Source organism: Desulfonatronum sp. SC1, assembly GCF_003046795.1.
Classification (GTDB): Bacteria; Desulfobacterota; Desulfovibrionia; order Desulfovibrionales; family Desulfonatronaceae; genus Desulfonatronum.
Genome location: NZ_PZKN01000027.1, coordinates 1 through 57,671, shown reverse-complemented (window position 1 = coordinate 57,671; position 57,671 = coordinate 1). Strand labels below are relative to the sequence as shown.

General features: G+C 55.0%; 42 protein-coding genes and 1 pseudogene (1 of these 43 running past the window's edge). 25 read left to right on the top strand and 18 right to left on the bottom strand.

What is annotated here, in order from left to right; translation table 11 throughout:
- The 3 genes from C6366_RS14075 to C6366_RS14065 all read left to right on the top strand — a co-directional run.
- On the top strand, positions 1-1,464 hold the 3' portion of the coding sequence (locus C6366_RS14075) for a hypothetical protein (protein ID WP_146164868.1). 591 nt of this gene lie to the left of the window's left edge; 1,464 of the gene's 2,055 nt are visible here — the last part of the coding sequence; the start codon falls outside the window, past its left edge; it ends in the stop codon at positions 1,462-1,464.
- A 148-nt stretch (positions 1,465-1,612) separates the two neighbouring features.
- The gene (locus tag C6366_RS14070; protein WP_107738972.1) at positions 1,613-2,548 is read left to right on the top strand and encodes a glycosyltransferase family 2 protein; all 936 of its coding nucleotides are present in this window, start codon (positions 1,613-1,615) and stop codon (positions 2,546-2,548) included.
- 21 nt (positions 2,549-2,569) lie between these two features.
- Positions 2,570-3,631: a DUF354 domain-containing protein gene (locus tag C6366_RS14065; RefSeq protein WP_107738970.1), complete on the top strand. Its 1,062-nt coding sequence runs from the start codon at positions 2,570-2,572 to the stop codon at positions 3,629-3,631.
- Between the two features lie 82 nt (positions 3,632-3,713).
- Here C6366_RS14065 and C6366_RS19360 read toward each other — a convergent pair whose 3' ends face one another.
- Positions 3,714-3,938: a hypothetical protein gene (locus tag C6366_RS19360; protein WP_146164867.1), complete on the bottom strand. Its 225-nt coding sequence runs from the start codon at positions 3,936-3,938 to the stop codon at positions 3,714-3,716.
- A 320-nt stretch (positions 3,939-4,258) separates the two neighbouring features.
- Between C6366_RS19360 and C6366_RS14060 the strand changes: the two genes are divergently transcribed.
- The 13 genes and pseudogenes from C6366_RS14060 to C6366_RS14010 all read left to right on the top strand — a co-directional run bounded on the left by C6366_RS14060 (position 4,259) and on the right by C6366_RS14010 (position 21,441).
- Entirely contained in the window at positions 4,259-4,756 is a 498-nt protein-coding gene (locus tag C6366_RS14060) for an acyltransferase (RefSeq protein WP_199221519.1), read from the top strand.
- Positions 4,749-5,720: a glycosyltransferase family 2 protein gene (locus tag C6366_RS14055; RefSeq protein ID WP_107738967.1), complete on the top strand. Its 972-nt coding sequence runs from the start codon at positions 4,749-4,751 to the stop codon at positions 5,718-5,720. Before C6366_RS14060 ends, C6366_RS14055 begins: the two co-directional genes overlap by 8 nt.
- A gap of 125 nt (positions 5,721-5,845) precedes the next feature.
- Positions 5,846-6,964 (top strand): polysaccharide biosynthesis protein, encoded by a 1,119-nt coding sequence (locus C6366_RS14050; RefSeq protein WP_107738965.1) that lies wholly within the window; start codon positions 5,846-5,848, stop codon positions 6,962-6,964.
- Positions 6,952-8,136 carry an NAD-dependent epimerase/dehydratase family protein gene (locus C6366_RS14045; RefSeq protein WP_107738963.1) on the top strand — a complete coding sequence of 395 codons (1,185 nt, stop codon included), beginning with the start codon at positions 6,952-6,954 and terminating at the stop codon, positions 8,134-8,136. The genes C6366_RS14050 and C6366_RS14045 overlap by 13 nt, the downstream gene beginning before the upstream one ends.
- 200 nt (positions 8,137-8,336) lie before the next feature.
- Complete coding sequence (locus C6366_RS14040; RefSeq protein WP_107738962.1) at positions 8,337-10,196, top strand: glycosyltransferase; 1,860 nt, start codon at positions 8,337-8,339, stop codon at positions 10,194-10,196.
- A 34-nt stretch (positions 10,197-10,230) separates the two neighbouring features.
- Positions 10,231-12,639, top strand: coding sequence for a glycosyltransferase (locus C6366_RS14035; protein WP_107738959.1), 2,409 nt, complete (start codon positions 10,231-10,233; stop codon positions 12,637-12,639).
- Positions 12,640-12,649: 10 nt separating this feature from the next.
- Positions 12,650-13,420 carry a hypothetical protein gene (locus tag C6366_RS19355; RefSeq protein WP_146164866.1) on the top strand — a complete coding sequence of 257 codons (771 nt, stop codon included), beginning with the start codon at positions 12,650-12,652 and terminating at the stop codon, positions 13,418-13,420.
- Positions 13,421-13,442: 22 nt separating this feature from the next.
- Positions 13,443-14,423, top strand: coding sequence for an NAD-dependent epimerase/dehydratase family protein (locus tag C6366_RS14030; RefSeq protein ID WP_107738957.1), 981 nt, complete (start codon positions 13,443-13,445; stop codon positions 14,421-14,423).
- A 228-nt stretch (positions 14,424-14,651) separates the two neighbouring features.
- A complete protein-coding gene (locus tag C6366_RS14025) occupies positions 14,652-15,860 on the top strand; it encodes a sulfotransferase family protein (protein ID WP_107738955.1) in 1,209 nt (402 codons plus the stop codon).
- Positions 15,861-15,885: 25 nt separating this feature from the next.
- On the top strand, positions 15,886-16,671 hold the full coding sequence (locus tag C6366_RS14020) for an ABC transporter permease (RefSeq protein ID WP_107738953.1): 786 nt from the start codon (positions 15,886-15,888) through the stop codon (positions 16,669-16,671).
- A 141-nt stretch (positions 16,672-16,812) separates the two neighbouring features.
- Positions 16,813-18,759: an ABC transporter ATP-binding protein gene (locus tag C6366_RS14015; RefSeq protein ID WP_107738951.1), complete on the top strand. Its 1,947-nt coding sequence runs from the start codon at positions 16,813-16,815 to the stop codon at positions 18,757-18,759.
- 231 nt (positions 18,760-18,990) lie between these two features.
- Positions 18,991-19,545: pseudogene (locus C6366_RS20740) on the top strand (glycosyltransferase family 2 protein); the annotation flags it as partial.
- Between the two features lie 33 nt (positions 19,546-19,578).
- Positions 19,579-21,441, top strand: a complete 1,863-nt coding sequence (locus C6366_RS14010; protein WP_233248502.1) for a CDP-glycerol glycerophosphotransferase family protein — start codon at positions 19,579-19,581, stop codon at positions 21,439-21,441.
- A gap of 140 nt (positions 21,442-21,581) precedes the next feature.
- Here C6366_RS14010 and C6366_RS19350 read toward each other — a convergent pair whose 3' ends face one another.
- Positions 21,582-21,908 carry a hypothetical protein gene (locus tag C6366_RS19350; protein ID WP_146164864.1) on the bottom strand — a complete coding sequence of 109 codons (327 nt, stop codon included), beginning with the start codon at positions 21,906-21,908 and terminating at the stop codon, positions 21,582-21,584.
- A gap of 110 nt (positions 21,909-22,018) precedes the next feature.
- Positions 22,019-22,894 carry a hypothetical protein gene (locus C6366_RS14005; protein WP_146164863.1) on the bottom strand — a complete coding sequence of 292 codons (876 nt, stop codon included), beginning with the start codon at positions 22,892-22,894 and terminating at the stop codon, positions 22,019-22,021.
- 1,238 nt (positions 22,895-24,132) lie between these two features.
- On the opposite strand from C6366_RS14005, the gene C6366_RS13995 reads away from it, so the two are divergent.
- The 5 genes from C6366_RS13995 to C6366_RS20735 all read left to right on the top strand — a co-directional run bounded on the left by C6366_RS13995 (position 24,133) and on the right by C6366_RS20735 (position 25,828).
- Positions 24,133-24,363, top strand: a complete 231-nt coding sequence (locus tag C6366_RS13995; RefSeq protein ID WP_107738945.1) for a hypothetical protein — start codon at positions 24,133-24,135, stop codon at positions 24,361-24,363.
- Entirely contained in the window at positions 24,356-24,640 is a 285-nt protein-coding gene (locus C6366_RS13990) for a type II toxin-antitoxin system mRNA interferase toxin, RelE/StbE family (protein ID WP_107738943.1), read from the top strand. The genes C6366_RS13995 and C6366_RS13990 overlap by 8 nt, the downstream gene beginning before the upstream one ends.
- 461 nt (positions 24,641-25,101) lie before the next feature.
- Complete coding sequence (locus C6366_RS13985; RefSeq protein WP_107738941.1) at positions 25,102-25,248, top strand: Rpn family recombination-promoting nuclease/putative transposase; 147 nt, start codon at positions 25,102-25,104, stop codon at positions 25,246-25,248.
- Positions 25,249-25,297: 49 nt separating this feature from the next.
- Positions 25,298-25,501: a hypothetical protein gene (locus C6366_RS13980; protein ID WP_107738939.1), complete on the top strand. Its 204-nt coding sequence runs from the start codon at positions 25,298-25,300 to the stop codon at positions 25,499-25,501.
- Positions 25,502-25,555: 54 nt separating this feature from the next.
- Positions 25,556-25,828, top strand: a complete 273-nt coding sequence (locus tag C6366_RS20735; protein WP_107738937.1) for a transcriptional regulator — start codon at positions 25,556-25,558, stop codon at positions 25,826-25,828.
- Between the two features lie 325 nt (positions 25,829-26,153).
- Here C6366_RS20735 and C6366_RS13970 read toward each other — a convergent pair whose 3' ends face one another.
- The 4 genes from C6366_RS13970 to C6366_RS13955 all read right to left on the bottom strand — a co-directional run bounded on the left by C6366_RS13970 (position 26,154) and on the right by C6366_RS13955 (position 32,570).
- Positions 26,154-27,692 (bottom strand): S8 family serine peptidase, encoded by a 1,539-nt coding sequence (locus C6366_RS13970; protein WP_107738935.1) that lies wholly within the window; start codon positions 27,690-27,692, stop codon positions 26,154-26,156.
- Positions 27,693-28,380: 688 nt separating this feature from the next.
- Complete coding sequence (locus tag C6366_RS13965) at positions 28,381-29,904, bottom strand: S8 family serine peptidase (protein WP_158269792.1); 1,524 nt, start codon at positions 29,902-29,904, stop codon at positions 28,381-28,383.
- 21 nt (positions 29,905-29,925) lie between these two features.
- The gene (locus tag C6366_RS13960) at positions 29,926-31,461 is read right to left on the bottom strand and encodes a S8 family serine peptidase (RefSeq protein ID WP_107738932.1); all 1,536 of its coding nucleotides are present in this window, start codon (positions 31,459-31,461) and stop codon (positions 29,926-29,928) included.
- Between the two features lie 419 nt (positions 31,462-31,880).
- Complete coding sequence (locus tag C6366_RS13955) at positions 31,881-32,570, bottom strand: hypothetical protein (protein ID WP_146164861.1); 690 nt, start codon at positions 32,568-32,570, stop codon at positions 31,881-31,883.
- 681 nt (positions 32,571-33,251) lie between these two features.
- Here C6366_RS13955 and C6366_RS13945 point away from each other — a divergent pair.
- The 3 genes from C6366_RS13945 (at position 33,252) to C6366_RS20105 (ending at position 35,962) form a co-directional block, all read left to right on the top strand.
- Positions 33,252-34,472, top strand: a complete 1,221-nt coding sequence (locus tag C6366_RS13945; RefSeq protein ID WP_107738926.1) for a right-handed parallel beta-helix repeat-containing protein — start codon at positions 33,252-33,254, stop codon at positions 34,470-34,472.
- A gap of 569 nt (positions 34,473-35,041) precedes the next feature.
- Entirely contained in the window at positions 35,042-35,413 is a 372-nt protein-coding gene (locus tag C6366_RS20110; protein WP_199221518.1) for a hypothetical protein, read from the top strand.
- A gap of 21 nt (positions 35,414-35,434) precedes the next feature.
- Entirely contained in the window at positions 35,435-35,962 is a 528-nt protein-coding gene (locus tag C6366_RS20105; protein WP_233248504.1) for a hypothetical protein, read from the top strand.
- 73 nt (positions 35,963-36,035) lie between these two features.
- Here C6366_RS20105 and C6366_RS20515 read toward each other — a convergent pair whose 3' ends face one another.
- The 7 genes from C6366_RS20515 to C6366_RS13910 all read right to left on the bottom strand — a co-directional run bounded on the left by C6366_RS20515 (position 36,036) and on the right by C6366_RS13910 (position 50,387).
- Positions 36,036-36,170: a hypothetical protein gene (locus tag C6366_RS20515; RefSeq protein WP_255412103.1), complete on the bottom strand. Its 135-nt coding sequence runs from the start codon at positions 36,168-36,170 to the stop codon at positions 36,036-36,038.
- 94 nt (positions 36,171-36,264) lie between these two features.
- Complete coding sequence (locus C6366_RS13935; RefSeq protein ID WP_107738924.1) at positions 36,265-36,987, bottom strand: right-handed parallel beta-helix repeat-containing protein; 723 nt, start codon at positions 36,985-36,987, stop codon at positions 36,265-36,267.
- Between the two features lie 470 nt (positions 36,988-37,457).
- Complete coding sequence (locus C6366_RS13930; RefSeq protein ID WP_107738922.1) at positions 37,458-40,472, bottom strand: delta-60 repeat domain-containing protein; 3,015 nt, start codon at positions 40,470-40,472, stop codon at positions 37,458-37,460.
- Positions 40,473-40,543: 71 nt separating this feature from the next.
- Complete coding sequence (locus tag C6366_RS13925) at positions 40,544-43,348, bottom strand: hypothetical protein (protein ID WP_107738919.1); 2,805 nt, start codon at positions 43,346-43,348, stop codon at positions 40,544-40,546.
- Between the two features lie 139 nt (positions 43,349-43,487).
- Positions 43,488-46,268: an SBBP repeat-containing protein gene (locus C6366_RS13920; protein ID WP_107738917.1), complete on the bottom strand. Its 2,781-nt coding sequence runs from the start codon at positions 46,266-46,268 to the stop codon at positions 43,488-43,490.
- A gap of 410 nt (positions 46,269-46,678) precedes the next feature.
- Entirely contained in the window at positions 46,679-48,049 is a 1,371-nt protein-coding gene (locus C6366_RS13915; protein WP_107738915.1) for a hypothetical protein, read from the bottom strand.
- A 157-nt stretch (positions 48,050-48,206) separates the two neighbouring features.
- Entirely contained in the window at positions 48,207-50,387 is a 2,181-nt protein-coding gene (locus tag C6366_RS13910; protein ID WP_158269791.1) for an SBBP repeat-containing protein, read from the bottom strand.
- Between the two features lie 39 nt (positions 50,388-50,426).
- Between C6366_RS13910 and C6366_RS13905 the strand changes: the two genes are divergently transcribed.
- Positions 50,427-50,618, top strand: coding sequence for a hypothetical protein (locus C6366_RS13905; RefSeq protein ID WP_107738911.1), 192 nt, complete (start codon positions 50,427-50,429; stop codon positions 50,616-50,618).
- A 97-nt stretch (positions 50,619-50,715) separates the two neighbouring features.
- Here the strand turns inward: C6366_RS13905 and C6366_RS13900 are convergent, their stop codons facing one another.
- The 4 genes from C6366_RS13900 to C6366_RS13885 form a co-directional block, all read right to left on the bottom strand.
- Entirely contained in the window at positions 50,716-52,917 is a 2,202-nt protein-coding gene (locus tag C6366_RS13900) for a hypothetical protein (protein WP_158269790.1), read from the bottom strand.
- Positions 52,902-53,258, bottom strand: coding sequence for a delta-60 repeat domain-containing protein (locus tag C6366_RS13895; RefSeq protein WP_158269789.1), 357 nt, complete (start codon positions 53,256-53,258; stop codon positions 52,902-52,904). Before C6366_RS13895 ends, C6366_RS13900 begins: the two co-directional genes overlap by 16 nt.
- Before the next feature lie 296 nt (positions 53,259-53,554).
- A complete protein-coding gene (locus tag C6366_RS13890; protein ID WP_146164860.1) occupies positions 53,555-54,940 on the bottom strand; it encodes a hypothetical protein in 1,386 nt (461 codons plus the stop codon).
- 954 nt (positions 54,941-55,894) lie between these two features.
- Complete coding sequence (locus tag C6366_RS13885) at positions 55,895-57,442, bottom strand: delta-60 repeat domain-containing protein (protein ID WP_107738903.1); 1,548 nt, start codon at positions 57,440-57,442, stop codon at positions 55,895-55,897.
- Positions 57,443-57,671 lie beyond the last annotated feature (229 nt).

Genomic DNA, 57,671 nt, shown 5'->3' with positions numbered 1-57,671 from the left:
GTGACCCCCTCAATTTTTGCCGCCGTTCAACGTGTCGGCGGCATGGAATCCCTCTACCGGGCGAACCTGATCATGGGGATGTTCGCCCTACTCTGCTTCTTGGCATTCGTCTGCAAAGCCTTCGGAGGCGCACCAGCCTTATTTTCAACCGTTCTCCTGGCGGCCCAGCCAATCCTGCTGTTTCACACGAATTTCCCCACAGCTGAAATCATCCACCTTTTTCTCCTTTTCGCCCTTCTTTTCGTGCTGGTCAGTCACCCCCCCACAGTGCGCGGCACCCTTCTCGCCGGTCTCCTTCTCGCGGTCGCGGTGTTGAACAGATTCAGCTTTCTGCCCTTTGCCGCGATACTTCTCTTCTGCCTCGCCGCGGCCGAGGTACTCGAGAGTCCACGAACCCCGCTCGTCACCCGGCGACTCGCCCTCATGGGTGCCTGCATGCTATCGGCGTTCATCAACTTCAAAGTCGCACCTGTATCCTTGAGCGGATGGTCGGCATCGGCCTTGCCGACCATGCTCTACACCACGGGCGCCGCTTTTATGGGATGTTTCGTGGTCGACGCCATCGGCTCCATCAAGCAGCTTCGCCAGTGGTTGCGAGACATGCCCTCCAGGGTCATTGACATTTCCGCGACACTGTTTCTTTTGACCCTCGCCGCTTCCTGGCTGCTGCGGGAATATTTCGTCAAGGCCCAAAACATGGACAACCTCGCCCGCCTCGTTCCTTATTGCGGCCTGCTCCCCATGCTCGCGGCGGGCGCGGGCCTGCTGGCAATCCTCTTCCTTCGGCCCCGTTTGGCGCCGCGGCTTTACGCGATGATCGTTTTCCTGGCCATCGTCAGCTGGTTGCTGCTTCTCGATAAACATATCGTCGACCTTTACCCCTGGGCCACCCGTCGCTACCTCCCCTATCTGGTGCCGCTGATCGCCATCTGCGCGGGATACCTTTTGGCCAAGCTCTGGCGACTTTCCTGGCCCGTTCACGCATCAAGAATTCTTTCGCTTTCGCTTTTTCTCCTCCTGCTCGCCGTACCGGCAAAAACGAGCTGGCATGCCTGGAACGCCAGACAATTCAACGGTGTGGAGGCAGCCATTTCCGAGGCCGCGAAACAGATTGAACCACGAGACTTGATCGTTGCGGACCACCCCTGGTGGGGCACCCCACTTGCCCTGCTCGCCGGGAAAAACGTTGTCGACGGCCGCGGCCTGTGGGCGGACAAGACCGGAGAACGGATGGCACTCATTGAACCCGCCCTGCAACGGGCCTCTGAACAAGGCTGGCGTATTCGTTTTTTGACGTCGACCGAAAGCGCCATGGCCATTTTCCCGGCACCCCAGGCCCGGATACAATTCGACTGGTCCGGAGAAAGATTATTCTTTCACGACGTCGTGCAACACCCGAGTGCTCGTGGTTTCCACCTCCAGGAACAAGAGGTCCGGCTTCGTCTCTTTACATGGCGGCCTTAGCGCAATAGGGAAAAGCAACCCGGTTTTCCCAAAAAAGCTTGTTGGGAAGTCGTGAACGGCCGCTCCGCCGACCACCAGGAATTTCAGCGAACAGCCAAGATAAGATTTTTTTCAACACTCAGCCACGAATTGGCGGCACGAACGTCCAATGAAGCTCATCATCCAAATCCCCTGTTTCAACGAGGAAGCCTCCCTGCCCGTGACCCTGGCCGAATTGCCCAGGCAAGTACCAGGTTTCGACACCGTGGAATGGCTGATCATCGACGACGGCTCCACGGATAAAACCATCGAAGTGGCACGCTCGCTCGGCGTTGATCACATTGTCCGGCTCCCCAACAATCGCGGCTTGGCCAAGGCGTTCATGGCCGGCATCAGGGCTTGTCTTGCACGCGGGGCGGACGTGATCGTAAACACGGACGCGGACAACCAGTACCACGCCGACGATATTCAAAAACTCGTCAAGCCGATACTGGAAGGCAAGGCCGAAATCGTCATCGGCGCTCGCCCCATCGACTCCATTGAACATTTTTCCTGGTCCAAGAAAATCCTGCAAAATCTCGGCTCCTGGGTGGTGCGGCTGGCCAGCGGCACCACCGTGCCCGACGCGCCCAGCGGCTTTCGAGCCGTTTCCGCCCATGCGGCCAAGGAACTGAACATCTTCAGCAACTACACCTATACCCTGGAAATGATCATCCAGGCAGGCCAAAAAGGCATCCCCCTGGCATGGGTCCCCGTACGGACCAATCCGGACCTGCGGCCGTCGCGCCTGATGCGCAGCATCCCCCAATACATTTTCCGCTCACTGATAACCATCATCCGCATTTTCGTGACCTACCGGCCTTTCCGGTTCTTTTTCATCATCGGCTCCTTCCTGATGATTCTGGGGATGCTGCTGGGATTGCGTTTCGCCTACTTCTTCTTCGTGGTCGGCAAGGGCGTGGGCATGATCCAGTCCTTGATTCTGGCCTCCATCCTGATCATCATGGGCTTTCAGACCATCACCCTGGCGCTCGTGGCCGACCTGATGAGCGTTAACAGGCGATTACTGGAGCGCATCGACAAAAAATTGCCTTCCAGGGACTAATTCGGTATCTGCTGGTCCTTCATGCGCTACCTGATCGACTTGCAACATCCCGCCCACCTGCATTTTTTCCGAAATCTTGCAGCACGGCTTATCGACGAAGGGCATGCGGTTCTCCTGACAGGCCGCAATAAAGACATTCTCATGACCCTGGCTGAAGAATACGGCCTGGACGTCAAGGTCCTGAGCACGGCCCGCGGTGGGCTGGCGTTCATGGCTCTGGAGGTTGTCCAGCATCAGGCCCGGCTCATGCGCATTATCCGCTCGTTCAAGCCCCACGCCATGATGGCCATTGCCGGAACCTTCGTCGGCATACCTGGTTTCCTGACCAGGACCCCCACCTACGTATTCTACGACACCGAACACGCCACCATCTCCAACCTGCTGGCCTATCCTTTCGCCACGTGCGTATATGTACCCGACTGCTACCGCAAACCCATCCGCTGGCGACATGAGCGTTACAACGGGTACCATGAACTGTCCTACCTGCATCCGAACGTCTTCAAACCCGACCCTTCGGTACTTGAGGAGGCGGGCCTGGAACAAAGCCAGACTTTCAGCATTGTGCGCTTTGTAGCCTGGGAAGCTGCCCATGACAGAGGATTGCGGGGTATGACGACGCGGAACAAGATCCGCGCCGTCACGGAATTGTCCCGGTACGGACCCGTTATCGTGGCCGCCGAGGGAACGCTGCCCCAGGAACTGGAAGCCCATCGCTGCCGGTTGCCCGCAAGCCGGATGCACCACCTGATGGCCCACGCCTCCCTCATCTTCGGCGAAAGCGCGACCATGGCCTCGGAAGGCGCGGTGCTGGGCGTGCCCGGCATCTACATCGACCCCGTGGGGCGAGGCTATACGGACGAACAGGAGCGGGACTACGGCTTGGTGTTCAATTTCACGCCCAAGAGACAGGAACAGGCCATTGCCAAGGCCGTGGACATTCTTGCCGCGTATGACCGGAACTTGTGGCAGGAACGCCGCCGCCGACTTCTCGCGGAAAAAATCGACGTGAACCAATTGCTGAACAGGGTGGTGCGAGATCAACCCCACTGGCCACCAAAGCGACAAGTCTCGGGCGGTCCGTGATTACGGGCACCTTATCCAATTCGTAAAATGCAGAAGTAACTACCTAATCTGAGTGTTGAAAAATTCTTATCCGGCAGTCCGTTCAAAAACCCCAAGTGCAAGGAGCAAGAAAAGCTATCCGGACACGTCCTGTTTCCGGCCCCTGCGGGCTGCGGCTGCGCCACATTTTCGATTGCCGTCCCGGCAATCGAATCAAGGTCGAAGCGTATTTATTCATACGCGAGAGTTTGAACTTTTTGCGGCGACGCAGCAATTGGGAGTTTTTCAACGGACTGCTATGGGTGCCGAAATACGGCAGATCAGCCATGACCTTTTAACGCTTCTGTATTCCGTACGAACTACTTCCTTGTTCATTAATGCCGCTTGGCTGTCATCCTCTGTCAATTTACACCAAGGGTTGTTTGATGTATAAGCTCAAAGATTGACAGGGGCGTTCGTTTTTTACATCTTTCGTCCCTTTCCTTCCGCTTCCTTCCGGCAGATGCGCGGAATACGCACCGCATTGCCGCAATGCGGGAACGGTTACAAAACAACATGTCAATTTCTAATTACAGCGACGTGACCCTAGGATACGCATACCGCGAAGGATGCACGCCGCCGGTTTTGGGAAGAGAACACCTACTCCGGATGGGCACGATCATCTACGCTGATGTCCAGATCGGCGATTTTTTTCAAACCGGTCATTACGTTCTCATCAGAGAACACTGCCAGTTTGGGGATCACGTCTGGATTGGTTCGCATTCAGTGATTGACGGTCAGGTGGGTATTGGCAATTTTGTGAAAATCGCTGCCCGCTGCTACATCTCTCCGCAAACAATCATTGGTTCACGGGTATTTATCGGGCCTGGCGTAATTATAACGAACGACAAATATCCCTTGAAGATGCGCGATTCCTATCGCCCGGCGGGAGCAACCCTGGAGGATAATGTCTCTGTTGGCGCGGGCAGTGTGATTCTGCCAGGCGTACAAATCGGGCAAGGGGCCTTCATTGCCGCAGGGTCGGTCGTGACTCGGGACGTGCCTCCCATGACCTTGGCCAAAGGTAACCCAGCGGTTTTTCACGAGTTGCCCGCCAAACTGCGCGAGAAGAACACCGCTTTGAGTTGGAAACAATATCTTGAATGACAACGCCGTGAGCATGACGGAGATAATCGACGCATACCAACGGGCTAGGCGGCTCTATGAAGCTGGTTCTTTCTCCCAGGCCGAAAGGGAAATCGTCCGCTATAAGTCCCTTGTAGACTATGGCAAAATGAGGCATGAGGACCGTCGTCCCCATGGCAAATACCGTCTCTCCGTGATCATTGTCTCCTATGCCCAAGGCCAGGAATTGATCAACTGCTTGGATTCGCTTCGCTTTCCAAAAGGTGTTCCCGCGGAAATCATCCTGATCGACAACGGGGGTAACGAGTCCATCCATGCGGAACTGAAAAACCGTCCTTTATTGCATTTCCAATCCCCCATCAATTTTGCACCATCAGAAGGCCGCAACATTGGAGCACATTTCGCGACAGGGGAAATTCTCGTCTTTGTCGATGATGATTGTGTCGTTGCCCCCCGGTATATTGATTCCATTCTCCTGGCGTTCGACACATTTCATTTCTCAGCCATTCGCGGACGGGTCAAAGCCAAATCACCCGGAGGGAACGCCTCCGCACCCCGTCATTACGATCTTGGAGATTATCCCTTGCCCGCGCCGTTGTTGACCGAGGGCAACATGGCTGTTTCCAAGAACGCCTACATGGCCGTGGGGGGCATGCACCCCCTGATGTTCGGGTTGGAAGGAGTGGAATTTTCTTGGCGACTTTTCAAGCGGTTTTCGGACAGAGATATTTACTACTGGCCGGGAATGATCATCCACCATGACCACGTCAACTGGGATGGCCGTATCGCAAAAAAAAAGCGACATGCTATTGCTCGGCAATATTTGAGGAAGATCATGGGCAGTCACGCCGACCTCAGGGCGCAGTACACTCGCTGGTATGACGACAGACCGGGACCATTAAAGCATTATGAGAGTCGATCCGCCTTGGCGCGGATGCGTCATGCCGTGATGGACGCGCTGGCCATTTTTCTTTACAGGAAATAAGATCGCGAAAGTGTATCTTCCTGCCGAATGTAGCAAGCAGTCGATTTGTTTCAAGTAAGTGAGCGCACTTTGCGCCGCGGATTACTATTCGCCAATGTCAATCATGCTAAAATGGAGGTTTTGCCTTGACTCATAACGCGGCCTATCTGGCGGACAAGACCGTGCTCGTGACCGGCTGCTGTGGTACCGTGGGCGCGGAGTTGGTCCAGCAGCTTCTGGAACGGTATGCCGTGGGCGAGCTGATCGGCCTGGACAACAACGAGTCCGAGCTGTTTTTCAGCGAACAGCGCCACAAGGCCTATTCCAACGCCCATTTTTTCCTGGCCGACGTGCGCGACCGGGACAAGCTGGCGCGTAAATTCAAGGGCGTGCAGATCGTCTTCCATGCCGCGGCGTTTAAGCACGTCATCCTCTGCGAGCGTTCCCCATTCGAGGCGGTGCAGACCAACATCCTCGGGGTGCGCAACATCATTGACGCGGCCTGCGAGGCAGGGGTGCAACGAGTGATCTTCACCAGTTCGGACAAGGCTGTGAACCCAACCAATGTCATGGGCACGTCCAAGCTGATGGGGGAGCGGCTGATGACCGCGGCCAACAGCACCCTGCGCGGCAAGGGTCCGGTTTTCGCTTCCACCCGGTTCGGCAACGTGCTCGGCTCTCGCGGCTCGGTCATTCCGATTTTTCGCGAGCAAATCAGACAGGGCGGGCCGGTGACCCTGACCGATCCCCAGATGACCCGATTCATCATGAGCATCAAGGAGGCTACCCGACTGGTCATTGATTCCGTGGAACTGGTCCGGGGCGGGGAGGTCTTCGTGACCAAGATGCCGGTGATCCGCATCCAGGACCTGGCCGAGGTGATGATCCGCGAACTCGCGCCCCGGTTCGGACACCAGGCAAAGGACATCCGGATTGAAAACATCGGGACCAAGCCCGGGGAAAAATTGTACGAAGAATTGATGAGCGACGAGGAGACACGACGAACCGTCGAGCTGCCACGCTATTTCGCCGTTCTGCCGGCCTTTCGCTGCATGTATCGCGACATTTGCTACGAGTATCCCGAAACCATCACCACCACGGTGGACAATCCCTACAACTCAGCCAATGAGCAGACTCTCAACCAAGAAGATCTGCATGCTTTTTTAACGGATAATCAATTGCTCGCGGAAACCGCCGAAGCCAGCCACCCGGCGGAACGGTTCTGGCCCGGGGATGAACAGGGAGGTTCGACATGCGCATCCTGATTCTCGGCGGAGACGGCTATCTGGGCTGGCCCACGGCCATGTATTTCTCCCATCGCGGCCATGACGTAACCGTGGTGGACAATTATTTTCGGCGCAATGCCTGCACCGAGTTGGACGTGGGCATGCTCTACCCCCTGCCCACGCTACAGGAGCGGGCCAAAATCTGGCACGAGCTGACCGGTCATGAAATCAAGGTGGTCATCGGCGATTTGACCGATCCGGAGATCATGCGCTCGTTGTTTAACGGCAGGGTCGTCTATCAGTGGGCCGTCAATCCGGAATTCACCGGCATTCCGGACACGGTGATGCACTACGCGGAGCAGCCGTCCGCCCCGTATTCCCTGCTCAACTACAAGTACGCCAACATCACCCTGAGCAACAATCTCCTGGTGACCAACAACCTGGTGTTCGCCCTGCGCGACCTAGCCCCGGAGGCACACGTGGTGCATATCGGGACCATGGGCGAATACGGTACGCCGAATATCGACATCGAGGAAGGCTGGCTTGAGATCGAGCACAAGGGCCGCAAGGATAAGTTTCTCTTCCCCCGCCAAGCCGGCTCTTTGTACCACACCACCAAGATCATGGACACGGACTTGATGTGGTTCGGGGTGCGCATGTGGAATCTGCGCATCACCGACCTGATGCAAGGCCCGGTCTACGGCATCGAAACCGACGAATCAGTGATCGATGACCGGCTGAAGACCATTTTCAACTACGACGAAATCTTCGGCACCGTGGTCAACCGATTCATCACCCAGGCAATCGTCGGTTATCCGCTTACGGTCTACGGCAAGGGCGGCCAGACCCGGGGCTACCTGAACATCAAGGACACCCTGCAATGCGTGGACAAGTCCGCGCAAACCCCGGCAAGGCCCGGTGAACTTCGCATCTTCAACCAGATCATGGAAACCTTCAGCGTGCTGGAGCTGGCGGAACTGACCCGCACGGTCGGCCGAAAACACGGCCACGAGGTCCATATCAAGAGCATCGACAACCCGCGCAAGGAAGCCGAGGAGCATTACTACAACCCCGCCTATCAGGGTCTGCAGGACATCGGTGTGACGCCCCACTTCCTGACCGAGGAGGTTATGGAGGGCATGTTTCGCGTTGTGGGAAAATATAAGGACAATATCCGAAAGGATGTGATCTTCCGGGGGGTCAAGTGGTGAGCGGGAGCTCCAGCGACAAAGAATTTCCACTAGGCAGAGCAGGAAGAAGTGAATCGCCTCTTGGTAACTATTATATTTACCTCATATCATGTCCCAGAAAAAGTCAGAAATTGGAAGAAAATCAGAAATCCGCCTTTATAATGTTGATGCGTTAGATCTTCAAATGTGTGCTCCCAATACTTTTTGCATGGAGATCTAGAATGGCTTACCCGGAAAGACTATTGGCTAAAACAACACATCGGAAATCAAAGGCTAATAAACATGCCGAGTCACCTTCAATGCCCATCCGTCCCGACTCCAACAAGGTTCTGGAACTCCTTGGTTACTGGTCACCGCCTGTTCCCCTCTGTATCCCGCTAAAGAAGACCCTGAATTCCAGTCTGCGCATAGCCTGCGTGGTGGAGGACAGGCTGTATCATGGTCTTCGCTTCGAGGGGCAAGTCATGCTCTTGACTCCGGCCAACTGGAAACACGTTCTCAAGTACGGCAAGCCTGATTTTCTTCTCATGGAGTCCATCTGGAACACGGCCACCGGCAACTGGCACATGGGCCAATGCCCCAACGCACCTAGCCGGAACGAACTGCTGGAGATGGTTTCCCTGGCCCGCAAACTGTCCATTCCTACGGTTTTCTGGATCACAAAGGGCCATGAATATCACGAGCACTATAAGGACTTCGCCCGGCACTTTAATCATGTTTTTTGCGCCGATCCAAAGGAAACCGAGTTGCTGCGCGCCGAAGATTTAAAGGCCGAGGATCTCTTACCCTGCGTCCAGCCAGCAATTTACAATCCGTTCCGGCATTATGAAGACTACAACGTCTTCAACCTGGACATGCTCTATGATGGCTGGGCAGACCTGGACCGGATGGCTGACGAATTAAACTTCCTGCAGGAAGTAAAGCCTTATGGTCTGAACATCATTGAGTCCAGGTACCAGATTTTTCGCAGGCGCATGGATGCCCTGCCGGAGTTCAAAGACTGCATTCTGGGTTGCGTCACAGAGCAGAGCCGTATCCAGGCCCTTAGGTATGCCAAGGCCTATATCACCCTGGACAAGACCCTCTCCACCAGGATCACTCAGCAGTGGAAGACCCTGGAGGCTGCCGCCTGCCGCTTGCCTGTGGTTCATCGCGGAAGTCTATCTGAGGATGATGTCCGCAAAGACGTGGTCATTGAATGCCCTGATCAAATGAAATTCCTGGTGGAGTTTGTCCGTTTTCGGGAAGATGATCTCTACCGGGAACGTTTGGGCCATCTTGGCTGGCGCAAGGCATTCCAGGAACACACCTTTGCCCATCGCATTAGGAAGATATGCAAAACCATCGGTATCGAGCACGACTGGGTAGAGTATCCCAAGGCCAGCCTGATCACCCCCACTTTTCGCCGAGAACATTTGCCCCGATGTCTACAAACCTTCAAGCAACAGACTTATCCGAACAAGGAACTTGTCCTGGTGTTCAATGGCGACGAACTGCCGAAACATACTGATCTATGTCTGGATAAAACAAGAGATGATATCAAGATCTCCAACGTTCCAGGCGAGATGTTCGCCGGCGCTTGCTTGAACCAAGGCCGTGCCCTTGCGGAAGGGGAATATTTCTTTCGAGTGGATGACGACGACCAATATGGGACGAATTACATACTCGATATGATATTGCAGGCCAGATGCATTGACGCTGATATATTCGGAAAGCCACCTGCTCCAATATATTTCGAAGGTGAGGATGAAATATACATGCGAGGCGATACAATCACCTTGCGCGTAATCCATCCTGAATTGTTAACGAAAAAACTATGGATCGGCGGAAACTCTTTTGCAGGCAGAAGAAAAGTATTCAGTGATTTTTTCTTTGATGACTGCAGCTTTGGAGCGGCGGACACGTGCTTTTTATATAGGATTCGCGAGAAAAAAGATTATGTTATTGCGCTAATGGATCATTTAAATCTGGTTGCCGAGCGTCGCAATGATCAGCAATCACACACATGGAAAATTAATCCGCAGGTTATCAAAAGTAAATATTTTGTAACCTACCATGATACACGGGATTATTTTTTATAGAATTAAATAATGCCAGCAAATCTGCGATGTAAAAATGAAAATTGCTTTTATTTGCGGATATCCTTTTGGCTTGCGAGGGACGCCGGGTACTTACAAATTTATTGAAATTTTCAATAAACATCATAACATCTTGGTTCTCTCTCCTCCTAAAACAAAAGACTGCATCTATAAAAACAAATCCATCCCTTTCATACCTTTGCAACAGTTTAATAAAGATGACATTTTACCAAAACATGTTATCTCAATTCTACATGCTTTCAAGCCTGACCTTTTTTATCTTTTTAACTTTCCCAAGTGGCCTTATTTTTTTGAAAAATTGAAGATCCACAACTCTTCAGCAAAGTGTATTTTAGATATAAAGACGCCCTTGCTTGCACATGGAACTATTAGAAAGGAAATCCAAGAAAAATGTAGTGCCGTTCATTTAAAATTGGATGGCATAGCAACACTTTCCGCAGAAAGTGTTCAAACATGGATTCCAAATTGTACCATAATTCCTAAGGAATACCCTTTAGGCATAGATACTCGCTTATTCAAGCCTAAAACTGATAAAAAGCGAGACATCCCTAATTTGAAATTTGTTTTTATTGGCACATTACATGAAAAAAGAAAAATTATTACATTGATCCAGGGTTTTTGTGATTTTTCCAACAAGAATAACGATTTGCCAAAACTTGATATCTATGGCTCAGGTCCATTATTCAAATTACTAGAGGAATACATTCATAAAAACAATATACAAAATATTATCAAACTGAAAGGATTAATGAGTCAAACTGAACTGTACTCGATACTTCCTTCTTATGACGTAGGCATAGCCTGGGTACCAGTAGATTTATACAATAATTCTCCATCATTGAAGTTGATAGAATATATCGCTGCTGGCCTTCCAGTTATTGCCACTTGTACTGATGCGCATCTAAAATTATTATCTCAAGGTTTTCATTTTAACATATGTGGAGACAATCCTGCATCATTATCAGAAGAATTAAATTCATTTCTAAACTATAATATCGATAACAAAACAGTATCAAACAACATTGACCTTGTTCATGCATTTGACTACGATATCATATTTAAAAACAATATTATTCCTTTTATTAATAATATAATGCACAGCAAAAACAATATGCCAGAACAACATGACAACCCTATATATGCCAATAATGATATTGATTTTGCTGATAAACATATAAAAACTTATGATTCAGCACATGATACTATACAAGATAACAAATATAAACTAAAAATTATTATTCTTGCTGAGATGCTTGCTGCGGGCAAGGGTGGCGCTGAACGTGTAGCCATGGAACTAGCTGACGAAATGACCAGACGCGGCCATCTTGCCTACATCGCTTACCAGAACAAGGGAAAAATAGCTTATACCCCCAAGAATAATGTCGTACTCTTACCCTATAATGATTTAAAAATTTTGAAGGATCAAATAAATCATATCGATCCAGATATTTTTTTTGTTTTCTATTTTAACAGAAAGTTAATAACCTTCTACTCCCTAGTCCATGGAACAAAAATCCCATTTGGTATGCAAGAATGTACCAATCCAGTTCGCTTATGTACAAACAACTGGTGTAGTATATTTGGGAAATCACAATCTATGTGGGAGCGAGAAGTCATTGCTTCCGGTGCTACACGAATTCGCTTAACCATGCCTGGATATACTCACTCCTTTCCCGAATATATCCAGCCTAACGTCTACGCTTTCCCCAATCCAGCCTTTCAGCAAAACATATTGGCGTCCCCTGTCGGCACATCGGAACAGCGTAAGATAATTCTCAATGTCAACGGTTTTAAACCAAATAAAAACCTTATAACATTGGTCCAAGCCTTTTTTCGTCTCTGTGGCGATTTCCCGGATTGGGATCTCAAAATCATTGGGAAATCACTGGACGACAAAAAGCCACATAACCGTGACGTTCTCCACTTCATCGAAGAAAATGGCTTGCTCAACAGGGTGTGGATCGAAGGTCCAACTGACGATGTTTATGCTCATTACGCATCCTCGCACATACATGTCATTGCATCCTTGAGCGAAGGATGCCCGACGGTTGTCCTGGAAGCCATGTCAGTAGGCTTGCCCAGCATTGGATTTGCCGACTGTAGCGGGACAAACGAGCTGATCAGGCACGATCAAAATGGCCTGTTGGCTTCAACTGAAGACAGGATTTCTGGTTTGGAAAATGAACTGCACAAGCTCATGTCTTCCGCTGACATTCGTTGCCGTTTAGGATCACAAGCATTAGAGGATTCAAAGCAATTCGATCCACAAAAAATTTATGACCAATGGGAACAGCTTTTATACGAATCTGCTGAATATAAAAAGGATCCCAAACGCCTGTTTCGTGAGCAAATGACGATTGATCTGGAACGGTCAATGCATGCACGACGAATGCGGGAAAAGCTGATGCAAAATATAGAGATTTGATGGAGGAATCATGAAAGAAAAAATAATATTTATTGCCGGGGCGAATCATTCAGGATCAACGCTTTTGGGATGTATTTTAGGTGCACATTATAAATCTCCTTTTAAATATTTTCATGTTGGAGAAATTCATGCTTTTTTTGATATGAACAAAAAAAATTATGGCAATCCTATGTTAACAAGAAATAGTTTGTATGGAAAAGTTTGGAATGAAATCAATCATGAAGTTGGGTACAAAGATGCCTATAAAGAAATATTCGAGAAAGCTCAAGCAGACATTATTATAGATTCATCTAAATCATACAGGAACTTTACTATTGCAAATCAATCATGCTTAAACAATAATTATCAATTGCATGTATTAATTTCCTTCAGACCATTTGCTAAAATATTCCAATCTGATCTAAAACGAAATAAATCAGAAAAGGATATAATAACTAATTTATCTAGATACTTCTTAATTAAAAATAAAATTATCGACAATCATTATCCTTATACCATAATCAATTCAGAAGATCTTATATTAGCCCCTCGCAACATGACAATAATTCTTTGCGAAGAATTAGGTATACCTTATTTTGAAGGAAAGGAAAATTATTGGAATTATAATAGTTGTCATCTATATGGCAGCAAAACTCAACGATTACACTTGAAAGATTCTAATAAAGCAGGATATGATAAAGAAAAGGTGTTAGCCAAACCCAATATTAGCCATCCTTTTCTTGAAAGAAAAGATGTTCATGATTTAGAATTTTTTTTTAGAGAAAAATCTTTAAAATATTGACAATTATTAATAGGACAAGACAATGAACTTACTCAATTTATTAATCACTGGCGGGTGCGGTTTTATCGGGACCTCCCTGATACATCGTTTATTGCACAGCCATTCCAATCCCACCATTCGCGTCCTGGACAACCTTGTAACAGGCACTCCCTGCGACTTATCCGAGATCACCCGTTTTGGAACAGCCACTTCTGTCGATTGCCATCTCAAACGCGGAGTGACTTTAATTCAAGACGACATCCGGGACCAGGACACGACCATGTACTACGCTCAGGGCGTGGACTGCGTCGTGCATCTGGCGGCCAACACCGGCGTTGGCCCCTCCGTGGAAAATCCACGCCTGGACATGGAATGCAATGTCCTCGGCACTCTGAACATGCTCGAGGCGGCCCGGCTCAATGGCGTGAAGAAGTTTATCTTTGCCTCGTCCGGAGCACCGGCCGGCGAGGTGGAGCCGCCCATTCACGAAGAGTTGCCCCCGCATCCTGTTTCACCCTACGGGGCCAGTAAGCTTGCTGGGGAAGGATACTGTTCAGCCTATTTCCGGACCTTTGGCATTGAAACTGTTTGCTTGCGATTTGGCAATGTGTACGGCCCAAGGTCCAAGCACAAATCCAGCGTGGTGGCCAAGTTCATCCGCCAAGCCTTGAACGGTGAGGTTTGCGAGATATTCGGCGACGGCACCCAGACCAGGGATTTTCTGTACATCGACGACTTGGTTCGGGCCCTCGTCCTGGCCATGGACAAGGACTTTGGCGGAGAGACCTTCCAAATCGCCACGGGCCTGGAGCGGACCGTGGGCGAGGTGGCCGAAATGATCGCCCAGGCCTTGGGCAGGCGGGGGATCAAGATGACCATCAAACACACCCAACCTAGGTTGGGTGACGTGAAGCGCAACTTCGCGGACACGTCCAAGGCTAAAAGAATGTTGGGCTGGGAGCCGGAGGTGGAACTGGAGGACGGGATTGAGAGGACCATTGAGTATTTCTTGAGTCAAAAATAGGAATGCTCACCATGGAAAACAGGGAGAGACAGGGAGAATAGATTGGTTTTTGGGCCGCAGCCCCCTATACGCTCTCCATGGTGAAAAAATGATTTTAGTATTTGGAATTGCTTCGAATTTTGAATTTCAACACTCTTGTATAGGAATATGCACAGAAAAATGACGGATGAACAAACAAAACGCGTAATCGTCGTCCTCAGCCCCGGCCGCTCAGGAACCTCCCTACTTATGAAAGCGCTTGGGGCCATGGGCATGCGCTTGTCCGAGAACATGATCCCCGCAAGCGTAGCCAACCCCGAAGGCTTTTTCGAGGATGCCGAGATTGTCGAAATTCATAAGCAGCTTCTGGTTGATTTGGGATCATTGCCGACCCTGCCTTTGCCTGAAGGCTGGCTGGAAGCAGAGCCGGCCAGAAAAGCCAGACCAAGGCTCCGGAAAGTGCTGGAAAGCAGACTGTCAGATGCTAACACAATCTGGGGCTTCAAGGATCCCAGGACGGTTACGTTCCTGCCCCTTTGGAACAGGATACTCAACTCGCCCGGCACGGTGCCTGTCTATATCCTAGCGGCTCGCGCTCCTGCGTCTGTAGCCTCCTCGCTCAAACGCCAGATCAACCGTGAGGAGGCAATCACGGAACTCCAGTGGCTTCAACGAACAACCGACGCCCTGCACCACACCGCCGCGGACTGCTTCATCGTCCACTATGAGGATTGGTTCACCCGGCCAATGGAGCAGGCCCAGGAGCTTTTGCGCTATACGGGCTTGGATCAATACTTTTCAGGAAACGCTAAGGAAGCACTCAAGGACGTGATCAAGCCCAACCTGAACCGGGCCGTGTACGAGGACTACGAGGTTCAGAATGAATACGTGCTCAAGCTTTATGACGTTCTCAAGGATTGTCGGGGAGCGGACTTCGACCGTCAGCGACTGATGGCCGTGGTCAAGGAATGCCGCAAGGCCATGGACGGGTTCAAGGGCTGGCACCTGGAGGCCCAGCGGCGTATTAGTCGGCAAGCTCAACAAAAAAACAGCAAAAGTGTTTCAGAGTTGGAAAAGGATCTGCACAACCTGACCCTGCAAAACAACGAATACCTGAAGCAGCTCAAAGATCTGCACGACGAGCTGAAAGAAAATCGTGTCCGGGCGGTCAGCCTACGTCAGGTGCAGGAAGAACTGCAGCAGGAAAAGCAAAAAGTGGCCAAGGAACAGAAACATGTCGCGGCCATGCAGGAAAGGCTAGAAAAATCCAGAAATGAAACCCTTCGCCTGAAGCACTCTTATTCCTTCCGCCTGGGACACATAATCGTGCAAGCGCTCACCAAACCAGGCAAAAATACAATTCTCGCACCTTACTACCTAGCCGTGCTGGCCAGGGACATACTCACAGGCCGGGGCAAGGCCAGGGCCGGAGAAGGTATTCAAAAACAACAGGTATGAGCAGGCATACTTACCGGTTTTTCCCATGATCCAATTGTTCCGGAATTTGTACACCCACCGCCATGCTCTGCGCAGCCAGTTCATGGTCAATATCAAGACCACGATCACGACAACCCGACTAGGCGTACTGTGGTGGATCCTCGACCCACTGGCCCTGATGGCCATCTACACCTTTGTGGTTAAAATCGTATTTGAACGCGGCGGACCAGGTTACCACATCTTCGTGCTCTGCGGGCTGGTCTGCTGGCAGGCCTTTTCCCGGTCCGTGACCATCGGGGCCAAATCGCTCACGGGCAATGCCTCCCTGATCCGCCAGACCCCTTTGCCTCTGCATCTCTATGTCCTGATTCCGCCAGTTGTCCAATCCTTCTTTTTTCTGATCGGTTTGTCCATCATTGCGGTCTGGAATCATGAGGCCCTGGGGTGGCACACCCTAGCCGCACCGCTTTTGATCGCGCCGTTGATATTGTTGACCTTCGGCTTGGGCCTGTTTTTGTCCATCCTCGAAGTCTACCTACCTGATACGGGCAAGCTGCTGCCCTATGCCATGCGCCTGGGCCTGTACATGAGTCCGGTGCTCTACTCTCCGGAACGGATATACGCCCTGGAAAAGCTGCCGGATTTCGCAAAAACTCTGTACGCCTTAAACCCCATGCTGCACGTCATCACCGCGGCCCGTGACGCGCTTTTCATCGGGCAGATGTTTAATCTGCGGAGCTACGCTCTGGTCCTGCTTGCCTCCCTGGTTCTGGTGCAAGCGGGGCTGAGTTTTTTTCACCGCTTCGAGGCCAAGGCGCCCAAGTATCTCTGACGGCTTTGCGCGACAAGGGTTCTGAGCGACAAAATAAGATCGGAGTTCCCATGGGGTGAACCTTCTCCGGGTTGCAGGTTCTCCTATATGCACTCCCTGCTCTCCATGGCATTTTTTTTGAACAACTGACATATACTTACCATGCAACTTTTTCTAACCAGCCTCTTTTCCCGCAAAGACAACGCCGGCGGTTTAGCCCTTCTGGATCTGGACAGACCTGCCCTTCGCCATGTCCAGCTTGTGGATATGACTGGCCTACCCGTGCGCCACTGCCACCTGCGGGGCCTGCACTGGACCGGCAGCCACCTCTATGCCGTCGCTACCAACGCCATGTTTGTCTTCAGGCTGTGCACGCAAGGCCGTGATCTGTTCGCCCTGGAACGAACCGTGATCCTGCCGGAATGGGTACTTGGTCCGTCGCGGCAGGCCAATCTGCACACGGTGTTCGCGGACCAGTCCCAGGATCGCGTTTTCGTGCCCTTTAACGCGCAGTGCGCCCTGGATCAGTTCGATATGCAGGGTCGGTTGGTCCAACGCCGTTTTTTCTGGGAGATCGCCCCGGACCTGTTCCCCCTGCCTTCCAAGGCAGCCCTGCAAAGAACCTTTACCTTCGGCGTGGTCCGGCACCTGTTCCAGGATCCGATGCACGGGCCGGTGCTGGTCATGTCTTATCTGAACAACGGAGATCAAGGCGCGCTCATAGCCTTGGACAGCGGCAAATTGCTTTTGCGCATGAACTTCAACCCTCACGGGACAGTCCTGTACGACAGGCATTTGTACGTCTCGAACATCCAGGCCGGGGAGATCGTTGTGTATCCCTGGCCGGTCAGCGAACCTGATGCCCCGGCCACGCGCACTATCGCTCCAGCCCTGGATTTTGAGCTCTGGCCGGAGAGCGTGCAGTACGTCCGGGGCATGGCTGCCCACGAGCAGCACTTGATCTACGGCGTCTGCCATCCCGCCAAGGTTGCACCGACCCAGATTATGCCGCGGCTGGTGGAGTTTGACCTGGAGTCAGGTACACAGAAAAAGGAGCATTTCTTGCCGACCCTGGAGGGGCTGCACGCGCCCCAGGTCTATGCGCTCCACAACGTGCCGGACAGGGTTGCCGGAATGGTGGAAGCGTGGCTGCGCGAAGAGGACAGAGAAGAACCGATGCCCTTGACTGAACCGGTGCCGGAGGCGCTGCTTGAGCAGCCGCTGGCTGACCGCGTCCCGGCCGAGACTGTGGCCATCAGCCGAGATGATTTGTCCCGGTCTCAAGATGTCCAGCTCCTGCCGGATCCGCACCCGCCGGCCATAGAGCAGGTCCGGGCCGCTTCGCCCCCGACAGACGCGCACTCTGCCGTCCTTGTTTTTGACAACGTCGGCCTGTTTTTTCCGCGTAAACGCGGAACATGGTTTTTCCGGGATGCCCGCCGCAGACCGGCCGCATCGTTCTGGGCCTTGCGCAACGTCTCCTTTGCCCTGCATGAAGGCGAAACCATCGCCCTGATCGGCCGCAACGGCTCCGGCAAGAGTACCCTGGCCATGCTCTGCTGCGGCGTTTATCAGCCTGACGAAGGCCGCGTGGACGTGTGGGGCCGGGTCCAGCTACTGGCCCTGGGCGTGGGGTTCAAGCCTGAACTGAGCGGCCGGGACAATGTTTATGTCAGCGCCAGCCTGCTGGGGTTGAGCCGGGCCAGGACCAAGATCCTGCTGCCCGAGATCGAGGCCTTTGCTGAACTGGGCGAGTTCATGGACCAGCCCGTGCGCACCTACTCCAGCGGGATGAAAAGCCGGCTCGGCTTTGCCGTGGCCACGGCCGTGGACCCGGAAATTTTGATCCTGGATGAGACCATGTCCGTGGGCGACAAGGCCTTCCAGACCAAGGCCGCCGCGCGGATGTCCGCCATGCGTGAAAAAGCCAAAAGCGTGCTGCTTGTCTCCCACAGCCCTGAGCAAATCAAGAATCTCTGCTCCCGCGCGCTCTGGCTGGAACAGGGCCGGTTGCTCATGGATGACAATCCGGACAACGTGCTGAATGCTTATGAAGTTTTTTGCCAAGATCCTGAAAAATGGCTGGAACAACACAGTGATAACCTGTAATATGAATAGGGTTATCGCGAACCGCTCGCTACGCACAAGCAAAGGGTGCGCCAAGAAGAGATTCCGGCATCGCGGTTTTAGGCAATCCCTTTGGAAAACAGCTTTCTTCACTGCTTTCCAAGATTTATTTCCTTGGCGACATTAGCGTCCTGTGCGACCAACAGGAGCGGGCGGTTCCACGGTTTGAACTTTTTCCAAGCCGCAGCCCTCCTCCATACCCCACTGCTCTCCATGGTAAAAAGCAACACTACAATGGACATCTCCGTCATCATTCCCGTCTACAACACAGCCGAATGGCTGCCCGAATGCATTGATTCGGTCCTGGCAGTGCCTTCCCTGAAACTGGAAATCATCCTGGTGGACGACGAAAGCACTGACAACAGCCGAGACATCATGCAAGCCTATGCCGCCAAGCACTCCAATATCACCGCCCTGCTCCAGACCCATGGCCGCCAAGGCAAGGCCAGAAACACCGGTTTGGCCCGGGCAATCGGGAAGTTTGTACTGTTTCTGGATTCGGATGATCGCCTGTACCGCCATACATTGACCCGGTTTCATGCCTACGCTCATGAACACCGGTCCGATTTCGTGGTCGGCATGGCCCAGTCCTTCAGCACCAAAAAAAAATGGATCAACGAAGGATATTCTGCTTACCGCATTGAGACGCCTTGCACCACGATCCACGACTTCCCACTGCTTTTGGCCGATCCCAGCACCTGCAACAAACTCTATCGCCGGTCGTTTCTGCAAAAGCATAATATCAGCTTCCCGGAGAACAGTTACTGCGAGGATGTATTTTTCAGCTACAAGGCGTCGCTAATGGCTGAACGCGTCGCCATCCTACCGGAAATCATTCATGAGTATCGCGGCCGAGAACGCGGCAGCGCGCCGTCAGGCACGCAAACCTTTTCCCCGGACCGGATCATCCAGTGTGCCGGAATCTATCGCGCCTGCCTGGAGGAATACCAGCGGCAAAATAATCCGACCCTGCTTGCGCTGCTGGAAGAACGAACCGTAATCAGGTTCATGCGGTTTTTCGTGCGGTCATCATTTTTTCCCGATGCCGATGCCGTGTATTATCGCGAACTGCGGTTATTACTTGAAAACATCAATGTGCAATTAATCGTGAGGCATGCCGAAAATTTCATATTACCCTTTCTGATGATCCGGGCAGGATATTTCCGGCATGCAGCAGCGGTGCTACATTCCAGAAACAATCTCGTTGCAGTGAAAGATTTTTTTTCCCAGTTGGAGCACAATGACCGTGTATGTCATATACTGTACATGGATGCTCTTGACTCATGCAGACAGGGCATGAAGTGCGTTCTGAATGTAAAGCCCCCCCTCAAAACTTCCCCCGAGGATAAAGCGCTCTCGCGGTATGAGAATCATTGCAAGGAATGGATGCGGCGTCCTTACCTGCACGATTTGTGTCTGGGCACGTACCGGGCCGGGAAAAAGGTGAAAAACACATTTTCCAGAAGCTATGCGAAGATTGCCGAAAATTCTTGGAAAAGGATATTTTCCACATATTTGCGGCGGATTACCTTAATAATGCTTTTGCTGTTTCTCAGAATATTACTCCGTTGTTGCACAAAGAAAAGAGTCTGGCTGGTGGCGGAGCGCGAAGGCAACGGCTGCGAGGAGAACGGCTATGTTTTTTTCAAGTACTGCTTGGCTGAAAAAAAACATACGGATATTTATTACATCTTGAACAAAGACGTGCGATTGCCGGCGGATTTCCCTGACCCTGCCCGGGCTGTGCGCAAAAACACTTGGTCCTATGTGCGCCTGCTCTGCTTGGCCAACGTGTTTTTATTCACGAACAAGGAGGACGACATCTGCGATTACCCAGTTCTTCGGTTCGCCCTGCCTGGTGTGCAAACCATTTTTTTGACCCACGGCGTAACTTTATACGGACCTGGTGTCTATTTACGCTCTGTCGCCAACAGATTCGACAAGATCATCGCTGTATCTGAACTGGAAAAGACGCAAAAAATCAGGGATTGGATGATTCGGGATCCAGGGCGGATCATGATTACGGGGCTCCCCCGCTTTGACGAGCTACTTGGCCAAAAAGCGGACCGTGAGGTCCTGTTCGCCCTGACCTGGCGCAAACGGCTGGACCGGATGGCCCCCGAGGAATTTATTGAGTCCTTCTATTTCCGGCGCATCCGGTCCTTCCTGTCACACCCCGACCTTGACGTTTTACTGTGCGAACAGGACCTACGCCTGAGGGTGCGCTTCCACTTCCGGATGAAGGAGCATGCCAATCATTTTGCCGGATTCGCCTCACAACGCATCATAATCGAATACAGTGACGACGCTGTTCCCTTGCGCAATGTGTTGCAGCAAGCCTGTGTTTTGATCACCGACTATTCCAGCATCATGTGGGACATGGCCTACATGCAGCGGCCCGTGCTCCTCTATCAGTTCGATATAGACGCATTTCTGGCCGAACGTTGCCTGCACGGGTTCAGCACTAGGGAGGAGGATATGCGTTTCGCCGCCGTGGCCAGGGATGAAAAACAGCTCACAACGGCCCTGGAAGAGCTAGCTAACCGCGATTTTAAACTGAACACCGAGCAACGGCAAAACGCCGTTTCTTTCTTTCAATATCGGGATGAGAAAAACTGCGAAAGGGTCTACCGAATGGTGCAACGGGTTACGAGGAAGACGTAAAGAAACTACTAGCAGCCCGTAAAAAAATAAAAGTCTGTTTTTTCGAGCCTGAAAAAGTCATATACGCCAGAATACAGTACATTGCGAAGGAAAATAATGACTTTTTCAGGCTCGATTAATTCTTTAAAATTCTTGCAAAACTAACTTGGAAATGTGCCGATAACAGTAACTTCATCAGTAGTTGAATTCCACCGAATGCGCAAATTTTCACCAGTAGAAATTGCAGTCAAGAGAATAGCCAAAAACTCTTTCTGCTTTGGATGGCTAGAATCGATCCAAAATGCTTTATTACTAAATGTATTGTTGATTTCATCCCCCCAAAAGGCCAATCTTGAAGCGGTTTGGTTTATCCGGACAATCGATACGGAAACCCACAGTTCAGCTGCATCTGCCTTTTGTGGGATGCTCAAACATATACCAGAAAATAAAAAAACCATTAAAATCATGCTAATTCTAGCGGTTCTCATGAAAAATCCTCCATTGGTTTAAAAATGACAACAAAAATATTCCGCACGCCATGTTAATAGGTTAAGGACAGTTATATAGTATTTCGCCAACGCAAAGAAGCTCCCCTGTCTTATTCCCTACTCTGCTCACGTAGTTGCTGAATCTGATCATTTGTTAAAGGCCGGCTAGCCAACTCATCCTCTTCCTGAATCATCTCGCTCAGCTGGCGCAGACGTTCTATTTGCTCAGTCGTTAGAGGCTGGCTAGCCAACTCATCTTGTGCCTCAACTAACTCACTCTGCTCGCGTAAACGCCGAACCTGATCTTCGGTCAAAGGTTGATCCACTTCATCCCCACTCGCTTCGCTTTGCTCTCTTAACTGGCTGATTTGGTGAGGAGTCAATGGCCGCACGCTTTCTTCCATCTCAGCCAGTATAAGAAGATTATGCTCTCGCAACTGCTCTAGCTGTGCTTCGTTAAGTGGTTCCGTGCCATGTCCCTCATCATGTCCTGACCGGACATTATCCAAGAACAAAGCCGCGACCATAGGCGATGATTTGAGGTTGGCCACCATGAGAGTGTTGGTCTCGGCATGATAAGATACCGCGTGGTTCTCCACCCCAAAAAGCCGCATTACACGATTCATGGTTCGTCCAATAGGCACCTCCTTAAGGCTGACGTCCCTCTTACCGGGTGGTTCCTGACCGATAAAGTTGATGTTCACGTCCACTTGCCGCGCAATGGCGTCCAGAACCTGATTAAAACTCTGGTCCTGCACCTCAATGCTCACCAGCCGCTCGCTGACAGGGATTGCCGAGGCCAAGGCCGGCACAGAAAAAAGCGCCAGCCCCGCGAAGAGCAGAAGCGAGAAGATGGAGAGATAACCTGTTGATGGTTGATGGGTCATGATTGATGGAGATGCACAGGGATTGATCCTGGTAAGCATAGGGTCTCCGTTTAAGCCTGTGTTGAGCATTTTTACTGCTGTCGGACAGTTCAGCATCATTGAATTCTAACTCATTTTTTTCTTGATTATGCACTTAGCCGATTTCTTTTTTAAAGGCAACATCCTCAACAACATGAAATTGATCCGTTGCTCTATTCCTCCTCCAATCAGGCACGGGAGAAATTGGTGATTGCCCGCCAAGGCCATTGAACACCTAACAACCTGAAATACATAGTTTTTAATTACCAGCTTCGCTAAACCATGCAGGACGAACAAGGCAGACGTAAGAATTTTTCGCCAGGCAAGTCGGCTGGAGAAAAAACCTACTTTGTCCTTGCCCGGTTAAATACGCTTCGCGTGCCAGCAACGCTGGATTTAACCGGGTGCACCTTTCCTCTATGTGGCATAAAAATCTGGTAACTACTCATCACATTTTGTGTCCGCTCTTGCTCCGGCAACCGGGGTCGGAGTCGGCGCCTCGCTATCGATAACGGAGTCGGAACAGGAAGATTTTTGAACGCATCGCAACGTTTTCGATCCCGATCCCGATCCCGATTCCGACCCCGGCATCAGAATTACTCTGTGCTGAGTAGTTACAAAATCTGAAAAAGAACAAACTCCTAACACTACAGCGAAACTTTGCAGAAGCTCTTGAAAATGACGAGGGCAATGCCCTCGTTCCCAGGTTTTCCGTGCCTTTCCGTGTGTTCCGTGGGCCACAATCAGGGCGTCTTGCTGATCAAAGTATGAAGTTTCGCTGTAGTGCTAATGATCCCATCAAGCACCTGCTGGATTCCAAGGACGAGCGAAGATTTACTCCGGTTGGTGGGGGTGGAGGGAACGAACTCGATGAAACGCCTTGCGGCTGGTGCCGCGTGGGTGGGTAGCCCTGATCGGCAACCCTGATCGGCAAGTCTTGCCTTGCGTCACCCCCTGCCCTATGATCCACCCCATGTGCGAAATCAACAACATCCACGACACCTTCTTCCGGGAAGCCATGAGCCACAAGGAGGTCGCCGTCGACTTCCCGGCCGACACGAATAGCAAGTAAACGCGGCATGCAATGGATAATACATTACGTCCCGAATATCAGCTGAACTCATCAAATCCGGAGATCGCGGCAAGTATGCCAAGAGATACCATGAAGAAGGGACGAATTCGGTATATATCGAGCCCGACCTACTCAAGTTTTTCCCTGATTCTGAAGCAGTCAATAAAGCCTTGCGGAAATACTTTGATGAGCACCGTTCATCAGCACATCCATCGTACACATAACCAAACAATCAGAGAGAAAGACTATGGACGCACAAATAGCCTCACCATTTCAAAAAGCCATATTTTCCGTTGAGACCCTTCCATTAGAAGATAGGGAAGACCTCCTGGATATTTTGAGAAGGCGCATGGCTGGGGACAGAAGAGAGCAAATCGCTGCCAATGCCCAGGAAACACTCAAGGCCGTCAGGGAAGGAAAAGCGAGTTTTGGTACTTTGGATGACCTGAAAAGAGAACTCCAAAACAGCGATGTATAAGCTCGCCTGGTCGCAAAGCTTCAAGCGCGGCTATAAGAAGGCTGTGCGAAGCAACCCGCATCTTGAACAAAAAAACCACGATATGCTTGAATTTCTCTGCAAAGAACCTTTCGACTCTAGGCTGAGATCGCATAAATTGTACGGCAAGTTGGATGGACTCTGGGCATGCAGGGTAGAGCATGATTGCCGAATCGTCTTTGCTTTCGACAAAGACCCGCAAACAGGTGACCAGTTGATTGCGTTGATCGATGTGGGAAAGCACGATGAAGTCTATTGATCAGTGAGTAACACGGCAACCCAGCGGCCAAAATCCTCATAAGGAACGGGGGGAGCATTAGGAGTTTGTCCTTTTTTCTGAGTTTTGGCCACAGACGGGAAAGGCAGACAAAGAAGGACTTTTCCCCAGCCGACTTGGCTGGAGAAAAACACTTCGCGCCGCAGGCGCAGGCAACTGATTCAGCCCATTGTTTTGTTAATGGGCTGAAACGTTCTTCCGTCTGTCTTGTTCGTCCTGGATGGTCTAACGAAGCGGGCGGCTATAAAATCCTTGTATTTCAGGCACTAGACGAGCAACAACTCTGCGAGAACAAACACCTAATGCTCCCATGAACGAAAGTTTACCCCGGTTGGCGGGGTGGAGTGGGTGTTTTCGATGAAGAGGTTGGTAGATGCAGTTGGCGGGTAGCCCTGATCGACAAGCCTTGCCCTGCCCCACCCTATCCCTTACGATCCGCAGCTATGAGCGAGATCAACAAAAAGCACGACACCTTCTTCCGGGAAGCCATGAGCCACCAGGAGGTCGCCGTCGACTTCCCGGCCAACTACCTTCCGGCCAAGGTTCTCAAGCATGTTCAACTGGATACGTTGACCATCTCATTGTCTTGATTGCGTATTTTCATTATGATTTCTCCAAAAAGAAGATTAGGAGACGCATATGGTTACTGCTGAACAGATATGCCAAGAAGCCAACAGGCTTCCTCGAAGCGCCCTTCCAACAGTGCTGGATTTCATGCTCTTTCTTCAAAAAAGAATGAGTGAAAACCACGAAAACGACCTAGTCCCGGCCCAGGAATCAAGCACTTGCGCTCTTTGGAACAATGAAGAGGACGAGGCATGGAATGAAGTACCGACCAGGTGAAATCGTTCTACTGCCCTTTCCATTCTCTGATCATTCCGCTCGAAAAAGAGGCCAGTGCTTGTTTTACACCAACCAGACGCGCGAGGGGATTTTGCCTCCCTGGCTATCACCTCCAAAGCAACTCACGAGAAGGCTTTCACCCTTATTCCAGAACATTTATCTGAGGGCCACTTACCAAAGCCCAGCTGGATTCGATTCGACAAAGTCTACACGCTAAACACGTCCTTGATTGTCGGCAGTTTCGGTTCTTTATGGCCTGAATTTTTTGAAACAGTTCATGGCCTATTCTGCGATCACTTTCTTTGCGATAAGGCGCAATCATCCTGACGTTTTTTAGGACAATGGAGACAAGAACGCCTCCGCAAAGCAAAGCCTAAACAACTCGATCTCCGGGCCGAACGAATCCTGGACGCCAAGAACGTTGACGAGGTGTTCAAGGACAACTGAACCCAGCCGATCGACAATCTGAACTCAGTGAAGGGGAAGCCGTCAAGGCTTCCCCTTCTTTTTTGTGCGCCCGGCAGGGCGCGCAAAAAAGAAGCCTGGGCGGCACCACTGAGGTGCCGCCCAGGCTTATCAGGCCGTTGAAATAGGACTTTTTCAACACTCGGTTATGTAACCAAAAATGAGTGGTGGTCGCATCGGATACCTTTTATTCATCCAGCAAAAGCATCATCACGCCGGGCAGGGCTGTGCTCGGGAAATTATCCACATACAACCGAGGCTTGCTCCCTCCGCTGGGGCATCGGGTGGGGATTGCCGGGCCCAATTCCGTAATGCGGCCAAGATGCGTTTCCACCGCGGCTGTGGGATCGTACTGGCGCATCAATGTCAGGGCACCGGCCACGTGGGGAGCGGCCATGGATGTTCCACTCCATGATTGATAGCTGGTATTCGACCCGCCCGTGGAAGAATAGATGAATCTGCCCGGCGCGAACAAATCAGCCACTGTTGCATGCCAGTTGTTGAAGTCTGTTTCCACATCAGCCTTGTCGGAAGCCATCACCGCGATGGCCGAGGAGATGCACCCCGGAGAGCCTACAAAACCACAATAACCGTTATTGCCCGAGGAAATGGCCGTGGGAATTCTGGCTGCCCGCAACCTGTCAATGACGGATTTCAGTGGAGAGCTGTCGCAGTAAGTGGAGTAGGCACCGCCACCCAGGCTCATGTTCGCGGCCCCGATGTTGATTTCTCGCAAAGCGTAGACATAGTCCAGACCAGCGATCTGATCGCTGCTCCAGGTTAAGACGCAGGGGTGGCGGGCGCCACAATCTTCTTCAGATGAGAACCTGGAAAAAACATTGACCGCGATGATATTTGCGTCCCGGGCCACTCCGAACAGGGTATTGTTCGGCCGCTTACCCGCTGCCGTGCCGGCCACATGCGTGCCGTGGTCATAGCCGTCATAGGCACTGGAATAATGTGCGGCTGCGCCAATACCATACATCGTGGTTTGCCCGTTTGGGCAATCACCAGAGCCATATTCTTCCCCTGAAGCAAAACATGCCTCCACGATGTCCTTACCCTGGAAAAATTCATGGGTTCGACGGATGCCCGTGTCCAGGATGGCCACATACCATCCGCTGCCGGTGAACCCGCGCGCCCAGGCCTTGTCCGCGCCGATCATGCCGATGGTATCGGACATGCTTGGCGGGGCCGGGTCCGACTGCAGCGAGTCTTTGTCGGCATGTGGTTTTTTGGGCAGGCCATCCTCGGCAGGGCCATGTATCGGCAGAGGCGTTGGGATATCCGGATATATGGTCTTGACCCGAGAATCGGCCTGCAGCATTATAAAAACATCAGGCTTCACGTCCAAAGCCAGAAAAGGAAAATAGGTATATCTGCGATTTATACGGTGAGACTGACCCGGAAGGCGATCCAGGACTTTACTGGCTTCACTCTGAATAGCCATGCTCAGGGCTGCGTCAGCCGAAGCCATGGCCGCTCTGGCCGTCTCGTCTGCCGGTTCGTCCTGGCCAAGGGGAACGAAGGAGGCCGATTTGCGGAACAATTCTTCAATGTTCGGGACATGGAACTCTACTATGATCTTGGCAAACCCGTCGCCTGTCATGGCCTTGTCCGGAATATCCGAAAACTGCATAAGCCCGCCGGACTGGGCCGCAACCTGCCCTGCAAAAAAAACCACGCCGACCGCCAAAAGCAGGGGAAGGAGAAAGCTCCTATTCATTTATGACACTCCTTGAGGCAATAGGTTTGAAAAAAGGCGGAAATGTTGAAGCATATTTTGAACTATCTGAGCTAGTTACCTAGTTTCCACCCGGAAACTGTTTTACTTCCGGGTGCTGAAACTGCCGGTTTTCAATCAGGAAACGAGAATATTTTTTTGGCAAGGAAGTCAGGCAATTATGACGAGGCGTAATCAATACGTTGACGCAATAACTGTGAAGACTGACGCAGCCAAAAGAAGGATAAAGGGCCGTTTCCGGATGAAAACTACCTAGTTAAACACTACAACAGAAGGGATGGACACGGCAAGAACACATACGGGCGAGGAATAAAAAAAGCGTGCGCATCATAATTGCGCACGCTTGCTGAAAGGAGGGGTCAAGTCTGCTCTTGGCTTGCATGTATTCTTTTTTTTCAACGAATCCTCCGGGCCGAACGAATCCTGGACGCCAAGAACGTTGACGAGGTGTTCAAGGACAACTGAACCCAGCCGATCGACAATCTGAACTCAGTGAAGGGGAAGCCGTCAAGGCTTCCCCTTCTTTTTTGTGCGCCCGGCAGGGCGCGCAAAAAAGAAGCCTGGGCGGCACCACTGAGGTGCCGCCCAGGCTTATCAGGCCGTTGAAATAGGACTTTTTCAACACTCGGTTATGTAACCAAAAATGAGCGTTGGTCGCATCGAATACCTTCTATTCTCCCAGCAAAAGCATCATCACGCCGGGCTGAAAAGCCACGCCAAGTGTCTGCATGGCTTTGCGCAGGTTAACCCTGGGCTTTGTTACCGCGACTTTGCCGTCGGTGACCAAGTCGCCCGTATTGATCAAGCTCTGCTTAATGTCTTCAGCAGGGAGCCATCTGCCGTTGCGCTTTTTGGCCGCCGACTGCAGAACTGCCGCCGCACCCGCGGCATAGGGGCAGGCCGCGGACGTCCCGCCGAATTCCGGAGCAAAGGCGCTTCCTTTAGACAACGCCTGCAAAGTATAGGCGTCGTTGGATGGGGCGAAGATGTCCAGGAAGGACGCGCTATTTGAATACACGGCAACCATGTCCGCCGCGGTTGTCTCGTCGTAAGCCACCCACTTACCGGAATCCGGTATTTTGGGAGCGCAGGACTCCGCCTCGACATACCACCCCTGTCTCCCAATATCCCCATCATATACCGCGCCCACGGAAATAACACTGCTGATGCAGGCGGGCCAGCCCATGGCATCGCAATACCCGTCATTGCCCGAGGATGAGAAAACCGTGATCCCCGCGGCTACGGCATTATTCGCGGCCTGGGTCATTCCAGGAGAGGCGGCGTCGCAAGCTCCAAGATGCCTGCCACCTCCGAAACTGGTGCTGATGACCATGATCGGATGGCTGGGATCGTCGTTCTGATGCGTCACGGCCCAGTCCCAGGCGGCGATCATGGCTGCCGTGGTGGCGGTGCCGCCAGTGGGCGTCGAGGATATCTTCAAGGCATACAGTTTGGCGTTGTAGGCCACGCCTCCGATATAATCGCCACAACTGTCGCAGGGCTCGCCTGCCACGATTCCGGCGCAGGCCGTGCCATGTCCGTTGCGATCCATGGGATCGGCCTTGAACTCTCCGAAATCGTACCCGCCGATGACCTTGGCGTTGGGAAACCCACCCGTGCCGCCGTTGATGTACGGATTGTTATAGTCGATCCCCGTGTCCACAATGGCCACGGAAACCCCTTGGCCGTTATATTGAGATCGGTAGGTATCCGCTTTCTGCAGAGGAATCCCCTGACGCAAATGCGGGTACAGAATGCGAACCGGCTCGATCAGGTCCACATGAGGGTTGTCCAGCAACAGTTGCAACTGATCCGGATCGACCTGCACGGAAAAGCCGAACAGGTTGTCATAGCGGTGCCGAATGACGGATCGGGGCAGGTCAGGCATGGCCTGCAAGGCCCGATCGCGGACAGACCGGACCTCTTGGCGGCGGACGTCCTTGTCCGTGTTGGCCTGCAGCGGCCCGGTCAAGTTTTGCACGCCTTTGGGCCGCTTGAGCAAGACGATAAACTCGCCCTGACCGTCGCCTCTTGCGAAGGCCTCCATCGCGGCCTGCTGGTCCAGAACCTTCGCATGCCCGGCAAGTGCATGAGCCTGCTCGAACCACGTTTCACCAGCCTGGACAGGTGCAAAGGATGAAACCGCGGCAACGCAGAAAAAAGCAATATAGAGCGGGAAAAAGAACCTACGCACAACTTCCCTCATATGTTTTGGTTATTCATCCAGCAAAAGCATCATCACGGCGGGCAGGGCTGTGCCGTCCGGCTCTGGGCTCGGGAAATTATCCACATACAACCGACGCTTGCTCCCTCCGCTGGGGCACAGGGTGGGGATTGCCGGGCCCAACTCCGTAATGCGGCCAAGATGCGATCCCACCGCGGCTGTGGGATCGTACTGGCGCATCAATGTCAGGGCACCGGCCACGTGGGGAGCGGCCATGGATGTTCCGCTCCATGACTGATAGCTGGTGTTCGACCCGCCCGTGGAAGAAATGATGGATTGGCCCGGCGCGAATAAATCAGCCACTGTTGCATGCCAGTTGTTGAACAGTGTTTCCACATCAGCCTTGGTGGAGGCCATCACCGCGATGGCCGTGGAGATGCACCCCGGAGAGCCGAGCCAACCACAATAACCGTCGTTGCCCGTGGAAATGGCCGTGGGAATTCTGGCGGACCGCAACCTGTCAATGGCGGATTTCTGTGGAGAGCTGTCGCAGTAAGTGGAGTAGGCGCCGCCACCCAGGCTCATGTTCGCGGCCCCTACGTTGTATGTTCCACGCAGGCCGTAGACATGGTCAAGCCCGGCGATCTGGTCGCTGGAGTAGGACATGACGCAGGGGTTGCCGCCACATTCCGCGGCCGTAAACCTGGAAAACACGTTGACCGCAATAATCCCCGCATCCCGGGCCACGCCGAACAGAGTATTGTTCGGCCGCTTGCCCGCTGCCGTGCCGGCCACGTGGGTACCGTGGTCATACCCTCTATATGCGCTGGAATAGTGCGCCGCCGCGCCGGTCCCAACCATCAAGGTTTGTCCGTTGGGGCAATTGGCTCGAGCTGAAAAACATGCCTCAACAATACTTTTTCCCTGAAAAAACTCATGGGTTCGACGGATCCCCGTGTCCAGGATGGCCACATACCATCCGCTGCCGGTGAACCCGCGCGCCCAGGCCTTGTCCGCGCCGATCATGCCGATGGTATCGGACATGCTTGGCGGGGCCGGGTCCGACTGCAGCGAGTCTTTGTCGGCATGTGGTTTTTTGGGCAGGCCATCCTCGGCAGGGCCATGTATCGGCAGAGGCGTTGGGATATCCGGATATATGGTCTTGACCCGAGAATCGGCCTGCAGCATTATAAAAACATCAGGCTTCACGTCCAAAGCCAGAAAAGGAAAATAGGTATATCTGCGATTTATACGGTGAGACTGACCCGGAAGGCGATCCAGGACTTTACTGGCTTCACTCTGAATAGCCATGCTCAGGGCCGCGTCAGCCGAAGCCATGGCCGCTCTGGCCGTCTCGTCTGCCGGTTCGTCCTGGCCAAGGGGAACGAAGGATGCCGATTTGCGGTACAATTCTTCAATGTTCGGGACATGGAACTCTACGATGATCTTGGCAAACCCGTCGCCTGTCATGGCCTTGTCCGGAATATCCGAAAACCGCGAAAGCCCGCCGGACTGGGCCGCAACCTGCCCTGCAAAAAAAACCACGCCGGCCGCCAAAAGCAGGGGAAGGAGAAAGCTCCTATTCATTTATGACACTCCTTGAGGCAATAGGTTTGAAAAAAGGCGGAAATGTTGAAGCATATTTTGAACTATCTGAGCTAGTTAACTAGTTTCCACCCGGAAACTGTTTTAATTCCGGATGCTGAAACTGCCGGCTATCAATCAAGAAACGAGAAATTTATTCTTTTGGCAAGAAAGTCAAGCAATTACAACGAGGCGCAATCAATACGTTGACGAAATAATTCGTGAAGACTGACGCAGCCAAAAGGATAAAAGGCCGTTTTCGGATAAAAACTACCTGGTTAAACATTACGACAAGAGGGATGGACAAGGCAAGAAAAATCTACGGGCGAGGAATAAAAAAAGCGTGCGCATCATAAATTGCGCACGCTTGCTGAAAGGAGGAGGCTCTGCCGAAAATAATCTGTATAGCCTATCCCGTTCGATCACTCCTTGTCGGCCTGAAGCATAATTTGAACCTGCATGGCCGCCCAATGAGTCAGGCCAAGAGAGAGTCCACGAGAAGCAGTTTGGTGAAGTGATTGGCCAATATCATCTCCGGACGATATATCAGGGTTGCTTGGTTGATCAAAAAACCTGGGCCAAAAATATCCGCTGTTCACCTTGCCAATACCGCCGGGGTTGTCGTCCCGAAAGCCAGGCGCGGTAGCCAACGGGTCGTCACGGAAGCCAGGCGCTGTAGCCAGCGGATCATCCCGGAAACCGGGCGCGGTAGCCAGCGGGTCGTCCCGGAAACCAGGCGCGGTAGCCAGCGGATCATCCCGGAAACCGGGCGCTGTAGCCAGCGGATCATCCCGGAAGCCGGGCGCTGTAGCCAGCGGATCATCCCGGAAGCCGGGCGCGGTAGCCAGCGGGTCGTCCCGGAAACCAGGCGCGGTAGCCAACGGGTCGTCCCGGAAACCGGGCGCGGTAGCCAACGGGTCGTCCCGGAAGCCGGGCGCTGTGGCCAGCGGGTCGTCCCGGAAACCAGGCGCGGTAGCCAACGGGTCGTCCCGGAAACCAGGCGCGGTAGCCAGCGGATCATCCCGGAAGCCGGGCGCTGTGGCCAGCGGATCATCCCGGAAGCCAGGCGCTGTAGCCAGCGGGTCGTCCCGGAAGCCGGGCGCTGTGGCCAACGGGTCGTCACGGAAACCGGGGGGCGATGCCAACGAGTCAGTGTACGATCCATCCTTGCGTAGCGGAGTTGATTCAACCTGCTTTCGCTCCAGCTGGTGCTGGAAGCTTTCGCTCTTTTTGGATAAGTGGGGAAGTTCGCCTTGCCTGACAACTGCTTTCAAGTGTCCATCTGATCTGAGATCGCCGGCCTGACTTAACGCCTCTGCCTTTTTCGTAACTCGTGCCGCCTGATCTTGATTCGCAAATGGGACCTGACCAGATGCATCTGGAGTAATTTGCATAACCCCTCCGGTTTGGAAAAACATTCAGCCTGTGCTTGGGTACGAACCCAATATGCGGAAAAATATTCCCACGGTTCACCTCGCAACTATCGATTTTGCAAAATGAGGGCCAGAATTCGAATCAAAAGGCCAGCGGAGTTGATCATTAGCAATCCGTTGAAAAACTCCCAATTGCTGCGTCGCCGCAAAACGTTCAAACTCTCACGATGAATAAATGCGCCTCGACCTTGATTCGATTGCCAGGACGGCAATCGAAAATGTGGCGAAGCGACAGCCCGCGGGGGCCGGACACGGGACGTGGCCGGATAGCTTTCTTGCTTCTTGCACTTGGGATTTTTTGTACGGCCTGTCAGATAAGGACTTTTTCAACACTCAGCTAAGGGGAACAGGAGGTGGCTTATGACTGCTCGGATGCTGAAGACGGCACTCCTTTGCCTGGGCCTGATTCTTGCGAATTCCCAGGCCGTGGCCGCGGTGGTGGTCAGCTCCGTGGAACAACTGCGGACGGCCGTAAACAATGCCAATGTCGGCGGGGACAAGACCATCCTCGTGGCCGACGGGACCTATACCCTCTCCAGTTTGCTCCATATCACCGGCGACAATATCACCATCCGTAGCCAGTCCGGCAACCGGAATGCGGTCATCATCCGGGGTCAGGGCATGGATGGCGGTGTCTCCCATGTCTTTCTGGTCCGGGGGTCCTATTTCACGGTCCGGGACATGACCATTGGCTGGGTCTATTACCACGCTGTCCAGGTCCACGGGGAACTCGGGGCCAGCCATGTGACCATTTCCAATCTGCGCATCGTGGACACCAAGGAACAGATGGTCAAGGTGTCCACCAACCCCTCGAGCCCCCATGCCTCCACCAACGGCCTGGTGGAAAACAGCCTTTTTGAATACTCGGCCGGAATCGGGCCCCAATGGTACATCGGCGGAATCGATGCCCACAGATCCCACAACTGGGTTGTCCGCAACAACATTTTCAAGAACATCGCCAGTCCTTCCGGCTCCATCGCCGAACATGCCGTCCATTTCTGGTCCGGCTCCCGGGACACCCTGGTCGAGGGCAACCTGATCATCGACTGCGACCGGGGGATTGGTTTCGGCCTGGGATCGTCGACCCATGTCCGGGGAGTCATCCGCAACAACATGATCTACCACAGCACCAGGAACCCGGCCTTTGCCGACGTGGGCATCGATCTCCAGTCCAGCACCGACGCCCGGGTCTACAACAACACCATTTTTTTTGACCACGGCTACCCCAATGCCATAGAGTATCGCTTCGCGACCACCACCGGGGCCTTCATCGCCAACAACCTGACCAACAAGGCTATCGTCTCGAGAAACGGAGGAACGGCCACTGTGACCCACAATGTGACCACGGCCCAGGCCGCCTGGTTCGTCGCTCCGGACAGCGGGGACCTGCATCTGGCTACGGCCGTGCCGGGCGTGGTCGATGCCGGCACCTCGGCCATTCCGGGCTTGCCGTCGCCCTTTCTGGATTATGACGGCCAGCAAAGGCCCATGGGCCGAGGAATCGACATCGGGGCGGACGAGTACGAACAGGGCACCACACGTTTCAACCCAGCCATCCCGGCCTTGCTCCTGGATGATTAATCCCCGCTTGTCCCGAGAAATATCGCCAAGCAACGAACATTCACCAGCCTTGTTTGACCTGACCTGATAATACTCTGTGCTACGCAGTGTTGTTTTTTCTACGTATCCAGGTGACAAGACGTCAAACCGACGACTATAAGGTCAGCGCGAAGGCATCGGAAAATTGCGCTTCATCGTTGATCTAAGCGTCGATACTGAGGACGGATTTTCGACAACATGTATAGATGCCAGTGAATTCAGCACACCTTGTTCTCATCCTGTCCATGCAAGGGCAGGACACCTTCAGCCGATTGGCTTATTGATGATTATGCAATACAGATCAAGAGTTCTTCGTCCTTTCTATTGCATCGCTATCTAAAACTATGAACCGACTGCTCCTTTTTCTCTTGCTGTTCTGCGCACTCTCTGCGCAAAGAACGGCTTTTTGCTCGAATGACTCCGACGACCTACTCCTTTTTCTGCCGGCCATCCTCGCGGGAACAGCAAATCCCTGGAGAACCTGGCCGCCGACGGGCAACCCGGACGGCCACTGCCCTCTTCCGGCCGAGGCGGAACTGGAGGACACCTCCATGCCGGATCACGTCATCGGCGACGGTTCTCCACAAAGTTGCACCAGCGCAGCTGTTGTCGACACAATAGCTAAGGGAGGCGTCATCACCTTCAACTGCGGCCCGAGGCCCCTCGTTATCCACCTGGAAGAAACCGCGAAGATCTTCAACAACACCGGACCGAAAATCGTCATCGACGGCAGAGGAAAAATCGCCCTGAGCGGCGGGAATGCGCGGAGAATACTCTACATGAACACCTGCGACCCAGATCAGATATGGACAACCTCGCATTGCCAGAATCAGGATCATCCCCGGCTTACCGTACAAAACCTCACTTTTCTTGAGGGAAATTCATCCGATGAACAGAGGTACGACGGCGGCGGGGCTATTTGAGCGCGAGGGGGGCGCTTGAAGGTGGTTAACTGCCGTTTTCTGAGCAACAGGTGCGCGACCACCGGGCCCGATGTGGGAGGAGCGGCCGTTCGGGCGTTCAGTCAGCACGAGAACAAGCCGCTGTATGTCGTCAACAGCACCTTCGGGGGAGAGCCGCGGTTCGGGAATATCTGCTCGAATGGAGGGGGGCTGAGTAGCATCGGAGTTTCATACTCCGTGTTCAATTCCCTGTTCAGCCATAATTCAGCCGTCGGCTTCGGCGCCAATCCGCAACGGCCGGGAACGCCTGGCGGGGGAAGCGGCGGAGCGATCTATAACGACGGGAACAGGTTTGATCTCAACATTTGCGGCACGCGTATCGAGGACAATCATGCCCGTGAGGGTGGGGGTGCCATCTTTTATGTCAGCAACAACCGGTCCGGGCACCTGATCATCAAGGATTCCATCCTGGTCCGCAACCCCAGTGACGGCTTTGAAACACATGGTTATCCAGGAATTTTTTATCTTGGAGACGGCCCACCTCAAGTCCACAATTCAACCATTGACTAGACGAACCGCCTTTCTCTCAAGTCGCTCGGCTTCAGTTGCGCCCGTCGATGATTAATTTCCCCATGCCCCTTCTCTATTCACCCAACAGAAGCATCAGCACGCCGGGCTGGGGGCAGGCGATTTCCTGGGTATTGTCGTAGCATTTGTTTTGCCCGGCATCCGGCATGCTCATGGCCGTCGCCGAAGCGGACAACAGAAGAACCGACATGGCCATCCAGGCAATGATTCAGTTGTGTGTCATTGGAGATATCCTCGGGGATGGAGGTGTTTTGCTGCGCCGACGAATAATTGATCGGCCCTGGCTACGGCGCCAGATTACGTTCCAGGACGCTGGCCTGGGTATAAATATTCCTACTGCCATTCAAGATGGCGACATTGTCCACGATCAGGCATTGCGGGCCGCAAAATATCCCGATGAGAGAATTCCGCGTGCAAGAGTTCCCGATGACCGACGCGTAGTGGGCGGCCATCAGACCGAACTTGTTATACGAACAGACATTGTCCCTGAACACGCTGCCGGCGCCGGAATAGATACCGGTGGATGCGTTGTGTGTTGCTGTACACCCGATTATCGTATTTAATTCGCTGGCAAGAGAGATCCCATTGACGCCGTTGCCGTACAGGCGCAGGTTGATCATCCTGTGCCTGCCTTCCAGAAACGTAGCGCCCGACTCCATCACGCCGTTTCTTTGAAAATTGAGGATTGTACCGTTGCGCACCTCCACGTTTTTGCGCTGCACGATGTGAATGCCGTCAAAATTGCCGGTCCCGCCCGATCCGCTCAGGCTGAAACCCATCAGGTCCAAAGTCACGTCGTCCGCGGCGATGGTGATGCAGTGGGTTCCCGCCGGACAGGACAGGTTCTTCTTGAGGAAGTACATGCCGGGCGAGGAGATGATGTACGGCGTGGATCTGATTTCCGTGCCCGCGGGCGGTCCGCCGCCGGGGATGACATAGAAGTCCGCGAAGACTTGCACCGGGAAATAAAGCAACATGGAAATAATCAGCATGAATGCGCGTGGCATGGCTGCCTCCTTGTGAAACGATTCCTCAATAGTATCCCATTCTCCCAACCAATGATGTTTTGCGGCCTTTTACTCGTCCAGCAAAAGAAACAAGACGAAGGCGACGGATATGCGGCATGTTCCGGGAAGAGCAACCGTCATGAAAGGGCTCCTTGCGAGTTAGGGTCATCGTTCATGACTAACACCCCATCAATCCTGAATCGGGCTGCGTCTTGGGCGGACGTCAATAAAAAACGCCCATCCCCGGACATCTTCCGGAAATGGGCGTTGCTCGTCACAAACGAATATGTGCACCCCGGCATCGTATTTCGCACAGGGCTCTGGCCAGGCACCAGATCCGCGCGGGAATCATCTCGATACAGAGAGCACCAAACATGGATTCATCCTCTCCTGCCGATGAACTGCCTTTCTTCAGGTGGTCTTGAGCACATCACCAGGTTGTTTTCCGGGTCTTCCCCGCCCGGATGTGCTCACTCGTCCAATAACAGCATCAGCAAGCCAGGCAGAGGGATACTATCCCGGAAATGGGCCACCAGGGAACAGTTGGACGTGGCATAGAAACTGTAGGTAGCCCCGGCCCCGGAAATCTTCTGCCCGTTCAGGGTCCAGTGGCTGAAGGCATAGCCCTTCTTGGGGATGGCCCTGACCGTGACCCAGGTGTTGTGGACAAAGGTCCCCCCGCCGGCAACCGACCCGTTGTTGTCGCCCGCGGCCAGGGAAACCTGATACTGGGTGGTGTTTGAGGTATAGGTCACGGAAAGGGTCGTGCTTTGCCCGGACAGAATCGTCACGTTCTCATCGGCCTTGGTGTTCCATCCGGCCACACGTTTGAAGGTGACCCCATGCTGTCCAACCGGCAGGCCATATTCCGTGGTCCCGCTGCCGCGCCAGTTGTCCGAAGTGCCCACCCGGCGCCACCCGGCCCCGGCCTGACGAGCGCCTTGGGGCTCGATATTCACCCGCAGACTGCCCGCCAGAAAGAAATTGCCGACCGATTCGGCCATGGATTGTGAGGCCGTGTATTCACCCGAGGCATGATATCCCCTGGCTCGAATCCAGAAATTTTGGGCCTTGGGTAGACTCAACCCGCTCAATTGCCAGCCGCCGGCCACGCGTGTCCCCGACCCGAGCAAGTTGTAGCTGGTCCCATCCAGGGACTGCTCAAAAGTGACCCGAAAAAACTCCGGTCCGGCCCCACTGCGGGTCCAGGTCATTGACGCCCCGTCCCCGGATGCGTCCAAGGACTGGAGGACTGCTCCGGCAACGCTCAGGCGGCCGATACGATTGCGATTCTGTCCTGCCAATGACGTGAACCACCCACCGGCCAGAACCTTGCCGTCAACCTGCAGGGCCAGGGCCCGGATCGAACCGTTCGTTGTCCCCTGGGGAATAAACGTGGTGTCCAGGCTGCCGTCTCCGTTGACCCGGGCGATGCGGCTGCGATCGGTCCCGTTGTACGTGGAAAAATCTCCACCGATGAGCACCTTGCCGTCCGCGTCCAGGACCAGGGTATAGATGAGATTGTTCGCTCCGGTGCCTGGGAAAAAGGTTTGGTCCAATACGCCGCCGGCACCCAATCGGGCGATTTTGTCGCGCGAGACGCTTCCCACCTCAAAAAAATCCCCGGCCATGCATACTGTGCCGTCGGGAAGCAGGGCCAGGGCATAGACCCGATTGCCCGAAATGGTTGCTGGGACAAAGGCGGTGTCCAGGCTGCCGTCGGCATGGAGGCGGGCCATGTATTTGCGGCCCGTGTCGTTGTACGAAGTGAAATCCCCGCCGACCAGAACCTTGCCGTCAGGCTGCAGGGCCAGACTGGAGACAATGTCATCAAGCCCGGTCCCTGTGGAAGCAAAGGTGGTGTCCAGGCTGCCGTCGGCATGAAGGCGGGCCATGTATTTGCGGTCCGTACCGTTGTACGAAGTGAAATCCCCGCCGACCAGAACCTTGCCGTCAGGCTGCAGGGCCAGACTGGAAACTGCATTGTTCAGTCCGGACCCGGTGGAAGCAAAGGAGGTGTCCAGGCTGCCGTCGGCATGGAGGCGGGCCATGTATTTGCGGCCCGTGCCGTTATACTCGGTGAACGCCCCGGCAGCCAGAATTTTCCCGTCGGGCTGGACGGCAAGAGATCGAACCAGGCCATCAAATCCCGATCCGATATCAAAAGCAGCATCCAGGGTGCCGTCCGGATAGAGCCGGGCGATACGGTTGCGGCCCGTGCCGCCCACGGTCGTGAACAAGCCGCCCATCAGTATCTTGCCGTCGGGCTGCACGGCCAGGGCGGAAACCTGGTTGTCGGCATTGGGGTTACAGTCGGCATCGAGGGTGCCGTCCGGATAGAGCCGTCCGATGTTGCCGCGCGCCTGCCCGCCCAGAGTCGTGAACAAGCCGCCCACCAGGATCTGGCCGTCGGGCTGGGTTTCCAGAGCCCAGACAAAATCCCCAACCACGCCAACGCCAGGATCAAAGTCCGGGTCAATGCTGCCATCAGGCAGGAGGCGGCCCATATTGCTCCGGTCTTGCCCGACCAACTGGGTAAAAATCCCTCCGACGAGAGTTGCCCCGTCCGGCTGAATCTTCAATTCGTAAACGGTGCCGCTAGATCCCGCGGTAAACGAGGTGTCCAGGCTGCCGCTGCTGGTGAGCCGGGCGATGGACTGGCGGGGGGTGCCGTTGTAGGCACTGAAGGTACCGCCGATGAGCACCTTGCCATCGGCCTGCAGGCCCAGGGAGTAGACGGAAGTGCCCTCCACTCCGCTGCCGGGGTTGAAGGTGGGGTCCAGGCTGCCGTCGGCATGGAGCCGGACGATACGGTTGCGGGAGGTGCCGTTGTAGGTGGTGAAATTGCCGCCGACAAGGACCTTGCCGTCGGACTGCACGGTGAGATCCCAGATCAAGGCATCCGTGCCTGTCCCGGGGTTGAAGGTGGGGTCCAGGCTGCCGTCAATATTGAGTCGGGCGATGTTGTTGCGCGTGATGCCGCCGACTGTTGTGAACAGGCCTCCGATGACGACCTTGCCGTCGGACTGTATGGCCAAAGCATAGACAGCTGAGTCGGGAGGCTCTACCCCGCTGCCGGGATTGAAGCTGGGGTCCAGACTGCCGTCGGTATTGAGCCGGGCGATGCGGTTGCGAGACGTGCCGTTGTACGAAGTGAAATCCCCGCCGACAAGAACCTTGCCGTCGGACTGCACGGCAATGGACTGGACCGTGGCCGTGGCCCCTGTCCCCGGATTAAAGGCGGTGTCCAGACTGCCGTCGGCATGCAGCCGGGCGATGCGATTGCGGCCCGTGCCGGCTATGGTGGTAAAATCGCCGCCCACCAGGATCTTGCCGTCAGACTGGACGGCCAGGGCCCGGACTGTCCCGTCGGCATTGGGATGGAAGCCGTCCAGGGCTGACTGGGCACAAACTGGGGCGATCCCCAGATGTATCTGAACGATCAAAACAAACAGGAAACCAGCGATAAGTCGTGCTTTCATCATGGTTGCCCCTCTTTATGCCGCAAAGAAAACCGCTTTTCAGGCAGGTCCTGAGCCTTGCCTCACTCTCCCTCCTAATCCAGCAAGAGCAGCGGGAGGTGCCCCAAGGCGCTTTCCGGCCTGACCATGATCGTAATGACCACGGTGTCGCTGCCGTCAGTGATCCTGATTTCATACCTCCCGGGGGAGTCGGCCGAAAAAAAGTATTGTCCTCCGCTCAAGGCGAGGTAGCCCAGGAAAACCCCGTTTCGAAAGACCCTGACCTGATAGGTTCCGGAACCCTGGACAGTGAAGGCGTATACTTCATTGACCATGATCACCGGTGAGCCGACCCGGCCTCCATCCTCGTCCACAACCTTGAAGGCGACGAACCGGGCCGTGACATCCTTGTCGTCGTCCATGACCAACGTGCATGTGTTTCTGGTCCCGCTGCAATTCCCTCCCCACCGCGCAAAGGAGGAGTTCGCGGCCGGGTTGGCCGTCAGGCCGACCACCTCGCCCTCGTCGATAGACCCCTGGCAGGTCAGGCCGCAATGGATGCCCGGCGGATTGCTGACCACCGTGCCCTGACCGGATCCGGCCTTGACGACAGTCAGCGTCACCAGTTCCTCTTCCGGAAAGACACCCACATCCTGGGCATAGAGCCCGGAGCCGCTGCCCAGGGTCAGTTCGTCCCACTTCAGGACCTGGAGTTCGGTCTGGAAAGGGTACTCATAGATGTCGTCCCATTCGTCCTCGAGCAGGACATAGAGCCTGCGGCCGAAGGTCAGCAGGGGGGCTTCCACGTCATTGGCATCCACGCCGACCGTGATCAGGGTGTTGTCGGCTTGAGCCGGTTCAGCGTTGTTGGGCAGGCCGTCGTTGTCAACCTGGACCCAACTGGTCCCTCCCAAGGCCCGGTAATAGACCCTGGGCGAACCGCTATAGCCGTGCTGGACCCAGTCCGTGGTCACTCCGGCCACATAGACCCCGCCGGAAGAATCCACGGCCAGGCTGCGGGCGTGGAAGGCAGTGGTGGGCGGGGCCAATTCATGGTGGACGACCAGGTTGCTGGGATCGGTGGTGTCCACCCGGAAAACGCCCCAGGAGTCGGGGTGGCCCGCGTCGTAGGCCGCGGCCACGAACAGGTCGGCATCGACAAACAACAGATCTCGCACATCCAGGAAACGGTCTCCGTCAAACAGGACAGGATTCCAGTCAGTTCCGTCATTAATGGAGGCCATGAGCCCGTTGATGGCCGTGGGGTCGGTGGTGTCCGTGGCATACCCGGCAAAGATGACATTTGAGTTCCCGGGCTTGACGGCGATGCGCTTGACCAGGGCCATGTCGTCCGGGGCTCCATACCCGTTGAATAATGTCGACCAAACCGGATCCGAATCATTGGCGTTAACCGTCCGATACACATTCCGCGTCCCTCCTGCGAACACCACGCTCCCAGCCGGAGTGGCGTTGGGGTCGATGGCCACGGCAAAAAAACTGGGCTCGACACCGGGGACCATGGGTTCGGTCCAGGTCGGAGGTTCGCCCTGCAGGTCAGCGGTCCGGCGCAGGCCCTGGCCCGAGGCGGTCCAGCCGATGGTCTTATCGGCCGTGAAGTCAAAGTCGTTGATCTGGACGGCCTCAATGCCGTGAGTGTAGCTGGCCATGGCCAGATCGATCGGGTCGGACAAAGCCTCGGTGCTGTACCCAAGACCCAATTGCTCGAATGAACTGTACAACACATGCTTGTCGTCCGGGGCCACAGGGGCCACCGGGTCCATGAATGGGGCATGTCTTATGTCGGCGCCCTCCCAGGTCCCGTCCGCGCCGCGTCCCGTACTCCTGGAACTGCTGAGATAGACAAAGTAGTCATTGGGGTCTGTCAGGATCCCATACCCGGCAAAGGCCATCTGTGGACCCAGGAAGCCCTGCTCCACGCCAGTGTCAACCTCTAAAGACCAATCTTGCCCTTGATTATCGGAATAGGCCACCCGGATGGTGGTGGTCGGATCGCCGTCCAGTCCGGCAATGAAGACCCGCCCGTCCGGGCCCACGCCCAGACGGATGGGCCAGCGGCTCAGGGAGCCGTCCCTCCAATCGGCCGCATAAGCCGGCAGGTCCCGGACTTCAAAGACTTCGGCATAGTCTGGATCCCCGGTCATGTCCGATGCGGTCTCTTTAGAAACCAACAGCTTGCCATGGAGATCGTGTCCGCCATCGAAGAACAGCAGCATGTAGAGTTTTCCGCTGACAGGGCAGACGGCCATCTCCGAATGCCATCCGGTGGACCCGCCGGTCTGCTCGTGCAGTTTCACTCCGGCCACGGCCCCGGTGCCCCGCCCGGTTGCCGGGTCAATGGCCTGCCATTGCAGGGAAAAGGTGTTTGCTGCCCCGGGATCGCTGGGGTCGGATGGGTCATTGACGGACTGGGTGAAAAAGACCCGGTCGCCGTGGACCAGAAGGTCCGGGACGAAAAATCCGGCCACCTCCTGGGGCTGGTCCTGGGGGTCTGTCCCGAAATTGAACAGCTTCAATCCCGGGTTGGCATAGAGGCGGCCGGTTGCCTGATGGGTGGAGATATGGGTGACCAGGCCCCTGTTCTGTTCCGCGGCCAGACCCGGGACCACCTGGAACCAGACGTGGTCCGGAATGAACGGGTAGCCGTGGTCATGGGGAATGTCGGCATAAAAAACCGAATTGGGGTTGTCCAGGGCCAGGAAAAGCCGTGTGGTCGAGGCATCCATCGGTGCGCCGCTGATGCGCTCCACAGTCCCTCCGTAGATGCCCATGTTGACCGGGGCCGTGGGGTCCTGGGCCACGGCCTTGCAGGGGAGCACCAGCGCGGCCGCGAGCAGGGCGGCCACGATCCAAAACCGGTTGACTGCAAAACAATACTGCATTGCTTGTGCCTCCTTGTCGTGGGAGTCCAACCGTGTCTGATCCGTCAATACATGGTGAAAAATCTTCCAGTATTGTCGTAAAAAACACCTGGCCGTGCTCTTCCATTATCTCCAAGCCAATGCCCGAGCCACCATCCCTTCATTCATCCAGCAACAGCAGCAAGACTCCGGCTTGCGAGTTTTTCCGAAAATGGGCCTGCAAGGATCGGTTGGCTGTCGCGTAAAAGCTGTATGTAGCCGATGCCCCATCGACCTTTTGGCTGTTTTCAGCCCAATGGCCGAAGGCTAAGCCCTGGGACGGGGTGGCCGTCAGCGTGACCAGGGCATTGTGGGCATAGGTCCCCCCACCGCTGACCGTGCCCCCCTGGCCCGCAACGGACACGAGAATCTGGTAGAGGCTGGTATTCTGGACATAGGTCACGGTGCAGGTTGTGGTCAGCCCGGTCTGGACCTGACAGGTTTCATTGCTCTTGATGTTCCATCCGGGAATGGTAGAAAATTCCACTACGTAATCTCCCGCGGCCAAGCCGTTTTCCGCTGTCCCGTGGGCCCGCCAGTTGTCCGGGGTGCCGGCGCGGCGCCAGCCGGCCCCGGCCGTACGGGCCGCCGGAGGGGCGATGTTCACCTGCAGGTTGCCCGTGGCGATCTTGGTCACAAAGGCATCGCTTTTATTATCAACAGTGAATCCCGCATTGGCCACCAGAACCGGACCTGTCTTCGTCGGGAAACTCAATTCATCGGAAAAGGTCTCGCCGGTGACATAGGCGCTGCCCTCGCTGTCCACGGCGATGGCCTTGCCTTCATCCAAACTGCTGCCCCCGATATACCCGCTGTAGATCAGGCCCCGGCCATCGGACCGGACCTTGGCCACAAAGGCGTCATAGTTACCGCTGTGGTGGAGATACGGCCCGTGCAGAACCGGAAACGAGGCCTCGGTGGAAGCTGTACTGCCCGCGACGTAGGCGTGTCCGGAACCGTCCACGGCAATGCCAAAGCCCCGGTCATCCGATGCACCCCCGATATAGCCGGCATAGGCCAGGCTCGCGTCGGCGTTGATCTTGGCCACAAAGGCATCCGTTATGCCTTTGTGAGTCAGATTCGGACCCACCTTGACCGGAAAGCCCTGGTTCTCGCTGGATTGCGTGCCTCCCGTGACATAGGCCGCACCGGTGACGAGGTCCACGGCGATCGCCTCCCCAAAATCCCATTGCGATCCGCCGAGATAACCGCAGTATTCGAGACTCTGACCGTTGGGTGCCACCCTGGCCACAAAGGCATCCATATTTCCCTTGTAGGTCAACCCCGGCCCGGCAACGACCGGAAAGGTCGTGTGCGAGGAACTCGTACGGCCGACAACATAGGCTCGATCAACATCGTGGGCGATGCCATACCCATGATCATCGCCTGTGCCGCCGATAAAGCCGCTGTAGACAAGGTCGGACCCTTCGTGATTGATCTTGAGTACGAACGCGTCCGCACCGCCGCTATGGGTCAAATTCGGCCCATTTTTTGTCGGAAAATTGGAGGAGTAGGTGACTCCCGTGACATATGCTTGGCGGAAAACATTCACGGCCACCGCTCTTCCGTAATCGCTGACCCCTCCCCCGATGTAGCCGGAGTAGATCAAACCCGTCCCGTCCGCCTTGACCTTGGCGATGAAGGCGTCTCCCTGGCCGCTGTAGGTCGTGTACGGCCAGTTACCGGCAGTAGGGAAGTCGTTTGATTGGGTACTGCCGGTGACATAGGCGTTGCCGGCACCGTCCACGGCGATGCCTATGCCGACATCGATCCCCGACCCCCCGATATAGCCGCAGTATTCCAGGCCGGTTCCATTCGCCCTGACCCGGGCCACAAAGGCGTCGACGTTTAAATTGTAATCAAGGTATGGCCCATTCCGAACGGGGAAAGACCCTGGACCGGAATTTGTACGTCCCGTGACATAGGCCCGCCCAACTGAGTCCACGGCAATTCCAAAACCTGCTTCATCTGCTGATCCGCCGATGAAGCCGCTGTAGATTACCATTTCCGGGTCCAGCACCAGGGGCTTGGTGGTGTCGTAGGCACCGACCGTGAAGCCGTAGCCATGGGTTTGGGCCGTGCCGGCCAGGCCAAGGGCTGAGCCTGCATCCCCCGCCACTGGGCCAAGGGCGGCAACCTGGACATGGGGCGGCTGCTCCATGGCATAGGCCACGGCAACATCCTGCCGTCCTTCCTCCAGGTCCTGCCAGGCCACCGGGATATCATCGTAAAACGCTCCGGCAGGCGTGGTAACCATGAGGCGGCCTTCGTCGGTCACTTCCAGGGAGTCCACGCCGCGGTAGGCCAGCTTGATCCGCCCCGGATCGGCTCCCGGGTGGACGATAAAGTCATATTTCAAGCGGTTCACCGTGCCGTAGTAGATCAGATCAATCCCGGGCCAGAGGTCGCGGTAGATGATCTTGGAACTGGCCTGGATACCGGTGTGCCACTCTTCTGGTTTGCCCCTGAAGTAGGAGATCACGGTTTCCGAGGCTTCCAGCGTCTCGGGCAGGACATCCTGGCGGGCGTCGACAAAGTCCAGCTTGACCACCCAGCGCTTCACTGGGCCACCCACCGTGGCCGCGTCGGGCTCGATGTCGCGCAAAAAGGACTCTTTCCTGCTTGCTCCATCCTGGACCGGGACCGAGAGGGCAAAGGTCACCCCCTGGGAGGTGAAGAATATCGACTTGTCCCTGCCCTGGATGGAGAAGGCGACCTGCTCATCCATCTGCCCCTGGTTGGGGATGAACAGGATGGGCATTTTCCCGTATGCGCCATCGCCCCGGATCGTTCCGGCCGATGTCTTGGACATGGCCGGCACTGTCAGGCACGTCGCGGCCGCCACGGCAACCAAGACGAGGATCACGTTCCTGACGGTTAATGAGAATGTATGCCGCGGCATGCTGCCTCCTTAAGTTTTTGTCCATGTGACAATGGGGTGAGTCAAAGATGAAACCGTCCTATGGCCAATGGCCTTACCCCGCGATCAATAAAAAAAGCCCCTCTCCGGCGTGGTTACGCGGGAGAAGGGCTTTTCCGTCAAATCCAAACGGATGGCGGGACAACATGATTCACAATGGGAACGAGCCGGAAGCCAGCCCCTGCTCGTGCCCGGACCGGCCGAGCAATAGACGAACATGAGTAATCCTGAATTGGAGAATGCAAGCGTTATTATTTGCGAAGGAGTACTATCCCCGAAAGAAGGGCTTGTCTACTCTTTTCACAAAATGACACACTCACTGTTTGACGGCGAACACGTTCCTTCCGCCAAAAACAGCGTAAAACGCTGAATCATGATCAGCGGCCGGCTCATCACTCCCCCAGCAGCAGAAGATATATGGGCGCCAGACTGCCGAAAAACTCGTCCGCGCCGATGTCGCATCCGTAGCGCACGCCGAACCCCGGACGGTTCTGGCCGTCAAAGTCGTCGTACGGGGCGATACGAATGTAGAACGGGATACCGTTAATCGTCCGGTATGAGCCGCAGATCCCGGCATTCCTGGCCGGGGAGGGAAAGGTCAGGTGCTGCTCGGAATCGAGCCGCGGATCGGCATTGAGATTGTTGCCCAGGTCCGTGAACACACCGGACGGGACATTCACGTTGCCGAGAATGGAGTGCCTCGCCGTAACCTCCGCGCGGGCCGCGGGATCGAAGACCTTCACGACCACATCGGCGTCGCTTCCCCCCGCGGTATTCCCCCAGATGATTGTATTCCTGATACGGATTTTTATGAATTTCGCCCCTGCCGCGATAACCCGCAGCCCCCCTCCGTGGACGCCTTGATGGTTGCCATGGATGGTGGTGTTGGTCAGTGTCAGCGTCACATCGTCCCGGAGTGGATCGCCGATGGCGTCCAACCCTGAAATCTGCAACGCCCCGCCGCCTTCAGGGGCGCTGTTGCCGGTAATGATCGTGTTTTTCAAGGTGCCTTCGATCATCCCCCGGTCAGTGGTCAGCAGCAACCCCGTGGCGGCGCCGGCCACGGCGTTACCGCCGTTGTCCGACAATCTGACCCTGTTCGCCTGGAAGGCAAGGGTTGCTCCGTAAAGGGCGCGAAGCGTCAAGCCCGTCGATGAATTCTGATGAATCTCGGTGGTTTCAAGATTGAATTCCAGGGAGGAATTTGATCTCGCACTAACAAAAATGCCCTCTTGAAAACCGCGCACAATGCTCCTTTGCATCGCAAACAAGAGCCGGCTGCCATCACCCCCAGAACCAACGAAAATCCCGAGTCGGACGGCTTCCGGCACTCCCTGGATGCGCAGGCAATCCAATTCCACCTCCAAGTCCTTTGGCCCAAAGGGCGAATCTTGCGAATATGCAGACACCGTGATCAATTGATCACCCACCATATCGGGAGGCGCGGTGATCACGGTCTGCGAGGGGTCGCAGGACTGCGTGGTGAAGCCGGCGTTCCAGCCGCCTTGGATTGTAATCTTACGGTTCCCTCTGATGCCTACATGCTCATCATACGTACCCCGGGCCACCAGGATGGTCATGTCCCCCCCGGCCTCCAGCACTTTGGTGATGCTTTTACATGGATGGGACTCCGCACCGCACCAGGGCGGCGAGGAATCATATCCAGCGGGACTGACATAAAACGTGGCCGCGCCGGCGATCTGAGCGCTCAAGACAAGCGCCAAGGCCAACATCACCTGTACGGTATGGATGATGGTTTGCATGGCTGCTCCTTTTCCAAAAAGGTGACGGGCTGCTCGCAGGATCGTGAAGATGCGGTCCACGCTGGGAATTGTAACAGCCCAGCCGCAACAGGGACTTCCCCCAACGCCGCCACTCGGATACCGTCGGCATTGGACAGCCGGGAAACAGGATGAGGGTCTACTCGTCAAGCAACAGCAACAACAGCACCCCGGGTTGGCCGCCTTTGTAATTGGCCGTCACTGGCTTGTCGGCGTTCATGGTCACGGTGCAGGTCCTGGCCGACTGGTTCGTGGCGTCGCAGCCGGACCAGCTGTCGAAACGCGCGGCGCCCTTGGTCGCGGGTGCGGTCAGGGTGATTGTCGTGCCGTTGGCCACCCCCTTGATGTAGTCGGTCGTGCCGCCGTAGCCCGACGGGCTGGAGGTAATCGGCACAGCTGTCGTGCGATTGGCGGTTACCGTGAGCGTACGGATGAGCAGCTTGGCCGCAAAGGCATCGTAGCCCGTTGCCGTATAGCCGCGCACCGGGCTGCCCCAGGAGGCATCGCTGAATCCGGTTAGATAGACGTTGCCTTTGCCGTCTGCGGCGATACCTCTTCCCTCATCAAAGCCGCTGCCACCCAGAAAGGTATGCCACTGCAGCGCGCCGCTGTTGCCCGCGATCCTGGCGACAAAGGCGTCTACAACTCCGGCAAGCGGCCGTATCGGCCGCCCCCAGGATGATGAGCTATAACCCGTGATAAAAACGTTGTTATTCCTCACGGCAATGCCATATCCGGAGTCGTAATCACCGCCGCCGAGAAAAGTGTGCCACATCAGCATGCCGTTATTCCCGCTGACTTTGGCGACAAATACATCATGGGAGCTGGAATAGCCCCGCACCGGGCTGCCCCAGGACGACAGACTGATCCCTGTCAGATAGACGTCGCCAAGGCCATCGAGGGCAATACCGTACCCATGGTCCTGGCTGCTACCGCCCAAAAAGGTGTTGCCCCAGAGAGCGCCGTTGAGAGGATTGATTCTGGCCAGAAAGGCATCATAGCCTCCTGAATGTGAGCGGGCCGGGAACCCCCAGGTGGCGTTACTGCTTCCGGCGACATAGACGGCGGCCGTGCCGCTGCCGTAATAGGCTATGGCATATCCAAAGTCTCGGTGATCAGACCCGAGAAAGGTGTTCCATTCCAGGACGCCGTCATCCCGTAGCTTGGCGACAAAGGCGTCATAATCTCCGGAAAAATCCCGCGCCGGAGCACCCCAAGTGGCGCTGCTGCTGCCGACGATATAAATATAACCGCTGCCGGACAGCGTGATACCACCACCCCTGTCAACGCCAAGTCCACCGAGAAAGGTGTTCCATTGCAGAATGCCGCTGCTGTTGAGTTTGGCCACAAAAGCAGAAGACTCTCCGACAAATGGCCTGACCGGTGAGCCCCAGGCTGAAAGACTTTCCCCGGTCACGTAGACGTTGCCGCTGTTGTCCACGGCGATACCGGCTCCATAGTCCCTGCCTGTACCTCCAAGAAAAGTATTCCACTGCAAAGCTCCGCTGCTGCCGAGTTTGGCCACAAAAGCAGATACCGCCCCTTGATGTGGTCTGACCGGGCGGCCCCAGGTACTCTCGCCATGTCCGACGATATAGACATTGCCGCCGGCGTCCAGGGCTATGCCGAGCCCATAGTCCTGGTGTGCTCCCCCCAGAAAGGTGTTCCAGGTCAGCACCGGATCGATGACCACCTGAATGCCGGGCAGATGATCGCCCAAGGCGAACCCGACCGCCTGCTCGCCGAGAAGCACAAAAGACGCGTCCACAAAGCGTTTTTCCCCGTCCACCTCCTGCCAGGCCACTGGCGCGGATTCGGCCATGTGCCCGTTCTCAAAGGCCGTGACCAGGTTGCCCCGCTCGTCCAGGCTGACCGGGCGGTTGTAGCGCAGCCGGATGCCGTCCACGGCCGGGCCGGTTTCCGTGTAGTCAACATAGTAGAAGCTCTCCAGGATGCCGCCCTCGGCTGCCCTGTAGGCCACGTCCACGCCGTCCCATACGTTGGCATAGGTCACCGTGCCCAGGGGGGGCGCTCCGTGTGAAGTCGTCCCTTCGCCCTCAGCCACGGGCTGAACCGGCCGGCCTCCAACGAACTCCACCCTCAGCACCCGGTCCAGCCCGGCAACGTACACCGAATCATTACCGAACCCGATAACATGGCCGCCGGAGGTGAACTGGAGAAGGTCCAGGGTACCCTCCGTATTCAGGCCAGAAGCTTCACTTGTTGATTGACGGTCGTCCGGACTGGGTTGTGAGGCATGGACAGGCCCGTAAATGAAAAGGCCAGCCAGGAGAATGATGCCGAGCCAGAATATCTTCATGACGTCCTCCATTGATATGTTGGAGCTTGGGTCAGGCGAATGTTCCAAAAAATTCCCGTTGCCCCTGTTGCGCAAAGCAAGGCGAGAGCCTGTCTGGACAATCACTCGTCCAACAGCAACAGCATCAGCACCCCGGGCTGGGATGTGCTTGACGGAGCCGCCACCGCTTACGAGACATGGACCACCATGGAATTGTATATCATGGATTGTGTCTGCGTTCCCGTGCTCTGAAACACGGGCAATTCGCCATGAAATGACTCGTCTTGGCACTTTCTCCAGAATGCCCGCTGAATATTTCCTTGTTTCTCATCGCATGCCGTTTCCCCTGTTAATCGCCCAAGAGCAGCAGGAATATCCCCGGGCACAGGGCCGGTTGAGCATAGAATTGCAGAACCGAGCGGTGCAGGGACACGGATCCCTTGCTTTGGGCATAGCCGGTGGCCCGAACGTAATGAATGTTCCGCACCGGCAGTTTAGCCCCTGAGAGTTCATATCCTGAGCCGTCGGCCATGGCCTGGCCCCAGCCCAGAGCAGTCCAGGTCAGGCCATTGGAGGACTGCTCGAAAAAGACTTGATAGGGCCAGGGAAAGGACCCCCCGAGATGCCAGCGAACAGTCCCTCCGCCGCGCAGGACTTCCAGGCGTTGCAGGGCGGCCGTGGAATTGCCGAGCCGGGCCAGACGCCATCGCATAAGTCCTCCAACCTCAAGGAAAATGCCGCCAAGAACGACTTTTCCGTCAGACTGCAGGGCGGTCGCAAACACGGGTAGTGATGCATTCGGATCAAAAGCCCCATCCAATGCGCCGTCGACTTGAAGGCGGGCGATGCGGTTGCGGGTTTGCAGGGACAGTTCCGTGAAGTCTCCACCCAAAAGAATCCTGTTATCGGATTGGACGGTCAAGGAACGGACAAAGTTGTTCGTCTGGGCAAAAATGTTCCAGGTCGTGTCCCTGGTGCCGTCCTGATTCAACCGGGCCAGGTGATGACGGGATGCCCCGGCAATAGTGGTAAAAGCCCTGCCCACGACAATTTTTCCGTTGGGTTGCTGGGTAATGGCCATGATGAGATTGTTCGCCGAGGAATTGAAGGTGGCGTCCAGGGCACCGTTGGCTTCCAGCCGGGCGATGCGATTGTGGGGCTGGAGAAAAATTTCCGTGAACGCACCGCCCACAAGAATTTTCCCGTCTGCTTGCCCAGCCAGAGAATCCACATAGGCATTCGTCTGGGCGAAGAGGTTCCAGGTCGTGTCCCTGGTTCCGTCCTGGTTCAAGCGGGCCAGGTAGTGACGGGCAGCACCCGCAATATTGGTGAAAGATCCCCCGACCACGATCTTGCCGTCAGGCTGCAGGAGCATGGCCCGTACTGTTGCGTTGGCACCGCCGGGAGGGTTGAAGGTGGTGTCCAGTGTCCCGTTGGCATTGAGCCGGGCGATCCGGTTGCGAGGTTGTCCGGCGATTTCCGTGAAGTTCCCCCCGACCAGTATTTTGCCGTCAGGCTGCACGGCCAGTGTGTATACAACCCCGTTGGCCCCGGGGTTGAAACCGTCCACAATGCCTTCCTGGCTGATGCGGGCGATGCGGTTGCGAGTGTAAATGGACACTTCCGTGAAGTTCCCACCAATGACCGTCCTGCCGTCGGGCTGCACAGCCAGGGCGTATATGGCTCCGTTGGCCCCGCTCAGGTCTCCCAGGGAGGTGTCCACATGGCCGGTCTGATGCAGGCGGGCGATGTTGTTGCGGGTTCGGCCCCCAATTTGGCTGAACACCCCGCCTGCCAGGATCTTGCCGTCCGGCTGCACGACCAGGGAATACACGGCATTGTTCGCACCAGGGTTAAAGGTGAGATCCAGGTCTCCATCAGGGCCCAGGCGAGCGATGCGGTTGAAGTCCTTGTCGGCGATTTTCGTGAAGCTCCCTCCGACCAGGATCTTGCCGTCAGGCTGCACGGCCATGGCAAAGACCCAGGTATTTGTGGCCGCATTGAGCGTTGGATCTGCTGATCCATCAGCATTGAGCCGTCCCACACCCTGACTTCCGGCCGCAAGGACCTTGCCGTCCGGCTGGCTGGCCACAACCCGGATCTGGCCTCTGTTTGGCGGAAGAAAACCCGTATCCAATGCACCGGTGGCCTGAAGTCGAGCCATGTAGTTTCTTCCAGTTCCAGCAATCTGTGTGAAATTCCCCCCGACAAGGATTTTTCCATTGGATTGCAGGCTTATGGCCCAAACCACCCCATTCGCATTGGGATTGAACGCGGCGTCCAATGCACCGTCGGCCTCAAGGCGGGCGATGCGATTGCGGGTTTGCAGGGACATTTGCGTGAAATCGCCGCCCACAAGCACCTTGCCGTCTGCTTGCACGGCCAAGGTCCGGACCGTGGCATCCGTCTGGGCAAAGAGGTTCCACGTCGTGTCCCTGGTCCCGTCCTGGTTCAAGCGGGCTAGGTAATGACGGGATGCTCCGGCGATTTCCGTAAAGGCCCCTCCCACAATGATTTTGCCGTCTGACTGCAGGGCTATGGCCCTGACCACGCCATTGGCTCCGCCGGGGGGGCAAATGTGGTGTCCAGAGACCCATCCGGGTTGAGGCGGGCGATCTTGTTGCGGGAGTGCCCGGCAATCTCCGAGAAGTTGCCGCCAACCAGTATTTTCCCGTCCGGCTGCACGGCGAAAGAATGGATTTGCCAATTTGCATTGGGGTTGAAACCATCTTCCGCGGACTGGGCATGGGCAGAGACAGTCAGGAAAATCGCCGCGAAAACGAACAGGCAACACATGGTTGCCGTGAAACAAGCTGTTCGCACACAGCTTGTGAGCGTGCTCGGCTTAATACCACAGTCATCGGTCCGATTGGGTCCTTGATATCTCGCCATCACCATCCCTCCTGGAAAAAGTGTCCAATTGTCAGCAACAATTAAATGTCTTCAAAAGATGTCGACGACTTTTCTTTGATTTGATGTATCTACTCAGTATAATCGAATAAGAAGACCTGGATACCGGCTTACGCCGGCATGACTGGCTTGGAAACGGCTGGGTGCGACAAGTCATTTCGGCGAAAGCCGGTATCCAGTGCAGACATATGACCATGCACCGCAAGTGCTGAGTAGTTACCGGGTACTATGCAAGCCGGATAAGACGACAGCCGCATCCACTTGATGTTCCGCGAAGGTCATTCATCCAGCAGCAACATCAGCACGCCGGGCTGAGACACATTGGACGACCCTTCGCCCACACGCCAGACATGGATCACAGCCGCATTTTCATCTCCCCCCAGGCCACGCTCCACCATGAACACACGCCCGGTTTGGGGATCAAAGGCCATGCCTCCGACATTCCAGCAGGTATTGCCCGTCAGATAGAACTCCTGAGGACGCCAGACAGTGTACGGTAGGACAGTCCAGGGGTCCCGCAGCCCCTGGACTACCTGACCCAAGGCATGCACGTCGTAGAAAACAACCTGCCGTTCATAGGGATTACAATGATACCCCTGATCGTTGCTGCACGGATCCGCGCATTCCACGTTGCCGTAACAGTTGGCGCCCCGTCCCTTGTACCCCAGCAGCATCAAGGCCCGCTTGGCACCGTCGTCCGCAAAGGCGCCGCCGGTCCAGTTGTCGCACATGGTGAACCCGGGATAATCGCATTGTGCTGTCGGACCGATGTTCGGCCCGGCGCAGCCCGGATATTTCACGCGATAGTAGAGGAAGGGCAGGGCATTCAGGTTGCCTGAGGGGGAGTCGCTTCCCAGGGCATGAAAGGCAAACAGCGTCGGTCCCTGGGAGCCGCCATGGATCGTGACCGGCTGGTCATTTACGGCGGGCGTGCCCCGGGAGCGTCCGGTGACCAGTCGGCGGCCGCCAAGATACTGGCTGGCGTACCACTGGGGCACGGTGAACAAGTAGGACCCGGTTTTGCGCCCGTGATAGGGCGCGGCCTCGGGCCCGACATGGAACAACCCCCTTGCACCTGACCCGTCCAGGTTGGCCATCCAGACGGTCGGAAATGAATCATCCCCAAAATCGCCCTCTGGATACCAGAAGTCCGCAGAGCCGTAGATTTTATCTTGTGTCTGCGTTCCAGTGCGCGGAAAATATTCGATGCCGCTGACAAAAACATTCTCCCTGTTCACGGTCGAGACTCTTCCCTGGTCAAAGTTGATCATCCCGCCCATGAGAGCGGCCACGGGAAGATCAAGCCAATTGGTCCTGACCGCGGGCCTTGGAATGGATACCTGCCCGTAATAGGAATAACAGTTCCAGGACGGATTCCAGCACGCCTCCCCGGGGTGAGCCGGGCTGGAGATGGACTGGAAACCGGTGACAAGCAGGCTGCCCGAGCCTGATCCGCCGCCGGGGTAATAGGACAACCCCAGGGCGCCCCAGTTGAAATTGTCCGGAAGCTGAAACGCGCCCTGATAGGCGAGGTCCGCGGGCTGGAGACGTTCGGCGATGTTGCTGACAGCACCGCTGATGTCCCCTTTGGTCGCTGGTTGTGCAATCCTATCGTGCTCCACCTGGCACATGGACCACGATCCCTGCAAAGGTGTTGCAGACATCGTCATCCTATTTTCGGAGAACGCGCTGTCAACGGCGAGGCAAAGCATGATGGCACAGCCAAGGACCAGAATGAAGGGTAACGCTGATGCTCTTTTTTGGGGCGCTCCGTTCATTGAGCAAACTCCTGTGGGCAAAAGTGCGTTTTTGGATTTATCCAGTATTGCAATCAGATGCATGGATGTCGCCTCGTCTTGATTGACGAGCAGCCTGGACAATCATTCATCCAACAGCAACATGAACACGCCCGGGCTAGCCGACTTTGATAAAGGCGAGCCTGGCCGCGAAAGCAACGTAGCCCAACGCAGTATAACCGCGTACCGGGCTGCCCCCGGCAGGACAACGCTGAACCCGGTTATATCGGCGCGTCATCGCCTCACGCTGACGGGCGGGGGTGTACACAGACAGCAACGGCCCCCCCCAAGAAGCTCTTCGGCATTCCCTCTGATTTGGGCTGAAAAACGAAGCTTGTAAACTGAAAAAACAACAAAGAACGCCCATCTTCGCGGTCAGGCGAAGATGGGCGTTCTCGTCAAGGCCATGGCAGTCAGGCCTATAATCTGGTTCTGCCTCCCGTTCGGGAAGCAACCGCCGGGCGGCGGCCAGGTGCGTTTTTGCTCGTCGAGGTCAAGAGGCATGGTGTTTCCCACATGCATGAAGGGAGAAGTGGAATCCGCAAAGTTTTTACGATCTATGCTTGGCATGATTTTGACAATAATGCAAGAAAATCGTCCAATGAATTCCAGCAGACGGGATACATTTCATGTGCGTATCATCGACATGCAATCATCAGACTCTATGAAGCCTGATGCGGCAGGCATCTCTTCCTCCATAATCGTTTCTTTTCAAACCGCCGGGGGATGGAGGGGGTGGCTCAGGCCGTGCTGGGAACACATTCCAATCGCCGGGAATTCGGGAGTCAGGAGTGATGGCGGCCAGATGAAGGGTATTGGGATCTACTCGTCAAGCAACAGCAGCATCAGCACGCCGGGATTTGCGCCTCCCCGATCCCGATAAAGGATGGTTTCAACAATGGAGCCCGATCTATTTGCTGACCCTGTCGCATAAAATCCGCGAGCTCGGATAAAGATGTCCTGTCCCTTCGGAAGAGACAGGCCGCCCAAACTCCAGCCGCGAACAAGGCTGGGCATGGTGTAAAAAAAGTACGTGCCCTGGCCCAGAGATGACCAGGACAGGCCATCCGTGGACAGCTCAAAGGTCACGCGCTGGAATTCCGGGCTGGTGCCGTCTCGAGTCCAGGCAAGGGTGGATCTGCCGCCGGAGAGCGACAGGTGTTGCTCCGCGGCCGAGGTGTTGTGAAGCCTGGCGATGCCTTTGCGCGGTTGTCCGCCAACTTCGGTGAAATGCCCTCCCAGAAGGATTTTGCCGTCAGGCTGCAATGCCAGAGAGCTAACAGCATCATTCGGCCAGGCTCCAAGATCGAAAGTCGAGTCCAGAAAGCCGCTGGACAACAGCCGGGCGATGTATTGGCGCGGCTCATTCTGAACAGTCGTGAAAAACCCGCCGATCAGGATCTTGCCATCGGCTTGCAACGCCATGCAGTGAAAAAATGTATTTGGACCGATGGCGGGGTCGAAAGTCATGTCCAGCGTGCCGTCAACCAGCAACCGGGCGATGTGATTATAGGGCCACCCATCCATGCGATCGAATTGTCCACTCACGAGGATTTTGCCGTCAGGCTGAATCGCCAAGCCGCTGATAAAAGGATTGCCAGTTGGATCATGCTCCGGCCCTACGGAAAAAAACGAACCATCCAGGGTGCCGTTGGGGTTCAGCCGGGCGATGCCGTTGCGCGGCTGCCCGCCGACCTTGGTAAAAAAACCCGCGACGATGATCTTGCCGTCAGATTGCAGAGCCAAATTTGTAACGGAATTCCCCTCAATGGCAGCCGGGTTGAATCCCGTATCCAGGGTGCCATTGGCATTCAGCCTTGCGATGCCTGTGCGAGTCACCCCACCAACTTTTTGAAATTCTCCCCCGATGAGTATCCTGCCGTTGGGTTGAACGGCCAACACGTAGACCGAGCCCTCAATGAGCGCAGGGTTAAATATCGCATTCAGGCTGCCGTCGGCATTCAGCCTTGCGATGCCTGTACGAGTCACTCCGTTTACCGTGGTGAACGACCCTCCGATCAGGATCTTGCCGTCCGGCTGCAAAGCCAGAGAGGAAAGCCAACCGTCAACCACGGCTTGAAAACCGTTATCCAACGCCCCATTGGCATTGAGCCTTGCGATGCCTGTGCGAGCCACTCCGTTTACCGTGGTGAACCACCCGCCGATCAGGATCTTGCCGTCCGGCTGCAAAGCAATGGGGTTAAGCCCCCCGCCATCCACCTCAACATTGAACCCGCCATCGACCGACTGGGCCCGGGCCGTTGCCAGGCATGCCAGGACCAGCAGCGGGGTCAACAGCACGAGACTGAGCCAAACAATCAATTGCCCAGGGCTTTTTAGCCATGCATCATTCTTCATTTCTTGCTTCATGAGGTCCTCCTTCCGTTATACTTCGCAGGCCATGCTTAGAGCCATGCCTATCCCTCATTCATCCAACAGCAACATGAACACGCCCGGGCTAGCCGACTTTGACAGGACTTTAACCGCATCGCGCCAAATCCAGCCTTTTCCGCAATAATTTCTGCATGTTAACCTGGCCCTTTGCGTAAGACCCTACTGATATCTCTGCTTTTTTGTCAAAAAAACGTTTAATTTTATA

Bases quoted from the DNA above. Each gene is read 5' to 3' on its own strand.
- C6366_RS13945 (WP_107738926.1), top strand. From the start codon at position 33,252: ATGACTGCTCGGATGCTGAAGACGGCACTCCTTTGCCTGGGCCTGATT.
- C6366_RS14025 (WP_107738955.1), top strand. From the start codon at position 14,652: ATGAAAGCGCTTGGGGCCATGGGCATGCGCTTGTCCGAGAACATGATC.
- C6366_RS13930 (WP_107738922.1), bottom strand. From the start codon at position 40,472: ATGATGAAAGCACGACTTATCGCTGGTTTCCTGTTTGTTTTGATCGTT.
- C6366_RS14020 (WP_107738953.1), top strand. From the start codon at position 15,886: ATGATCCAATTGTTCCGGAATTTGTACACCCACCGCCATGCTCTGCGC.
- C6366_RS13915 (WP_107738915.1), bottom strand. From the start codon at position 48,049: ATGCAAACCATCATCCATACCGTACAGGTGATGTTGGCCTTGGCGCTT.
- C6366_RS13885 (WP_107738903.1), bottom strand. From the start codon at position 57,442: ATGAAGCAAGAAATGAAGAATGATGCATGGCTAAAAAGCCCTGGGCAA.
- C6366_RS13970 (WP_107738935.1), bottom strand. From the start codon at position 27,692: ATGAATAGGAGCTTTCTCCTTCCCCTGCTTTTGGCGGTCGGCGTGGTT.
- C6366_RS19350 (WP_146164864.1), bottom strand. From the start codon at position 21,908: ATGAGAACCGCTAGAATTAGCATGATTTTAATGGTTTTTTTATTTTCT.
- C6366_RS13985 (WP_107738941.1), top strand. From the start codon at position 25,102: ATGAGCGAGATCAACAAAAAGCACGACACCTTCTTCCGGGAAGCCATG.
- C6366_RS13960 (WP_107738932.1), bottom strand. From the start codon at position 31,461: ATGAATAGGAGCTTTCTCCTTCCCCTGCTTTTGGCGGCCGGCGTGGTT.
- C6366_RS14045 (WP_107738963.1), top strand. From the start codon at position 6,952: ATGCGCATCCTGATTCTCGGCGGAGACGGCTATCTGGGCTGGCCCACG.
- C6366_RS13910 (WP_158269791.1), bottom strand. From the start codon at position 50,387: ATGAAGATATTCTGGCTCGGCATCATTCTCCTGGCTGGCCTTTTCATT.
- C6366_RS14010 (WP_233248502.1), top strand. From the start codon at position 19,579: ATGGCTGAACGCGTCGCCATCCTACCGGAAATCATTCATGAGTATCGC.
- C6366_RS20515 (WP_255412103.1), bottom strand. From the start codon at position 36,170: ATGTCGGTTCTTCTGTTGTCCGCTTCGGCGACGGCCATGAGCATGCCG.
- C6366_RS13890 (WP_146164860.1), bottom strand. From the start codon at position 54,940: ATGTCTGCAACACCTTTGCAGGGATCGTGGTCCATGTGCCAGGTGGAG.
- C6366_RS13935 (WP_107738924.1), bottom strand. From the start codon at position 36,987: ATGCCACGCGCATTCATGCTGATTATTTCCATGTTGCTTTATTTCCCG.
- C6366_RS14060 (WP_199221519.1), top strand. From the start codon at position 4,259: ATGGGCACGATCATCTACGCTGATGTCCAGATCGGCGATTTTTTTCAA.
- C6366_RS13905 (WP_107738911.1), top strand. From the start codon at position 50,427: ATGTTCCAAAAAATTCCCGTTGCCCCTGTTGCGCAAAGCAAGGCGAGA.
- C6366_RS19355 (WP_146164866.1), top strand. From the start codon at position 12,650: ATGAAAGAAAAAATAATATTTATTGCCGGGGCGAATCATTCAGGATCA.
- C6366_RS14030 (WP_107738957.1), top strand. From the start codon at position 13,443: ATGAACTTACTCAATTTATTAATCACTGGCGGGTGCGGTTTTATCGGG.
- C6366_RS19360 (WP_146164867.1), bottom strand. From the start codon at position 3,938: ATGGCTGATCTGCCGTATTTCGGCACCCATAGCAGTCCGTTGAAAAAC.
- C6366_RS14070 (WP_107738972.1), top strand. From the start codon at position 1,613: ATGAAGCTCATCATCCAAATCCCCTGTTTCAACGAGGAAGCCTCCCTG.
- C6366_RS14035 (WP_107738959.1), top strand. From the start codon at position 10,231: ATGAAAATTGCTTTTATTTGCGGATATCCTTTTGGCTTGCGAGGGACG.
- C6366_RS14015 (WP_107738951.1), top strand. From the start codon at position 16,813: ATGCAACTTTTTCTAACCAGCCTCTTTTCCCGCAAAGACAACGCCGGC.
- C6366_RS13925 (WP_107738919.1), bottom strand. From the start codon at position 43,348: ATGCAGTATTGTTTTGCAGTCAACCGGTTTTGGATCGTGGCCGCCCTG.
- C6366_RS13990 (WP_107738943.1), top strand. From the start codon at position 24,356: ATGTATAAGCTCGCCTGGTCGCAAAGCTTCAAGCGCGGCTATAAGAAG.
- C6366_RS13980 (WP_107738939.1), top strand. From the start codon at position 25,298: ATGGTTACTGCTGAACAGATATGCCAAGAAGCCAACAGGCTTCCTCGA.
- C6366_RS14040 (WP_107738962.1), top strand. From the start codon at position 8,337: ATGGCTTACCCGGAAAGACTATTGGCTAAAACAACACATCGGAAATCA.
- C6366_RS13995 (WP_107738945.1), top strand. From the start codon at position 24,133: ATGGACGCACAAATAGCCTCACCATTTCAAAAAGCCATATTTTCCGTT.
- C6366_RS20110 (WP_199221518.1), top strand. From the start codon at position 35,042: ATGCCGGATCACGTCATCGGCGACGGTTCTCCACAAAGTTGCACCAGC.
- C6366_RS13895 (WP_158269789.1), bottom strand. From the start codon at position 53,258: ATGGCGAGATATCAAGGACCCAATCGGACCGATGACTGTGGTATTAAG.
- C6366_RS13920 (WP_107738917.1), bottom strand. From the start codon at position 46,268: ATGCCGCGGCATACATTCTCATTAACCGTCAGGAACGTGATCCTCGTC.
- C6366_RS14005 (WP_146164863.1), bottom strand. From the start codon at position 22,894: ATGATGCTGAACTGTCCGACAGCAGTAAAAATGCTCAACACAGGCTTA.
- C6366_RS14065 (WP_107738970.1), top strand. From the start codon at position 2,570: ATGCGCTACCTGATCGACTTGCAACATCCCGCCCACCTGCATTTTTTC.